Consider the following 56,879-nt stretch of genomic DNA (forward strand, 5'->3'; position numbering starts at 1 on the left):
GCCGGTGCGGCAGCGAGGCCAGCAGGTGCATCACATAACGGTCCTCGGCGTCGGAGAAGCGGCGCACGCGGCCGACGTCGGCGCCCGTGGGGCGCAGCTTCTCGCCGGCCATCGCCTCTTCGATGCGCTGCTCGACGAGGTCGGGCAGCTTCACTCCGCCACGGGCGAAGATCTTGATGCCGTTGTCGGGCGCCGGGTTGTGCGACGCCGAGATCATCACGCCGAAGTCGGCGTCGATGTCGGCGATGAGGAACGCCGCGGCCGGGGTCGGCAGCGTGCCCGCGTCGAGCACATCGACCCCGGAGGAGGCGAGACCCGCCTCGACGGCGGCGCTGAGGAAGTGTCCCGAGATCCGCGGGTCACGGGCGACCACGGCGGTGAGACGCTTGCCGGCGGCCTTGCGAGCCTCGGCAATACGGCCCTGGCCCAGGACGACAGCTGTCGCCTGGGCCAGGGTGAGCGCGATATCGGCGGTGAGGGGGCCGTTGGCCAGCCCCCGCACCCCGTCCGTACCGAACAGAGCCATAGAGGACTGTGCGGTTTAGCGCTTCGAGTACTGAGGCGCCTTGCGGGCCTTCTTGAGACCGGCCTTCTTGCGCTCCTTGACGCGAGCGTCGCGCGAGAGGAAGCCGGCCTTCTTCAGGGTCGGGCGGTTGTTCTCGGCGTCGATCTCGTTCAGCGCACGAGCGATGCCCAGGCGCAGGGCGCCGGCCTGGCCCGAGGGGCCACCGCCGGAGATGCGGGCGATCACGTCGTACGAGCCCGCGAGGTTCAGCACCGTGAACGGGTCGTTGATCAGCTGCTGGTGCAGCTTGTTCGGGAAGTAGTCCTCGATGGTGCGGCCGTTCACCGTGATGGTGCCGGCGCCCGGGACGAGGCGCACGCGGGCGATGGCCTGCTTGCGACGGCCCACGGCAGCGCCGGGGACGTTGAGAACGGGACGCGGAGCGGTCTCGACGGCGGCGGCCTCAGGGGTCTCCGTCGAGAAGTTCTGCGGGAATTCGGTGGTTTCGATGTCAGCCACGAGTATGTCCTTGTTCGTAACGGCGCTTACTGGGCGACCTGGTCGAGGGTGTACGTCTTGGGCTGCTGAGCGGCGTGCGGGTGCTCGGAGCCGGTGTAGACCTTGAGCTTCGCCAGCTGCTGGCGGCCGAGGCTGTTCTTGGGGAGCATGCCACGGATGGCCTTCTCCACAGCGCGGACCGGGTTCTTCTCGAGCAGCTCGGAGTAGGCGACGGCCTTGAGCCCGCCCGGGTAGCCCGAGTGGCGGTAGGCGATCTTCTTCTGGAGCTTCTGACCGGTGAGCGCGACCTTGTCGGCGTTCACGATGATGACGAAGTCACCCGAGTCGATGTGGTTGGCGAAGGTGGCCTTGTGCTTGCCGCGCAGGAGCGCGGCGGCGTGCGAGGCGAGGCGACCGAGAACGACGTCGGTGGCGTCGATGACGACCCAGTCACGCTGGACCTGCCCGGCCTTGGGGGTGTAAGTGCGCGTCACAATAGTGCTGCTTTCTTGATCGAACGGAGAGGTTCGTGAATCCCACTCCGGGGTGGTTCCCTCCCTGAGGGGAGAGGAACACGCCAGTGGAGGGCTCACGTTCGCGGGTGCGACCAGCAGTGATCGCACACCAAAGAGAAAGCTTACGGCATGGATCCGGATCCCCCAAAACGACAGGGGTCCAGGACGCGATGACGCGATGGGCTCCCGCCGCCGTCGCCTCGTGATCGCGTCGTCTGCGGCTTTGCTGAAGACGCTTCCGGACGCCCGTGTTCTGACGTATCGTGCGGGGTGCAGCCCACCCGAGGCTGCGGTGCCTGTGGGAGGCATCTTCTGTGCCACTTGGGGAGGCACTGATGACTGACGCTGCACGACCGCTTCGCACGGTCGGAACACCGGGGGTCGACGAGCGGACCGAGGAGCGCGGGCGTGTGGCGCTGCTGCCGCTGCTCGAGCCGGCGGAGACCTGGGCGCTCGCCGAAGGCGCGAGCTGGGCGGTGCACCGGAGTCCGGCCCGCTTCGAGCGGGTCTTCCTCGCCGCGAACAGCGGCGACCTCGGCGGGGGAGCGACCATGCTGCTGCGCATGGCCGAGACGATGCGCGAGCTGGGTGTCGACGTCACCGTCGTGGTGCCCGCGCCGTCGCCTCTGCTGGACGAGACGGTGCGCAGGAGGCTGCCGGTGATCGGACTCGCCGCCAGTAACCGCGCCCTGTGGATGTGGGCGCTGCGCCGGTGGGACCGCGAGCGGCCCGACGGTCTGCTCTGGTGCAACGGCCTGGTGCCCTCGCTGGCCACCGTGCGTCGTGCCGGGCGGCTGGTGCACCTGCATCAGGAGCCGACCGGCATCCGCTGGATCCTGTCGCCGCTCGCCCGTCGCGGCGCCGTCACGACCCTCGTGCCGTCGCGAGCCATGCTGGAGGCCGTGCCCGGCGCGCTCGTGCTGCCGAACTGGACGGATCGGATCCGCCGGGCGAAGCCGGATCCGGACGCGTCGGGACGGATCCGCATCGGCTTCCTCGGGCAGCTCGGGCTGGACAAGGGCGTGCATGTGCTCGCCGATGCCGTCGGCCTGCTCGAGGACCGCATGCCGGGCCGCTTCCGGCTGGTGCTCGCCGGGGAGCCGGAAGCGGTGCACGAGGAGGACCTCGTGGTGATGGAGGATGCGCTCGGCGCGGTCGCACGACTCACGCATCGCGCAGGCTGGGTCGACGCCGCCGACTTCTTCGACACGATCGACCTTCTCGTGGTGCCGTCGGTGATCGCCGAGTCGTTCGGGCTCGTGGCGGCCGAGGCGATGGCGGCCAGGGTGCCGTTGATCGTGAGCGACGCGGGCGCGCTGCCCGAGGTGGTCGGCGGCGCCGCACAGGTCGTGCCCGCCGGGGATGCCGCCGCGCTCGCCGACCGCATCGCCGACGTGGTGACGGGGGCGATCTCCCCGCACCGGGGGCCGCTGTTCGAACGGTGGTTCGCCGAGTTCTCGCCGGTCGCAGGCGAGGCGCGGATGCGGGAGCTGGTGGAGTCGCTGGGTGTGCGACAGGGCGGGCTGCTGCACGACTAGGGGTGCGCAGCGGATGCCATGGGCGGGGCTTGGGGCGCCGGTGCAGTCCGAGCCGCGGTCCATCGAAGCGAGGAGAACCCCAGCTCTTCGCTTCTTCGCAGTGGACTGCACCGGCTAGAACGCCGAGGAGGGGAGTTCCCCGGCTGTGCTCACCTTAGGGCTGCGGGGACGGGAATGCACGGGGGAGTTTCGCGGTGAGGCGGCCTTGTGCGTGCCCTCGCTCAGCACAACGGGCTGGCGCGGGCGTTCGGGCTCGGCGGCCCGCGGACGAAGGCGATGCGGCCGGGCCGGAGGGCACCGGCCGCATCGCGCACCGGGGACGCGGTGCCGGGTGGTCGGGAGCCGCAACGATCCCCCGTCGGTTGCGGACCACCCGATGAGGAGACGAGTGCGGGCTGGGATCATCACGGACGTTCTCGAGGATCCGCAGGATACGACGCGAATCGGATGACGGATGTCGCATTCGGTGGGATGCTCTCCGTGACGGTCGTCGGCGACGTCCTCGCCCGATGGCCCGAAGGGTCCGCGTGGGATAATGGGCGGCTACGGAGGTGCGGGTCATGGGGACAGGCGCGAAGGTCGTATCGCGCCTTCGTGACGCCCTCCCCGGAGCCTGGGCCGCGACCTGGCGCTGGGTGGTCATCGCCGTCGGCGTGGCGATCGCGGCCTACCTGCTGCTGGAGCATGCCACCACCGGTTCCGTGCTCACCGCCGCCGCACTCGCGGCGCTCGTCGTCGGCGCCGTGCTCACCTGGTCGACGCCACTGGCCATCGCGCTGATGGCGGCGCCGGTCGCCTTCGTCACGGAGCGGCTCGCGGTCGGCGGGGCGGATCTGACGGTGTCGGATGCGGCGATCGCGGCCGGATTCGGCACCGTCGTGCTTCTGGGCAGCCGGAACTTCAGCCCGCCGATGCGCGCGATGCTGTGGCTGAACGCGATCTACCAGTTCAGCACGGTCTTCACCGTGATCGTGAACCCGTTCCCGCAGAACACGGTGGAGTGGTTCCACGCGTGGCTGCTGGTCTCCGGGGCGCTCGTGCTGGGCTGGGGGCTGGGCCGGGCCGGATATGCGCGCCTGTCGGTGATCCTGCTGCTGGGCATGCTGGTGCTGATCGCCGCCGGCACCTACGTCACGGCCGGGATCAACGTCGTGCAGGGGCATCCGATCGATGCCGTCTATCCGGTGTGGCCGTGGCCGATGCACAAGAACGCGGCAGGCGGGGCTCTCGCGCTCGGGGTCTTCCTGGCCTACGCGAGACCGGACTGGCTCGGGCTCGCCCGCCGTTGGACCGTCGCGCTCGTGTTCGTCTTCGGTGCGGCGCTGCTGCTCACGCAGTCGCGGCAGGCCGTCGCCGGACTGCTCGCCGCGCTCTTCATCCTCATCATCCGCCGGGGCGCGGCCGGGCATGCCGTCTTCCTCACCCTGCTCGCCATCCCCGCCGTGCTGCTCATCGTGCAGAGCGTGATCGAGCAGTTCGCGTCGGGCAACCAGTTCAACTCCGCCTACGCACGGCTGGACTGGATCCGCGAGGTGTACGCGCTGTGGAAGCTCTCGCCGATCTTCGGGCACGGCCTGCGCTACTGGTACGTGCATCCGTGGGCGCACTTCCAGCCGCCGCAGGCCGAGCTCGAGGTCGCCGCCTCGGCAGGGGTGGTCGGTCTGCTCGGCTTCGTGATCATGTGGATCGGGTTCGTCGTCGTGCTGTGGCGGATGTCGCCCCGCTACGGCGCCGTCGCCCTCGGCGCGGTCGTGCTGCGCATCACTGCGGCGCAGTTCGACCTGTTCTGGGTCGCCGCCCAGGTCTCGGTCCCGTTCCTGGTCGCGGGGATCTGCCTGGGAGCCCAGGCGCTCGCGGTCTCGAAGGGCGAGGGGCAGTACTGGGCACCGCCGAAGGATGCACGTCAGAGTCCGGCGGAACGGCGGGCGGCCGAACGACGGGCCCGCGCCAGGGAGCCGATCGGCGCCCGTTTGTATGATCGTGCTTACTCATCCACCCCGAAGGGCTGACATGGACATCCGGGACTATCTGCGGGCGCTGCGGCGCAACTGGATCGCCATCATCCTGATGACCGCGGTCGGCCTCGGTGCGGCCTACGGGTGGGTCAAGATCCAGACCCCGGTGTACGAGGCCTCAGTGAGCGGGCTGGTGAAGAGCAGGACCACGCCGACCGACCCGGAGCAGCAGCTCGCGCAGTCGGGTGATACCTACGGGCGCGCCAAGGTGCCGACCTACCTGGTGATGGCGGGCTGGCGCAACGTCGGCGTGAACGCGGCGGCCGCGCTCAACCTCTCCGACACCCCGGAGGCGCTCGTGAAGCGCATCACGGTGACGAACCCCGAGAGCACGAACATCATCAACATCGCGGCCACGGCATCGTCGCCGAAGGCCGCGCAGCAGCTCGCGGACGCCTGGATGCAGGGGCTCATCTCGGTGATCGACGCCACTGACGGCATCGATGGCAAGCCGGACACCTCGCCGGTCATGATCTACGTCGCCCAGACGGCGGCCCTGCCGGAGGCGCCGATCTTCCCGAGCGTGCCCACGGCGCTGCTGGTCGGCGGCCTGCTGGGGCTCGGCGGAGGGATCGCATTCGCGATGATCCGTGCCATCTCGGACCGCCGGGTGCGCAGCACGGACGACGTGGAGCAGCGCCTGGGGGTGCCGGTCGTCGGCACCATCCCGAAGGTCGACGCGGTGGCCGCCGAACGCCGGATCGTCGCCGAGGGCGAGGCGCCGGCCGATTCGCGCACCGACTTCGCCGTGCGGGAGTCGTTGCGCGCGCTGCGGACCAATCTGCAGTTCATGGACGTGGACCACCCGCCGCGCACGATCGTGGTGACGAGCGCGCTGCCCGGGGAGGGCAAGTCCACGGTCGCGGCGAATCTCGCGATGACCCTGGCGGCGGCCGGCACGAACGTGGTGCTCGTGGACGGCGATCTGCGCCGCCCCACGGTCGCATCGACGCTCGGCCTGGTCGCCGGCGCCGGGCTCACCGATGTGCTCGCCGGCAGGGCGAAGCTCACCGATGTGGCGCAGACCGCGCCCGACATCCCCAACCTGGCGGTGCTGACCGCCGGCACCATCCCGCCGAACCCGAGCGAGGTGCTCGGATCCGAGCGCATGCACCAGCTCGTGAAGGACCTCACGAAGCACGCGACGGTCATCATCGACGCACCCCCGGTGCTCGCCGTGACCGACGGCGCCGTGCTGACGAATCAGGCCGACGGCGCCCTCATCGTCGTGGCGGCGGGCAAGACCACGTACGAGGTGGTGGACAAGGCGCTCAACACGCTCGAGAAGGCGCGAGGTCGCGTGCTCGGCGTGGTGATGAACCGCGTGCCCGTGACCGGACGGCAGGCAGGCTACGCCTACGACTACCGGGAGAAGATCGAATCCGCGCCGAAGCCGGGCGGAGCCAAATCCGGTGGAGCGAAGTCGGGTGGCGCGAAGGCGGAGGAGGCCGCTCCGGCCGGGCCGAAGCGCACGGGCGCCACGTCCGCGCCGGTCGCCCTGCCGATGCCGATCGTTCCGGCGAACCTGGAGCCGGAGCAGCCCGCGGCAGAGGCTGCGCCGGACGAGACCGAGACGCCGGCGGCACCTGCCGCGAAACCGCGCCGGGCGGCCTCGTCCGCGCGGTCGGCAGCACGCGCCGCCTCGGCGACCGCGAACCCCGCCGAGGACTCGACGGACCAGGAGGAATCCGCGGATCCGGAGGTCAGCGACTTCGACTCCCTGCTCGGCGACTTCATCGCCGACGACGCCACCGGCGGCCCGCGCCGCCAGCGCGGGCGGTCGTGACCACGCGGCGCGTCGCACTCATCACCTCGTCGTACGCGCCGCACGTCGGCGGCGTCGAGACGCACGTCGCCGAGGTCGCCCGGGCTCTGATCGCCCGGGGCGTCGAGGTCGAGGTGTGGGCCGTCGACCGTGGCGGGCGGGCGGACGCCGAGCAGGCGGACGCCTTCGCCGTGCGCTATCTGCCGACGCCGCTGCCGGCCCGGCACGCGAGCTCGCTCGCACGATTCGCCCGACGCGCCCCCGGCGCCTGGTCGCAGTGGGCGCGCGCGCATCGGCGATTCCGCCCCGACGCGCTGCACGTGCACTGCTTCGGCCCGAACGGGCTGTACGCCCTCGCCCTGCATCGCCGGTTCGGCACCCCGCTGATCATCACCTCCCACGGCGAGACCACGGGCGACGACGACAACGTGTTCGCCCAGTCGGCGTTGCTGCGGCGGGGGCTGCGCGACGCGCTCGCCCGAGCCGCGGCGGTCACCGCGCCCTCGGAGTACGTGCTGCGCGACCTGCGCGCTCGGTTCGGGCTGGTCGGCGGCGTGGTCGTGCCGAACGGCGTCGCGCTCGACGTGGCGCAGGACGACGGGATCCGCGGCAGGCTCCCGCACGGCCCCTATCTCGCCGCCGTCGGGCGGCTGGGCCGGATGAAAGGATTCGACCTTCTGCTCGAGGCGCTCGCTCGCCTGCGGGCGCAGAGCGATCCGGGCTCCGCGACGACGGCAGGGTCGACTTCGACGATGCCGGAGCAGCCCGGGCGGTCCGCCGCGACGGAACCCGCGCAGCCCGTTCCGACGCGGGCGGATGCGCGGCTCGTGATCGCGGGCGACGGTCCCGAGCGTGCAGCGCTGCAGGAACAGGTCTCGGCGCACGGCCTGGAAGATGTCGTCGACTTCCTCGGCTGGTGCTCGCCCGCGCAGGTCGCGACCGTGCTGGCCGGATCCCGGGCGCTCGTGGTGCCGAGCCGCTCCGAGGCGTTCGGCATCGCGGCGCTCGAGGCCTGGCGGGCATCGACCGCGCTCGTGATGACGAACCGCGGCGGCGCCGGCGAGTTCGTCCGCGACGGGGAGGACGGCATCCTCGTCGATCCGGAGGACGTGGACGCGCTGGCCGCGGCGATCTCGCGCGTGCTGGCGGATCCGGCGTTACGGTCGAAGCTCGCGGCCGCGGGCGCCGACCGCGTGGGCGAGTTCACCTGGGAACGCGTGGCCGAGCGGTACCTGCAGGTCTACACGTCTGCGGAGGGCCCGTGACGACCGGGACGTGGCGGTACGAGGGCGCGCTGCGGCGACGCCTGCGACAGGCGCGCCGAGCGGTGCAGGCTGCGCCCGCGGTCGGCACCCGCGGCGTGGTCGTCCCCGCGTTCTGGTGGGACGGCCATCCGAACTTCGGCGACGCGCTGACCCCGTTGCTGCTGCCGCGGTACGGCCTCGTGCCGCTGCATCGCGAGCCCGACCGGGCGCGGCTGGTCGGCGTCGGCAGCCTCATCCAGTTCCTTCCCGCCGACTTCGACGGCGCGATCTGGGGCACGGGTGCGATCGACGACGCCGAGCGCCTGCTGCCCGAGGCCACGGTGCTCGCGGTGCGCGGGCCGCTCACCGCGGAGCGTATCGGTGCCGGGGCCGTCGCTTACGGGGATCCGGGACTGCTGGTGGGGCGGCACCTGAGGCGGCCCGGATCCGATGGACAGGTCGCGCTCGTCGCGCACGGGCACCATCGCGGCGATGAGGACCTGCTCGCGCTGGCCCGGCGGGACGGTGTGCGCGCGGTCGACCTGCACCGCGCGGCGCCGCCCGTGGTGCGGGAGATCGCCTCGGCGGGGGCCGTGCTGACCACGTCGCTGCACGGGCTGGTCACGGCGGACGCGTACGGCATCCGGGCGGTCTGGACGACGCGCGAGCCCGCCCTCATCGGGGGCGACTTCAAGTTCCGCGACTACGAGGCCGCGGTCACGCCGGGGCGCAGCCGTTTCGTTCAGTTCGACGACGTGCGCACGCGCGACGACGTGGTGCGCCGTGCGAGCCGGGCGGACGCCGGCCGCGTGGCAGCACTGTGCGACGGGCTGGAGGCGGCGCTGCGGCGCGTTCCCGAAGTGCTCGGCCCGCTGCCGCGGTATCCCGCGGGACTGCTGCGGCGCTGACGCTCGGCTGGGGTCCGCTCCGGCTGCGGTGTTCGCAAGGTGTTCACCGATCGCCGCGACGGGTCCCGCAAGCGGTCATCGCAGGGTGCGCCAGACGTCCGCGTGCCCCTGCGCGGAGCGCTCCCAGGTGAACTCCGCCGCGCGGGCGCGGCCGGCGGTGATCAGCCCGTCGACGGCGGGGTCGCCCGAGGTCGCGGCCAGCACGCCGTCGGTCACCCCGTCGGCGGTGGGCTCGACGAGCAGGGCCGCCCCGCCCGCCACCTCGGGCAGGCTGCTGGTGTTCGCCGCGACCACGGGCACGCGTGCCGCCATCGCCTCGAGCACCGGCAGCCCGAAACCCTCGTAGAGCGAGGGCACGACCACGGCCCGGGCAGCGGCGACGAGACCTGGCATGAGCTCGTCCGGCAGGCGCCCGAGCAGGCGCACCCCCGCCATGCCGGAGAACAGCTCGGTGCGGCGGGGGTGCGCCGGTCCGGCGAGCGCCAGCAGCAGGCCGGGTCGTTCGCGGTGGATCCGTGGCCAGGCGGCCGCCAGGGCGTCGAGGTTCTTGCGCTGCGCCGCACCCCCCGCGTGCAGCACGTACGGCTGCTCGAGCCCCAGCGCCGCACGCGCCTCGGCGGACAGCGGCGCCGCGTCGAGATAGCGCGGATCCACCCCGTTCGGGACGACATGCGGATCCGTCACGCCGAGGAAGTCCACGGCCTCGGACGCGGTGAACGCCGACACGCAGATCACGGCCGCCGCCCGCCGCGCCTCGGCGGCCGCGGCGGCGACGGGCGCCGACTCGTCGGGGAAGCGCCAGGACACCACGTCGTGCAGCGTGATCACATCCGCGTGGGGAGACGGCGGCAGCTCCAGCGCCATCCGATGCGACACGGTGTCGCCGGCGTACAACGCGCGGCCGAGGGCGGCACGAGCGCGCTCCGACGCCTGCGCCACGCGCCCGAGCGGAAGGCGGCGGTTGCCCGCGAGCGGTGAGCGGAGCGAGCGGAACACCAGGGGGCGCACGGTCCACGGCTCGGGTCCGGCCTGCGCCAGCGCCGCCCGCGCGCGCTCGCCGATCTGCTGCTGGTAGGCCTGGGCGCCCATCGGGACCTCGGTCGCAATGGTCGCCAAGGAGAGCTGCGGGCGGGTCATGTCGCCTCCCGTCCGGGAGGCGGGTCGACGGATCCGCCACCGGGGGCAGGACCGGGCTCTTCGCCTGATCCGGCGCCGGATCCCGTGCCGGATCCCGTGCCGGATTCCGTGCCGGATCCCGTGCCGGATCCCGTGCCGGGCTCGGCGCGCGCATGCGACTGCAGCCAGCGCTCGATGGGGGCGACGCACTCGGCCCAGGTCCGCTCCGCGAGCACCTGCGCGCGTTCGGGCGCAGGCGCCGGCTCCGAGTCCCGGTGCGCGAGGCGATCCGCGATCCACGCCGCCCATGCCGCCGGATCCGCGGAGACCTCCGCATGAGAGCCGGGGAAGGCGCTGGCGGCATCGGGCGTCGCGATCACCGCCGCGCCTGTGGCCAGGGCCTCGGCGAACTTCATGGCCGCGCCGACGCCGTCGATCACGGGCACCGCGACGACCGTGGCCTCCGCCGTGAAGTCGACGAGGCTCGGCACCTTTCCGACGAACTCCACGCCCGCCGGCAGGGCGACCGCCCCGTCCAGTCCGGTGCCGGCGATCCGGCACCGCGCATCGGGGGCCAGGGCGGCCAGCAGCGGCCAGACCTCGCCGAGGAACCAGTCCAGGCCGCGCCGGTTCGGCTCCCAGGCCCAGCCGCCGAAGAGGGCGACCAGGGGCGCGCTGCGGGAGTACTCGCGATCGGGCCACTCCGCGGGGTCGATGCCGAGAGGCGCGGTGAAGACGCGCGGCGCCGCGTCCGGATGCTGCTCGATCAGCCGGATCCGCTCCGTGTCGGAGCAGGTGATCACCCCCTCGGCGCGGGTGATCGCCCGCGCCTCCAGCTGACGGTGCTGCGCGGCCTGGTCGGGAAGACCACGGGTGAGGAGCCAGGCGCTCATCGCGTTGTGCACGTCGAGCAGCACGGGAGCGCCGACGCCCTCGGGCAGCAGCCAGACCGAATCCTGGTGCGACAGCGCGATCGCCTCCCAGCGGGGACTGCGCACGAGCCGAGCGAGTCGCCGGGCCGCGCCGGGCACGGCCCTGCCCTTGACGTGCAGCCGCGGCCGGATCACCTCGGTGAGCGCCGCGATCGAGGAGTCGTCCTGGGGTCCTGCCGGGCTGACCACGACGATCCGTCGTCCGTGCTCGCGCAGGGCGGCGATCTGGTGGTACTGCCGGCGCTGCCCACCCTGTCCGAACCGGTCGGGCACCTCGACGCTCAGCCAGAGGACCGCGCTCTGAGAAGGCGACGACGCCGTCGAGGCGCGCATCGCCCCGCGGCCCGTCGACCCGTGCAGGGCTCGGGCTCGCGCCATCTCGCCTCCTGTCCGTGTGCGGTTCCAGTATGCCCGCGCGGGATCCGGCTCACCCTCGTCGCTGGACGCACGCGCCGCGGATCGCGCTGGCTATCATCGACTCGAGGTGGCACATCCTCAGGTGTGGGCGACCGGCACAGGAGCGCAGGTGACCGCAGGACGAGCCGGCGAGGCGACGATCGGGATCATCATCCCGCTCTACAACGGCGCCCGCCACATCACCGAGACGTTGCGATCGGTGCTCGCGCAGACGCACTCCGCGCTGCAGGTGATCGTGCTCGACGACGGATCCTCCGACGGCAGTGCCGAGATCGTGCGCACCGCGTTCGAGGACCCGCGGCTGACGCTCGTGCAGAAGAAGAACGAGGGCATCGCCCGCACCCGCAACGCCGGGCTGGCGCTGCTCGGCGCCGACGTCGAGTACGTGGTCTTCATGGATCACGACGACCTCGTGGCCCCGGTGCTGTACGAGCGGCTGCTGCGCGTGCTCTCCGCACGACCGGACGCGGTCGGCGCATATGCGGTCGCGGACTGGATCGATGCCGGCTCCGCCCCACTCGGGGACGGGGAGTTCGCTCGTTTCATGCGGGCGCGCGAGGCGGTGCGCGGCGGGCACGTAGTGTCGCTCGCACCCGAGGAGGACGCCACGCTGCCCGAGCTGTTCCTCGCCAATCACCTCTACCCGCCGAGTGGGATCGTGCTGCGACGCCATGCGATCGACGCGATCGGCGGGTTCGATCCTTCATATCGAGTGGCCGACGATTGGGACGCCCTGGTGCGCCTGTCCCGGCGCGGTCCGATCGTGCCGCTGGACGAGATCCTGGTCGGATATCGCCGCCACGGGGCGAACGCCTCGGGGAACACCGTGCTGAATGTGCGCGAGAGCCGCGCGGTCTGGGCGCGCACGTACTTCTCCGCCGACAACTCCACCGCCGATCGGCAGGCCCTGCGGGCGGCATGGCGGGGAATGCAGCGACACAAGTTCCGGGTCAAGTCGGCCGCCGCACGCCGCGAACTGCGCGCGCGACGCGTGCTCTTCGCGCTGCGGTGCCAGCTGGACGCCCTCGCACACCTTGCCCTGGTGCGTCCGCTGCGGCGCTGGGGGCGCTGACTCGGGCCATCGGCTGACCCGGGCCATTGACAGCGAGACCGAGACGGGGTCGCGAGACCGAGGATTTCATCGTCGGTCTCGCGACGACGGTTCGGTCTCGCGGACCCGGACCCGGACCCGGCCCCGTCCTGGGGCTGGGGGCGCCGACCCGGATCAGATCCGCTCGAGCAGTGCGCGCAGCCGCGCCCACGCCCAGTCCGGATTCCGCTGCTCCGCCCGGCGCAGGCCGGCCTCGCCGCGCCGGGTCCTCTCCGCAGGATCCGCGATGAGCTCGCGCAGTGCGGCGGCCAGTGCGTCGGGATCGTTCGGCGGCACGAGCACGGCCACGTCTCCGACCACGCTCGGGATGCCGCCCGTGCGGGAGGCGATGATCGGCAGGCCGCTCGCCATGCCCTCGCCCAGGATCAGCCCGCTGGGCTCGGCCCAGACCGAGGGCACGACGAGCACCTCGGCGTCGCGATAGAGGGCGGGGAGGGCGTCCCTGTCGGCGAACGGCAGGAAGGTCGCCGTGGCACGGCTCGCGAGGGCGAGGTCGCGCACCTCCTGCTCGTAGGGGGTGGCGGGCGCATTCGGGTCGAACTCGTGGCTGCCCACGAACACGAACTCGGCCTCGTCCGGTCCGAAAGCCCTGGCCGCCCTGGCCAGCACGTCGGGGCCCTTCGACGGGATCATCCGCCCGACGTACAGCACGCGAACGGGACGGGAGCCGGTGGCCCGTTGCGAGGCAGGGGAGAACCGGGAGGTGTCCACCGGGTTCTCCACGACCGCCACCTTCGATCGCTGTGCGCGCGGAAGCAGCTCGCTGGTCTCGTCGGCCAGAGCGTCGCTCACGCAGATGACCGCCGCCGCCTCTCCGACGATGCGGTCCGCCTCGCGGGGTCCGTAGGTGCGGAACAGCTGGTTGTGCGCATAGATCGACACGCGGTGGCCGCTGCCGCGCAGCAGCCGGGGCAGGATCGGCGCGTTGTGCGCGAGCACATCGGCCTCCGGCAGCGCGCGCACCGCATCCGCGAGCGGGGCGAACCACTGCGCGACCCGCGGACGGAGCAGGCCGAGGCGCCCTGCCGCGGCATCGAAGTAGTGGCCGTTGCGGGTCACACCGGGTGCGCCGTCGTACTCGATCAGGTCGACGCCGTCATACCGCGGGGACATGGTGGTGCGGTCCAGGATCACGCCATGACGGGCGTCGCCCGCACGCACGGCGGCATCCGCGAGCAGGTGCACCACCGTCGGAACCGCGGATCCGGTGCGGGGGGAGAAGTGGTCGCCCGGCGTGATGGCGTGGATGACGCGACGCTCGCCCATGGGGCCAGCTTAGGGCGGCGGGACGCCGGGCCCGTCGAAGCGGGCGGAGCGACCGGTGCGGCGTCTTGCAAGTGCAGGGAATTCCCAGGTCTGAAGTGAAATCTTCCTGTGGACAACTCTAGAACATATCTTCGATTCTTGGTAGGATCGGAGCATGACCAGCACCCTTGATCCGCTCCTGGAAGCCACCCGGCTTCTGGTGGAGGCGTGGGGTGATGCGCGGTCTGGCGGGGATCTGTCGCGCGCGCAGCTGGTGGCAGTGAACGACGTGCTGGGGTTGCTGCACCGTTCCTCAGGAGCGGTGCATGCAGAGGTCGCGGCGGCGATCGCGTACGAGTCGCGGCGAGAGTTGGGGCCGGAGTCTTTGGCGAAGCAGCAGGGCTACCGGAACACGGCCCAACTGATCGCGACGACCACCGGGACGTCGACGGGGGACGCGACCCGGCTGGTCAAGGTCGGGGAGGCGACCGCACCGCGCTCGAACCTGATCGGTGAGCCGCTGCCGGCGAAGTTCCCCGCACTGCGGGAGGCGCTGGCCGTGGGCCGGATCGGCGCGGCGGTGACGGATCTGCTGGTCACGTTCCTGGACCGGATGATCGTGAAAGTCGGCCGTGGGGCCGTCGCGCAGGCGGAGGAGTTCCTGGTCGGCAAGGCGCCCGGGTTGTCGTTGGACGAGGTGCGGCGGATGGTGACCCGGTTGGAGGCGCATCTGGATCCGGATGGTGTCGCCCCGCGGGAGGACGAGTTGCGGGCGCGGGCGTCGCTGACCCTGTTCGAGCGGGATGGGATGCTGCACGTGAACGCGGTGCTGGATCCGGGACGGGCGGCGGCGGTGAAGACGGCGATCGAGGGGTTCGTGTCTGCCGAGTTCGCCGCGAAACGTGAGGGTCGGGACCCGGTCGCCCCGGATGCGGATCGGCGCAGCGTGGTGCAGGTCCAGGCTGACGCTCTCGTCCATTTCGCCGAACATGCCCTCACCTGTCAGCGGAACAAGACGTTGAACGGGGCGACCGTGATCGTCCGCGTCAACGCGATCGACCTGGAGCACGGCACCGGGTTCGGGCTGATCGACGGGATCGAGCAGCCGGTCAGCATCGACACCGTCCGCCGCATGGCAGGCGGGGGCGGCATGACCAGCTGGGTGTGCGGGGACGACGGGGAGGTCTTGAACTGGGGACGCGACCGGCGCCTTTTCACCCGCGCCCAACGCCACGCCCTCACCGAACGCGACGGGGGGTGCGCGTTCTGCGGACTCCCACCCGGAATGACCAAAGCCCACCACATCGACTGGTGGAAACGCGACCACGGCAAAACAGACCTGTCCAACGGTGTGCTGCTCTGCGAGACCTGCCACCACCTCATCCACGACAACGGCTGGAACATCCGTGTCGACGGCGCCGGCATCCGCGCGAGAGTCTGGTTCCTGCCCCCACCCGGCACCGGGGCGCCACCCCGCCTCGGCGGACGCGCACGCACCGAACACATCGCGTGAGCAGCCGCGAGAGCGCGCGTTTCGTCTCGGTCGCGCCGCGCGCGTCCTCGCTCGACGACCCGAGGTCACGACAGGTCGGGCGCCCGCTGCGCTCGCACGATGCGGGCTGGGGGAGGAGGCGGGGCGCCCCCAGGAACGCGTCTTCGACGCAGAGGGTGTTCAGAGCGGGGAGCGCACGCCCAGCGCCGGGATCAGCTCGACCAGTCGGCGCGCGTAGCGGTCGGTGCCGTACCGGGTGCGCGCCCATTCGGTCACCTCGGAATCCGATGCAGAGGCGCCTCCGAGTGCGGTGACCACTGCCACGGCGAACTCGCGCGGATCATCCGTCACGGGGAACGGGTGCCGGCCGTCGTCGTCGGTGATCCCCTCCGCACCGACCGTGGTGGCGATGACGGGGAGCCCGCGCAGCAGCGCGTCGATCGTCTTGAACTTCACGCCTGCCCCCGAGTGCAGCGGGACGAGCGCGGCCGAGGCCGTGTCATAGACCTCGTCGAGGTCGTCGACATAGCCCGTGACGGTCACTCCGGAGCTCAGCGCTGCACGGTGGTACAGCAACTCCGGAGGGTGGACGCCGACGAGCATCAGCGCAGCCTCGGGCAGGGCCGCGCACACCGAGGGCCACACCTCGTCCAGCAGCCACACGGCCGCCTCCACGTTCTCGCGCCGGTCGAAGGCCGCGACGAACACGGCGGGTCCTCTGCCCGGCATGGCCGATCCGCCCGGCATGTCCTCTCCGTCTGACATGGCCGATCCGCCCGGCATGTCCTCTCCGCCTGACATGGCCGATCCGCCCGGCATGTCCTCTCCGCCTGACACGGCCGATCCGTCTGGCCCGGCCGCTCCACCCGGTGCGGGATCGGGATGCTCGGCCGGATCCCACAGCGGCGGATCGAGTGCGACCACACGCGGGCGCCGGCTGGCGCGACGCACCTGCCGGGCGTCCTTGTCGCTCAGCACGATCACGACATCAGCGCTTCGGAACGACGAGGGCTGCGTCACGGCGACCACGAGCGCGCGCCATCCTCGCCACACGACCTTGGTGGTGGCGCTCTGCGCCCGGGCGGATCGCAGCCACCGGAGCTCCCGCTGCAGCGGCACATCGTGCGCGACCAGCGCGGTCGGTCGCCGTCCCGCCGTGCCCCGCAGGAGGAACGCCGTCTCCTCCCACTGGGCCTCGACGAACTCCGCATGCCGAAGGGCCTCGCGCACGGCGGGGCTGCGTCGCAGCGCGCTGCGCCTGCTGGGTGCGAGCCAGTGCGGCAGCAGGAACGCCGCGAGACGATCGAGGGCACGCATGCCGCGGGAGTCGTCACCCGCGACCAGGACCACACCGTCGGGATCCTGCGTGCGCGCGAGGCCGATCCGGTTGAGCTCGGTGTCGGGGGCGACGACGGTGACCTCGTGGCCGAGCGCGCTCAGAGCGCCGAGATGCCGACGGTAGTACTCACCGCCGGCGTGCGGAATGCCCGGATAGGGCACGACGAGGGAGAAGCTGACGATCCTCATGCCCGAGGGCCGGATCCGTCGTGCGACGACGGGGTCGGGTGAACCACGACACAGGTATATCACCGCGCGGTCACAGGCAATAGCATCGCGGCGGAGGACGCATGCCGATCACAGAAGGGGCCCGGACGGTGCCCGCCGTCGCACCCACGCGGCGCGAATCGCGGCTCAGGCGCAGCCTGTACGCGCGCGCTCGGCAGGCGCTCCTCTCCCACGCCGGGCTGCGCCTCGTGCACGCCGTGGAGCGGATGCGCGTGCTGGCGCATCCGCGGCGCCGTCCCCTCCGCCGTGGCTCCGACCAGGGGGAACAGGATCGGGATCGGGACGCTGTGATGCTCCCCGCGGGCGGCGGCAACATCGGCGATCAAGCGATGTTCGAGGCGTATCTCGCGAACACCCCGGGCGATGTCGTGGCCGTCATGCGCGACGCCGACGCCTACGTCATCCCGGAGGAGGACTGCGCCAGGGTGCGGGTGCTGCACGCGCCGCTGCTGAGCGGCGGGACCCTGCGCGGACGCTGGCGCGAGGTGCGCGCGCTCGCCGACCAGCTCCGGGCCGCGCGGTCGTTCGCCGTGATCGGCGCCGACATCATGGACGGCGGGTACAACCGCGCAGAGGCGGTGACGCGCGCCGAGATGCTCCGGCTGGCGCGGCGGCTCGGCGCCGACGCTCGGCTGCTGGGCTTCAGCTGGGGTGAGAAGGTCGACTCCGCCGCTTCCGCAGCGCTGGCGCGGGCGGCACGAGAGGCGCGGTTGTTCGTGCGGGATCCGATCTCGGCCGAGCGACTGCACCGTGCGGGGATCGCCGCGGTCGAGGCCGCCGACCTGGTGTTCGCGGCCGATGGCGAGCGGGAGCCGGCGGACGTCTCGGCCTGGCTGGTGCAGCATCCGGATCCGGGTCCGGTCGTCATCGTCAACCTCAGCGGTCTCATCGAACGCAGGACCGATCTCGTGCCCGAGTTCGTCGCGCTCATCGATCGGCTGACGGCGGAGGGCATGCGCGTGGTGCTGCTGCCGCACTGCCTGCGCGACGCCGACGACGACCTCGCCGTGTGCCGGCGCGCGGGGGAGGCGGCGGCTCGTGCGGACCGGGTGCTGCTCGTCGAACGGGCGCTGCGCCCCGCCGAGGTGCGGTGGCTCACGGCGCGTGCGTCTGCGGTCGTCACCGGCCGCATGCACCTGTCGATCCTCGCCCTCGGGCAGGGCACGCCCGTCGTCGTGCTGCGCACCCGGGGCAAGGTGGAGGGCCTCGCGCGGATGTTCGGCCTGGAGGATTACACCCTCGACCCCGCGCCGGGCATCGGCGACAAGGCCGGAACAGCGCTCGCAGACCTGTTCGCCGACACGACCCTGCGCGAACGGATCGGCGCGCGGCTGCCGCATGTGCGCGCACTCGCGCAGCGGCAGTTCGCTCCGGACGAGCGGCCGAGCGCCGCGGCCGCCTGAGCGGAGGCGCTCAGACCCGGGCGCGGATCACTCCAGCCGGCCGAGCTGGATCAGGCGCGCGAACTCCGGATCCTGTTCCCGCACCTGCTCGAAGGTGCCCTGTGCGGCGATGCCGCCGTCGCGCAGATGCACCAGGTGATCGACGGCCCGGACGGTCGAGAGCCGGTGCGCGACGATGATGATGGTCATCGTGCCCTGCAGGGACTGCAGCGTCTGCGCTATCTCGTGCTCGGTGGCGTTGTCGAGCGCGCTGGTCGCCTCGTCGAGCACGAGTACCCGAGGGCGCAGGTACAGGGCGCGCGCGAGGCCGACGCGCTGACGCTGACCCCCGGAGAGACGGGTGCCACGCTCCCCGACGATCGTGTCGATGCCGTCGGGCAGATCCGTGACGAGGTCGCCGAGCTGCGCTTGCGCGAGAGCGGTGTGCACGCGATCCCGGTCGATGTCGGCGGGGTCGACTCCGAAGGCGACATTGCGCGCGATCGTGCCGCTGAGCAGGTACACGTCCTGGGGCACGACGCCGATCTCCGAGTACCACGTCGCCGGATCGTCCGAGATGCTCCGCCCGCCGCAGCGGACGACGCCGGACGTGGGGGAGAACAGGCCGAGGATCAGATCGACCACGGTGGTCTTGCCGGCGCCGCTGCCCCCGGTGAACGCCACCGTGCGGTTCTCGCCGATGGTGAGCGAGAGCCCGTCCAGCACCGTCACGTCCGAGTCCGCGTACCGGAAGGTGACGTCGTCGAGCACGATGTCGCCGCGGTACGGCTCGTCGCTGCGCGGCTTCTCGTCGTACAGGTCGGCCGGATCCAGCTCGGCCAGCGCGTCGACCATGATGTTCAGGCCCACGCCGCCGACCCGCGTCGTCGCGAGGTTCGCGGAGACCCGAGTGAGGGTGGGCAGCGCGCGCAGCGCGGCGGTCGCGAACAGCCCCAGCACCGGGATCACCTGTCCGGCGGATCCGACGGCGAACATGAGGATCGAGATGCCCACGATCGCGATGATGAACGCGATCTCGAGGATGTGGCGCGGCACGTCGCTCATGAAGCTCAGCTCACGACCGGCCCGGGCGCTGCGCAACCGCGACTCGCGGAAGTCGTTGACGAACGCCGAGCCGCGGGAGCTCAGCCGGGTCTCGCGGAAGCCCTCCAGCCCTGGCATGAGCGCCTGCCAGGCCTCGAGGCCGGATTGGGCGATCGTCTCGCCGATCCGCAGCTGGCGCCGCCGCAGGGCGAACTGCACCCCGCCCACGATGCCGCCGAACAGCACGATGGTGAACACCGTGGCACCGGGTGCCGCGAGCGCGAGCACCGCCATGATCGCGACCAGGACGAGCACGTCCGAGCACATCGTGACCACGGCCATCAGCACGCTCGCCGCCTGATTGGTCGCATCGTTGATGTTGCGGTAGACGACGCTCAGCGTGCGCGCCCGATGCGCGGCGTAGGGCGCCTGCACGTACCGGTTCATCAGCTCCGTCGCGGCGAGGGCGGTGATCCGCGTCGTGCGGCCCAGCAGCCACCACCGGAACAGCAGCGATCCGGCGGTCTTGATCAGGAAGACGAGCGCGATGAAACCGCCGACGAGGGGGATCAGCACGGCGAGCTGCGAGCTGCCCACCGTCGACGCGACCCACTCGAGCACGGGGCCCTGAGGCGATCCCGTGGTGATGAGACTCATGAGCGGCAGCATGGCGGCGACGCCCGCCATGTCGAGCAGCGCGAGGACCACTGAGGCGGCCACCGTGGTCAGGATCCACTGGCGTGGACGGGCGCCCGTGACACGGAGCAGGGTGCCGAGCTGCGGCAGCAGCGCCCGCGGCGTCGTCCTGCGGGCTGAATCCCGTGCCATCGCGCGTGTCCTCCCGCGAAATCGTTGCGAACCCCGTATCGGAATATTGGCTCATACGCTAACATCGGTCTTGTCCGCGTTATGCCGTCATCTGGGGTCGCATAACGCATTGCATTCGACTGGGGAACTGCATATGTCTGAGAACGAACCGTCGGTAGGCATCAGCCGCCGCACTGTGACCAAAGCAATGGCGTGGGCCATGCCCGCCGTAGCTGTCGCCGCGACCGTGCCGTTCGCGGCCGCGAGCGCCTGCAACGATTTCAATCCCGAGAATCCGTGTCCGATCACCCTCGCGGGCGTCGGCTGCAAGCTCCCGGGCAACTCGCAGAACATCTACAAGGGTTACGCGTTCCGTCTCACCGTCTCGAACCCGACGGGCGCACCGATCACGATCAACGTGACGTCCGCGACGCTCGATGGCGGCAACCTGGGCTCGGTCCTGGTGGTGAACCTCAACAACGGTTCCAGCCAGACCAACCCGTTCACCATCCCGGCGCATACGACCTACGTCGCGGCGCTGCTGACGCAGAACGCGCCGAACAGCTCGAACGGCGCGCTGAGCATCACGTACACGGTCAATGGCGGCGCGCCGCAGGTGGCCAACGCGACGATCCCGTCGGCGCCGCCGATCCAGGGTGGTTCCTGCACCGCTTTCAACTCGACCGAGAAGGCGTACATCGCCGCAGTGTGATGCGCCCTGGTCCCACCCGAGGAAGGCCCCGCTTCGGCGGGGCCTTCCTTGCATCCCGGATCCGCCGCCCGCTGGATAGCATCGCACCATGCCCGTTCCGTTCGCCGTGACACTGCCGCTGCTGCTCGCGGGAGTGCTGCTCGTGAGCGCCGTGGCGAAGCTGCGCTCGCCCGGTGACCTGCGGGAGTGGGAGGCGCTCGGCGTGCCCCGGCCGCTGCGGCGTGCGGCGTTGTTGCGGCTGCACCCGTGTGCCGAGGGTGCTCTCGGCATCGCCGTGGCGGCACTCGGTGGCTGGCTCGGCGCTCTCGCGGGCACCGTCGCCGCGGCCCTGATGCTCGCCTACACGGTGCTGGTCGTGCGGGCCGCGGCCCGCGGGGGAGCATCGTGCACCTGCTTCGGGGCACCCGCCCCAGTCACCGGTGCGACGGTGGTGCGGAACATCTGGCTGACCGCCCTCGCAGTCGGCGCCGCGCTCGGCGCGGCCGGCACCCCGCTGCTGGGCGGCGCACTCGTGGCGGGGATCGCGCACCTGCCGTGGCTGCTGGCGGCGCTGATCGCCGTCGTCACCACCGCGCTCGTGCTGTGGCGGGCGACCGCGCGCCCGTCGGCGACGACACCCGGGGTGCCGGTGGTTCCCGGATCCGCGGCGGGTGCGGACGGCGGCCCCTCCGACGCTCCGGGCGGATCCCCGGGCGGTGATGAGCTCGAGTACGTGCGTCGCCGCACGCCGTCGGTGCCGGTGACGCTCGCGGACGGCACCGCGGTGAATCTGCGTGAGCTCGCCGCGAGGAAGCCGCTGCTGCTGCTCGCGCTGTCGTCGATGTGCGAGCCGTGCGAGACGATCCGGGACCGGCGGGCGCACTACCGCGCGCTGCTGCCCGAGGTCGACGTGCGGCTGCTGCTGGTGGAGCCGACGTCGAGCCGCTGGGCCGAACGCGAGGAGCCGCAATCGCTGCACGACCGCGGTGACTACGTCGCCGGATCGATCGAGGAATGGGCCACCCCGTCCGCCGTGCTGCTCGGCGCCGACGGCCTGCTCGCGGGCGGCCCGGTCACCGGCGACCTCGCCGTCGAGGCCTTCATCGGCGACGTGTACGAGGCCTTGCACGGGGAGCGGCCGCCGACGGACCCGCAGCCGGACGCCGCGACCGCGAGTTGAGGGCGGCCGACGTCGACCGGGGTTGCGCGCGGGTCAGAGCTGGAGCATCACGCGGTCGCCAACCGCGGCGATCTGGACGCCGGTCCAGCCGCACAGCACCAGCAGCACCAGCACGAGCAGCGCGCACAGGATCCAGTCCCCGCGACGGCGGCGGATCCACAGCGTCGCGGACCCGAACGCCAGAGCAGCCAGGGGCAGCGCGCCGTACGCGGTGCGGAACGCGACGTGCCAGCCGAGCCCGACCTGCAGCAGCCAGGCGGCGACGCTCGCGACGCCGGTGACGAGGAGCACCGCGAGCGGAACCCCTCGGGCGCGCTCTCGGGCGACCGTGAGCAGTGCCACGGCACCGACGACGAGCACGGCTCCCACCAGCACGGCGAGCACATCGACCCAGCCGGGGGCGGCGAAGACGTTGCGGAGGTATTCGTCCGGCAGCGTCAGGTAGGTGAGCGCCTCGCGGGCGAGTGCGAACGGGGCGGTCCCACCCGACTGGAAGCGGTAGCCCGCGGCGTCCACGCCCGCCTGCCCGGTGAGATCGCCGTAGAGCGCGAGATTGCGCAGCACCCACCAGGTGCAGCCCGCCGCGATGACGATCGCCGCCGCCAGCGACTCGCGCCAGCGGCGGCGCGCGAGCAGCACGATGAGCAGTCCGCCCACCAGAGGGGCGACGGTGATCTTCACCATGATCGCGACGGCGCCGAGCGCGCCGAGCACCAGTCCGCGCCCCCACGGTCTCGCGCCGGGACCGCCGAGCGCGACGAGGACGGCCGCGAACCCGGCCACGAGCGACCAGGTGTCGTTCTGCACCGAGGCCGACATCACGATCAGCATCGGGTTCAGAGCCACGAACGCCGTCCCGCTCACGACGGCTGCGGCCTGCCCGGGAATCGTGCGGAGCAGGATCCGAGCGACCAGCCAGGTCAGAAGCACGGCGCCCAGCACGCCGAACAGTCGCACGCCGAGGAAGCCGGCCTCGCCGGTTCCGAGCAGGCGGATGATCCCGGCTGCGACGAGGTAGAACACCGGCGCCTGCTGACCTTCGTAGGTCACGCCGGGATCGCCGAGCACGGGCAGGGTGCCGTGCACGGCGACCCAGACGGCGTTCGCCCAGTGGGCGGGCTCGTCGTACGGCAGGCCCGCGGGCACGGCGAACGCGGCGATCGTGCCGAGGGCCGCGGTCGCCACGCAGAGGACGACGGTGAGGACGCCGCTCTGCGCATCGCTGCCGTGCCGGCGCCTCGGCGACTGCATGCGCGCCACGTCCCGTGCGGCGGGGACCGGGCCCGAGGCGCTCATGATCCCGCTGCCGCGACGAGCACGGCCTGCATCTCGGCGACCCGCAGGGACCAATCGGCGGAGAGGGCCGGATCCGGATCCGCCCCTGCCGCCTGCGGGGCCGGGAGGGTCGGCGACGGGTCGGCGGCCTCGGCCAGCGTCTTCCGCACGGCGTCGGGGAAGTCCTCGGTCGCCGCGATCCGGATCAGCGGGTCGTCGGCGTCGCGGAAGCCCGCCACCGGCGTCGACACGACCGGGCGCCCCACGGCCCGGTACTCGTAGAGCTTGAGCGGATCCAGACTCTCGGTGAAGTCGGTCACGACGTGCGGCACGAGCAGCGCATCCGCGTGCTGCAGATAGCCGATGACCGCCTCGCGTCGGCGCGCACCGAGCACGATCGCGCCCGCGTCGCGCAGCCGGGCGGTGTCGGCCTCGTCGAGCGCATTCGGCCCCACCAGCACGACCGTCCCGCTGGTGCCGGCGTTCGCGGTGCTCCCGCCCGAGGTGCCGGTGCTCCCCGCGGTGCCGGTGTTCCCCGCGTCGCCGGTGCTCCCCGGGTCGCCGGTGCTCGCGGGGCCGCCGGCCCCGCCGGTCCGGTTGCCCGCGCCCAGTTCCGCCGCGGTCCGCACGCACAGCGCCACGTCGAGGCGGTCTCGGTGCAGGGTGCCGAGGTAGAGCGCGACCGGACCGGGGGGCAGGTCCGCCGGACGCGGCTGCGGAGTGCGGTAGGCGTCGACGTCGACGCCGTTGCGCACCACCGCGATGTCCGGGCGCTGCGGACTCTTGCGCCGCGCCAGTTCGGGCGAGCAGGCCACCACGGCTGCCGCATGCCCGAGCAGCCACGCCTCGCCCTCCGCGAGGCGGTGCATCTCCGCCGTGGGCCGGTCGGCGGCCAGCCAGTCGTCGGTGAGGTCGTAGAGCGCCCTCCAGCCGGTGCGCCGGGCGAGCCCGGCCATGCGCGGGTCGTTGACCCACAGCAGCGGATCCGTCATGCCCAGCCGCGCCGCGGCGCGGGCGATGGTGCGTTCGATCCGCTCGTCCGCTCTCGGGTCCATCCGGCGGGGCAGCCATTTCACGGGACGGATCGTGTGCAGCCGCTCGGCCACCGCGCGCGCGCCATGGCCGAACTCCGGCCGGGCGCGCCGCCGGAGGGCGTGCAGGGGGTCGTCCGGAGGCTCGACGAACAGCACGCGGAGGGCGGGATCCTGCCGCAGCAGGCCCGAGACCAGGTGCTGATTGCGTCGCCACACCTCGTCCCAGCGCTCGAGCGAGAGCACGACCAGATCGCTCATCGCTTTGCCTCGCCTTCGCGTGCGCCGCGTGGCGTGGCGTGGCGGGCGATCGCCTCGCGGTACACGGCATCCGTCCCTGCGGCCTGGGCCTCGAGCGAGAACCCGGCACGCTGGCGCCGCTGTGCGGCGGTCGCGAGCCGCTCCCGTGAGTCCGGATCCGCGGCGAGCAGGCGCAGGCGCGTTCCCGCGGCCTCCGCGTCGCCGGGCGGGAAGAGTGCATCGGGCTCCAGCCCGTCGAGCAGATCGAGGTGCCCTCCCGCTCCGGCGGCGACGACGGGGAGGCCCGCCTGCATCGCCTCCAGGACGGTCAGCCCCAGACCCTCGCGCGGACAGGGGGCGAGGAGGAGCCCCGCCTGCGCCAGCAGCGCGGCGATATCGGACCGGTATCCGAGGAACCGGGTGCTGCCGCCGAGACCGAGCCGGGCGACCTGGGCTTCGAGCTCCTCGCGTCGTGCGCCCTCGCCGGCGATCCACAGCCGCCAGCCGTCGGCGGCGAGGCCGGATGCGGCGAAGGCGTCGATCGCCACGTCCGTGGCCTTCTCCGCCTCGAGGCGCTGCGCGACGAGCACGATGCGCTCCCGCGGACTCGATGCGGTCGGCTCCGATGGAGGCAGACCCGAGTGCACGACCGTCGAGGTCACGCCGATCTCGGCCGCCACCGCGCGGCTGATCGCGATCTCCGCATCGACCACGCGGGCGGCGACCGTGTTCATGTGCACCGTGGCATGGCGGCGCCGCGGCTGCGCGAAGTGCCGGGTCGCCACGACGGCGGGCCTGCGGCCGCGCCCGAAGGCGAGCGCGGCGGCGGCCTCGGCGGCCGTCATGTGCACGTTGACCACATCGGCATCGCCTCGCACCGCTCGCAGCGCGCGGCGCACCCCGAGATTGCCGCGGGCGGGGACGAACCCGACGCCGGAGCCGGCGAGCGCTGCCGACATGCGCGCCGGGTCGCCGCCGATCACGCGCACCCGTGCGCCGGCGGCCTGCTGGGCGGCGGCGAGTCGCACGATGAAGCGCTCCACCCCGGCGAACCCGTCCGAGCTGACCGCGTGCACGATGTCGAGGGGCCGGGCGCCGCTGCCGTCGGCGGGCTCGGGGTCCGGCTCGGGAGTGTGCTGACCGCGAGACCGAACCTCCGTCGCGAGACCGACGTTTTCATCGTGGGTTTCGGAACGCGAGTTCGGTTTCGCGGGCGAGAGAGGCGTCGGATCCGCCGCGTCCGGGCGCACGGATGCCAGCAGGGCGAGGTAGCGGCGTGCGATCCTGTCCCAGCCGAGGTGCTCCACGCTGCGCCGGCATGCCTCCCGCCAGTCCGCGACGTCGGTGGCCGCGACCTGCTCGAGCCGGGCGGCGATGCCCTTCGGATCCGGATCCACCAGGTAGCCGTTCACGCCGTCCTCGACGAGGTCGACGGCGCACCCCTGCCGTGTCGCGATCACGGGCAGGCCCGAGGCCAGCGCCTCGGAGATCACCATGCCGTAGGGCTCGTAGAGCGTCGGGAAGACGAACATGTCGGCTGCGGCGAACACCGCGGACAGGTCGGTCTTCACCCCGGCGAAGTGCACGCGGTCGGCGACCCCCGCCCGCTCGGCGCGGCGCAGCATCAGCGGAACGGTCTCGGAGTCCCCGCCGACCACCAGCAGCATCACGGTCGGCGCGTGCACGAGGGCGTCGATCGCGAGCGGCACTCCCTTCCAGCGCAGCTCGTGCCCGACGAAGAGGGCGATCCGGTGCTCGTCGTCCAGCCCGAGCGCGGCACGGGCCGCTGTGCGTTGGGCGACGGTGGGAGGCCGGAACCGCTCGAGGTCCACGCCGTTGGGGATCACCTGCACCGGAGGGGTCGCCACTCCGTAACAGCGCTCCAGCTCGGCGACCTCGGCCGAGGTGAGCGCGACGATCGCGCGATGCGTGCGGCCGCGATAGCGGATCCGGTCCACGACGTAGGCGAACGGCACCATCGGATTGCGCAGCACCCGCCACAGCGCGCGTCCGCGGGCGCGCACCGCCGCGATCGTGATCACGTGATTCACGAAGACGTCGCCCGCCAGCACCATGCCGTGGCACAGGGCGACCGCGTCCGGCCGCTCGGCGAGGTAGCGCCGGGCGCGGGCGCTGCCCCGAACGACGAGGCGGAACTGCGTGCCGATCATCGACAGCCGGCGCTGCCAGGCGGCCCGTTGGGTGCGTGGGGGCACGCGCACGAGCTGCGGCGCGGTGAGGGACTCCACGGTGTGCCCGGCGGCGCGGAACGCTCGTTCGAGCTCCCACGCGACACCCGAGATGCCGGCGCCCGGTGCGACGCTCGGTGCGATCTGCACGATCCTCATCACGGTCCGATCCCCTACGCAGCCCATCGGCGCGCGGACCCCGGCGCGCCGCTGACTCAGCGTAGCGTGCGCATCACGCCGGCAGGGCGCGGCGTTCGGCTTCGGCCTCGGCGCGCACCGGCCCGCGGCGATACAGCGCGGCCCGTCGTGCGGCGGCACGCCCGCGTTCGCCGGGCAGCGCGATGCCGCGGACGGTGGCACCGAGCAGCTGCGCGGTGCGGGCGAGCGCCCAGCCCGCCGCGCCGAAGTGCTTGCGGTAGTAGCGCTCCTGGCTGGCGTGGAAGTGCCGTTCGCGGCGAGCCGGATCCGTGCTGGTCCCGGCGCCCGCGTGCGTCGCGACGGCCTCGGGCACCACGGCATGCCGCCAGCCGAGCAGGTGCGCGCGATAGGCCCAGTCGGTCTCCTCGGCGTACAGGAAGAAGCGCTCGTCGAAGCCTCCGACGTGGTCCAGCGCCTCCGCACGCAGCAGCAGCACGGATCCGATCACGAACCGCGGCCCGCGGATGAGGCGGCCGAGTCCCACCGCCTCCAACCAGGCGCGGCCGGGGGAGGGGAACACCCACTCCGCCCGCGCGGCGACGCCCTGCTCGTCGTGCTGCACCGGCCCCACGCTCGCGAGCGTGGGGCCGGCGGCGAGGCCGCGCTGCAGGGCGCGGATGCCCTCCGGCGCGATCACCGCGTCGGGGTTCAGCAGCAGCACGTCCGCGGCGGGGAGCAGTCGGTCGCGGAGAGCCCGGTTCACCCCGGCCCCGAAGCCCAGATTCGCGCCCGGGTCGAGATACCGCACGCCGAGCGCCGCGCACAGGGAAGCGATCTCCGGCATCGAGGAGTTGTCGACCACGGTGACGGACAGGTGCCGCACCGGCTCCAGCGCGCGCCGCAGCAGGTCGGGCGCGCCGTAGGCGACGACGACGATCTCGGGGTCGTCGGCGGTCCCCTCGTTCGCGGATCGTCCCGGGGCCAGGGCGGCGTCGTACATCCGCTGGTACTGCTCCGCGACCGCGGGCCAGGAGCACCCGGCGGCGCGCACCAGCCCTGCCGAGACGAGCTCCTCGCGGCGGGGTCCCGCCGCCTGCTGCACCGCGTCCGCGAGGGCGTGCGCGTCGCCCTGGGAGACGACGATCCCGGCGCCGCCGACGAGGTCGGGAAGGGCGCCGGCATCGCTCGACACCACGGGTACGCCCGCGGCCATCGCCTCCACCGCGACGCGGCCGAACTGCTCGGTCCAGCGGGGCGTGGGCAGCGACGGCACGGCGAGCACGTCGATCGACGCGTAGAACCCGGCGATCTCCTCGGGATCCACTCCGCCGAGGAAGTCCACCCGGTCCGCGACTCCGCGCCTGGCCGCCTCCTGAAGGAGCGTGGTGGCCAGGGGCCCGGTTCCCGCGATCCGGGCGTGCAGCGCCGGGGCGTCGACGAGCGCGTCGAGCAGCAGCAGCACGCCCTTCTCCGGCACGAGCCTGCCGAGCAGGCCGACGACGACGCGATCGGCGGATCCGGGTTCTCGCCCGGCGCCGGATCCGCGTGCCGTGACGGATCGGGAGTCGCTCGCGCGGGCCGACGGTGTGAGCGGCGGCACCGGATCGACGCCGAGGGGGATCACCCGCGCGCGCCCGGGGAACCCCTTGAGCTCGGTGATCGCGGCCGACTCGGCGTTGCAGGCGGAGATCCCTCCGGCGCGGCGCAGCGACAGGCGCTCGAACCAGCCGAACGGGAAGGGGTACCGCTTGTGCAGATTCTGCGCGGTGTACAGCGTGTACGGGGCGCGCTGACGGCGCAGCGCCCGCAGCACGAGCGTCTCCGCGGTACTGAGCGCGAACGGCTCCTCATGGATGTCGATGAGATCCCAGCGCTCGCCGAGAGCACGCCAGAGCGGCCGCGGGTCGTAGACGAAGAGAGCCGGATGCGTGCCCCACGTGCCCACGCCGACGACGTCCTCGTCGGGATCGGCATCGAGGGTGACCGGAACACCGCCGGCGTCGCCGCGATTCGCGGTCAACAGACGCACCTCGAGCCCGCGCTCCTGCAGTGCCCGCTCGCGCCCCCGCCACGCGCGCACGTTCGCGCTGTGGGAGATCCGCAGCACCCGCATGGCACCCCCTGTATCGTGGTCAGCTAACGATAGCCCGCGAGCATCGGCGCCTGCGGGGCCGCGACGTCCGGCATCGCGGCGCGGGCGCCGCGTTCAGGAGGGGAGAGATCCGCTGTCCGTTCCCGAGGGCCCGATGACATCCGCACCGAGGGTCGCCCACCTGGCGCACACGACGGTGGCGGGAGGTGCCGAACTCGGACTCGCGCGCATGCTGCGTGCGGATCCGCCCTGGACGGCGAGTCTGCTGCTTCCCCCGGAGCCGGCGGAGGACGGTGTCTTCGCGGATCTCCCCGGATCGATCCCGATCCATCGGATCGGCGTCGCACAGCCGTACGGCGCCAGTGGCGCATCGTCGGTCGGCGCGATCGCGATGGGGGCGCGGCTCCTGGCCCAGGCGCTGGCGACGCGAACGCACCGGGCCTTCCGCCAGGCGGATCTGGTGGTCGCGAACAGCACCCGTGCCGCGGCGTACGGCGCGCTCGCCGCGACCGGTTCGCGCACGCCGTTCCTCGTCTATCTGCACGACATCATGGACCGCGAGACGCTGGGCGGCTTCGGGCTGCGGATGATGACGAAGGTCGTGCTCCCGCGCGCCGATGGCGTCATTGCGAACTCGCAGGCCACGCTCGCGAGCGCCGAACCCCACCTGCGCCGAAACGCGGTGCGAGAGGTGATGGCCGGGGCATCCGGCCTGACCGGACGCCCCCGCGGCACCAGGGCTCCGGGACCGCTGCGCGTGGGCATGCTCGCGCGTATCGACCCGTGGAAGGGCCAGCTGCTGCTGCTGGACGCCTTCGCGCGCGCGTTCGGTGACGGCGACGAGATCCTCGAGTTCGCCGGGGGTGCACCGTTCGGGCACGCGGACTACGCCGACGAGCTGCGCGGTCGCGCCGAGGCGCTGGGACTGGCCGGCCGGGTGCGCCTGCTCGGTCACGTCGACGACGTCGAGTCTCTGCTGCGACGGTGGGACGTGGGAGTGCAGGCATCGATGCGTGCGGAACCGCTCGGGTTCAACGTGCTGGAGTATCTCGACGCGGGTCTGGCCACGGTGGTCGCGGCGGAGGGCGGACCCGTCGAGTGGGTGCACGACGGCGTCAACGGGCTCTCGTTCGCCCCCCGCGACCCCGAGGCGCTCGCCGCGGCGCTGCGCCGGCTCGGCGCCGATGGTGCGCTGCGTGCGCGCCTGAGCGAGGCCGCGCCGAGGACGCCCGGGCTCGCCACCGACCATGCGGTCGCCGAGTCGCATGCGGAGGCGTACCGCCGCGTGCTCGCGCACCGCCGCTGAGACCCGCAGGCCGCGGGCTTCGTGACCGCCGGATCCGCCGCGGGACCTCGGACCCGAGCCGCGACCGCCGGATCCGCCACGGGACCTCGCACGCCGAGTCGCATGCGGAGGCGTACCGTCGCGTGCTCGCGCACCGCCGCTGAGAGCGGTGCGGTCCGGCCTCGGGCCCAACGAGCGCCGCAGGTCCCCAGTCCTGACGCTCCACCACGTCCGGACCGCACCGGGTCGGAGTACTGAAGACGGGGAGGTTCTCAGCATCCTCACCACTAAGGAGTCATCCCTGCTGAGGAAGTGACGCCGGGGATACCCGGTGCAGTCCCAGGGCGCCGGCGCCGCTACCGGCGCTCACACCTCATCGCAAGAAATCTCACAACAGATCATCAGATTCGCGTCACCTCGACGCCTCGCGCGACTCCTTGCTTGTGAAGAAGCAACAGCCCCCTTGCCCGGGAGCGGGAACGACGTGCTCGATACGTAGGAGCGCGGCACCCGATCTCCGGGCACCTTCCCCAAGGGAGAGAACCCAGTGAAGATGCTCGACCTGCGCACGAAGCGCGCCGCGATCGGACTCCTGCTGCCCGCAGCAGCGGTCGCCCTCGGCGCCCTCGCCGTGCCCGCCGCGGCGTTCGCCGCACCCCCGGCTCCCGCGGCTCCGGCCGCGCCGAGCCTCGTGTTCGAGGAGACGTTCGAGAACAACGTCGGATCCGCGGTCACTTCGCTGACCGACTATGTCGGCGCGAGCGGTGCGACCTACACGGCGGATCCGTTCTGGCTCGACGCCGCCGCCTGCAACGGCCTGGTCGTTCAGCACGACGGCAGTGTGCCGTTCACCGGCGCCGGCGCGGCCTGCAGCAACCCGCCCTCGCAGGCCCGGCTGTCCGAGCTCGCTCAGGTGCTCGGAGACGGATCCGGCACCAACCACGTCGTCGCTGCGTATACCGACGCGAACGGACCTGCCGGGGCGACCCTGCTGAGCAAGTCCGCCGACAGCGGCATCGTCCTGAAGAAGGACCACTACTACGCGGCGAGCATCGACATCGCCGAGGTGAACTGCGCGATCGCTTCGGCCCACTCCACGATCCAGTTCGGGCTGCAGCTGCCGTCCGGCGAGGTCGTCTTCGCCGGTGCGCCGTCGGTCGCCTGCGATACCGGGCACTCCGTCGACGTCGGCGGTCGAGAGGTGCGCACCGGCACGTTCCGCAGCTCCGCCTTCCAGGCCGACGCCGCCGGTGCTGCCGAGCTGGTGGTCCGCAACCTGCAGACCAGCGGAGGCGGCAACGACTTCGCGTACGACAACATCCGCTTCTACGACGTGACCCCGACGCTCTCGAAGTCGTTCTCGCAGGACACGGTCGAGGCCGGACAGCCCGTCACGCTGAACCTCACCGTGACGAACACGAGCGAACTCGGCGCCAAGAGCGGCTGGTCCTTCACCGACAACCTTCCCGCCGGGATCGTCGTCGCCCCCATTCCGAACATCGCGAACGACTGCGGCGCCGAGGTGAACGCCGAGGACGGCGCAGTGGAGGTCTCGGGCGGAAAGCTCGCGCAGGGCGCGACCTCGTGCACGATCTCCGTCGATGTCGTCATCGGAGAGGGCGGTTCCTACACCAACGTCATCGAGGGCGCGTCGGGCCTGATCGGCACCCCCACCGCCACGGTCCGGGCGCTCGTCCCGGCGTTCGAGCTGACGAAGTCCGTGAGCCCGTCCGTCGTCACGAAGGCCGGCGAGCACGTGACCTACACCTTCGTCGTGGCCAACACGGGTGAGCTGCCGCTGCACGACATCGCCATCGCGGACCCGGGGCCGGTGAGCGGCACGGGCACGATGAGTGCGATCGACTGCCCTGAGGTCGAGGCGCTCGACGTGGACGAGACCCTCACCTGCACCGCCGATTACGTCACGGCCGCGGGCGACATCACCGGATCCCCGTTGAAGAACGTGGCCTCCGCGACCGCGCTGTCGCCCGCGGGCACCGAGCTCGGTGCCTCCGCTGCGGCGAGCATCGACACCAAGGTCATCCCGCCGGTCACCGAGACGCCGCAGCCGACCGCCTCGCCCGTGCCGGCCAAGGGTGCCCTCGCTACCACCGGTGGCGACGTCCCGATCGGTCTCGGCGTCGCCGCTGTCGCGCTGGTGGCCATCGGGCTGACGCTGACGCTGCTGCGCCGCGCTCGCGCGTAACGCACGCACCCAACCCATGACACCCGGGGCCGCTCAGGCGCCCCGGGTGTCATGCTGTCACCGACCCCCGGGAAGTGATGCGGAGCGCTGGATCCACGCGTCCTCATGCCGATCCGTGCGGCTCTCCATCACCAATCAGGGCGACAGGTCTCCTTCTATGCAGAGGGCGAACACGCTGTGAGCCCGAGATCTGGGGAGGAGCTCCGCATGGCCGAGGTGCAGAACACGACGGTGAAGATGGCGCTGGACCGGCTGGCCGCGCTCGACGAGGTCGGATTCCTCGATGCGTTCGCGGCGAGCGGCTTCGTGGACGACTGGGGGACGATCTACCGGGGGCGGCAGGACATCGACACCTGGAGCAGCAGAGAACTGATCGGCGCCCAGGGCGTGCTCACGGTCACGCACGTGGAAGAGGGGGCACCGGCGCAGGATCCCGGATCCGGTCAGGCTCTGGTGGTCCTCACGGGCGACTGGCGGTCCTCGTTCGCGAACGGCCCGAGCCGATTCGAGTTCCTGGTGGTGGACGGGCTGATCTCGTCGATGACGATCCGGGCCGCATGAGCGCACAGGCTTCGGGCCGCGGGGACCGGCGGGGGTCCCTGCCACGATTCGGGCTGGTGCGCATGCGTCCGCGCGCCGTGGGCGAGGCGGACCGGGGCGTCAGCAACCTCGAGCTGCTGTTCGACCTCGTCTTCGCCGCCGCGGTCGGGATCTCGTCCGGCGCGATGCATCAGCTCGCGGCCGAGGGCGACCTCCTCGGCGGCGTGGGCGCGTACCTCATGGTGTTCTTCGCCATCTGGTGGGCGTGGATGAACGTGACCTGGTTCGGCACCAGCTTCGACACCGACGACTGGCTCTACCGCGTCCTGGTGATCGTGCAGATGGGCGGCGCCATCACGATCGCCGCAGGCTCGCGGACCGGCATCCTGGAGGGCGACTTCACGTGGGTCGTCATCGGCTACGTCGTGCTGCGACTGTGCTCTGTCGCGCAGTGGATCCGGGTCGCGTACGCCAGCCCCGCATACCGGGTGACCGCGCTCCGCTATGCGGTCGCGATCACCGTGGTGCAGGTGCTCTGGGTCCTGCGTCAGCCGCTGCTGCCGACGTCACTGCAGCTGCCGAGCTTCCTCGTCATGGTGGCACTGGAACTGCTCGTGCCGGTGTTCGCCGAACGCGCCCGTTCGACGCCGTGGCACCCCCATCACATCGCGGAGCGGTTCGGGGCGTTCACCCTGATCCTGCTCGGGGAGTCCGTCGTCGGCTCCACCGCCGCCATGCTCGTCGCGATCGAGCACCACGGTGCGCTCACCTACATCGGCGTCGCAGCGACCGCCCTTGCCGTGCTCGCCGGGATGTGGTGGTGCTACTTCGCGCTGCCTCGCGACGAACTGGTCGGCGGCCTGCGGGCCACCATGGGGTTCGGCTACGGCCACTTCGTCGTCTTCGCCGCCGCGGGGGCGTTCTCCGTCGGCATCGAGAATGTGCTCGCCGTTCTCGAAGAGGGGCACGGGGCGCCGAGCGTCGCGCTCGCCGCGACGCTCACCGTGCCGGTCGCCGCCTACTTCGCCGCGACGTGGGTGCTGATCCTGCGTCGCACCCTGCCGGCGCGGGCGTCGGCGCTCGTGCTCGTGCTCATCGGACTGATGCTGGCGAGCACGTTCACGCCGTGGTTCTGGCTGGTCACGGCGGTGCTCGTCGTCGGCATCACCTTCGTCGTCGAGACGGTGCGGGTGCAGCGACGGGAGGATCCAGCGGACGCGTGATCAGGCGTGCTCGTCGGACGTCGGGCGCGGGTTCACGGCACGACGAACTGGAACGTCATGTCGTCCGGGTTCGGGCCCATCGGGTCGTACACCGAGGTCGGGTCGTAGACGTCGAGATTGTGCTCCCAGATGGGGCCCCAGTAGCCGTCGCCATCGATGTAGCGCATGGTGAACCAGTACCAGCCGTAGGAGTTCACCAGCAGGCGCCGCTTCGCGTAGCCGTTGGCGTCGAGCGCCACGAATCCGGTGTGGCCCTCCATCGTGCTGACGTAGATGGTGCCGTTCGCGGGCCCTTGGAACTCAACGATGAGTCCCGTCGTCCTGGCCTCATCGGCGGTCAGGTCCTCGAACCCGGTGATGTCCTCGAATCCGCGCACCTGGATGGGAAGCACGGTGAACGTGCCCTGAGTGGCGGGCGATGACGTCGTGCCGGTGTAGGCCCAGGTCTGGTACCTGTAGTCGCCCGCAGTCAGCTCCAGCCCCCGGGTGTCGAACGTCCACGACCCGTCCGCCGCGACGGTGGGCGTGAACCGCCGGGTGTCGAGCTGAACGGCCACATTGGCACCCGGCGCCGTCTTGCCGGCGATGATCGGGGAGATGTAGCCGGAGGTGCTCGCCGGGGTGGTGACGCCGGGGGACGGCACAGGGGTGCCGGTCGTCGGCGTGGGTGTTGCGGTCGGTGTCGGCGTCGGGCCGGGTGTCGCGCTCGGGTCTGCGGGTGTGCCCGGCTCGGAGGTGGGCGCAGGGTCGGGGACGTTGCTCGCGGGAGAGGGCCGCGGCTGATACTCCAGGGTGTACCGATCGGAGATGCCCTGATCCGCCGGATCGACCTGACCTGGCGCTGCGACCGGCGTGGACGGTCCGGGTGGCTGCGACGAGTCGCCGACGGCGGGAATGAGGGGCGGCGGGACGCTCGGCGACGCCTGCACCAGCACCTGCGTCGGCGCCGGCTCCGGCATGGCTGCGGCGGGCCCCACCGTGAACAGGGAGGTGATGACGAGGCCGCCGGCCGTGACAGCGGCGACCCCTCCGCCGATCAGCCAGGTGACGGCTCCCGCGCCCGCACCCACGGCGACCGCGATCGCGGTGGCGGTCGTGGCCGACGAGAGCGTCGCCGTGGCGGTGCCGATGCCGGCGGTGCCCAGCAGCACCGCGAGCGTGCTGCCGCCCATGCGCGAGGCAGCGCCGCGGGTGTCGTGCAGCAGCGCCCGGCACGGAGTGCAGTCGGCGATGTGCAGATTCACCTCGGTCGAGATCGCGACGTTGGTGGGCTCGGTCAGATACTGCGGGAAGAGGCGCGCGGCGTGCGATTCGTCATCGCGGAGCGCGGGGGGCACCTGGAGGGTCAGCCATTGGAACTTCAGACCGGTCCTGGCTCTGCGCTGCAGGGCGGACACCGCGTTGGGCTTGATCTGCAGTTCGCGGGCGATTTCGGGGCGCCCCGCCTCGGCCACCTCCGCGAGCCACAGGACCCGCTGCCATCGCTCGGGCAGAGCCTGGAGTGCGGTGAGGACGTCGCCGGCGTCGCTGTCGGTCTCGGCGATGCTGAGGGCATCGCGCTCGTCGACCGCATCGAGCTCGTCGGTGAGGATGAGCTGATCCGCGTCCTTGGACCAGCGGATCGCGGTGTTGCGCATCACGGTCTTCAGGTAGGACCGGAAGGCGAACTGCGGCCCCGCGTCGGTCGTGGTCACCTGCTGGTAGATCGCGAGGAACGACTCCGAGACCAGATCGTCCGCGCGCGCGGACGTGAGCCGCTGCGCATAGCGCTGCGCGGCAGGGGAGTGGCGTTCCCAGAGCGCCGCATAGGCGCGCTTGTCTCCGTCGCGGAGCGCGCGCAGGAGTTCTGCATCGGTGCGTACGTCCACCACGAACCCTCCCCAGGAACGAGGCTCATCCGGTGCGGCATCCCTCCGCACTGGCAACGGATCTGCGCTTCGGGTGAACGCAGGATCTGGTCAGGCTATCGGATCGATCCGCGAGAGCGCACGGAATATGCGAGAACCGCCGGGCCCGGGAGCTGCGCTCCCAGGCCCGGCGGCGGATCCGATTCCTGTGTCGATCAGGCCGGGACGACCAGGATCTGGCACTGGGCGTGGCTGCCGCCGGTCGGGGTGCCGCACACCGTCTTCGCCTCCGCGGTGATCAGGCCCGTGGTGCCGGACTGCGTGCCGCGCTGGCCCGCGTTGATCTGATCGATGAGATACCAGTACGCGGCCTCTGAGTTCGGCGTCTGGAAGTTCCAGCTCGCGTCGAAGTCCAGGTCTGTGTAGCGCCAGATGGCGTACTGGGTCGCCTCGATCGCATCGTTCACGCTGAGCGGCGCGGTGAAGGGGCGCGCCGGGTTGGCTGCGGCGGACGCCGCCTGGACCGCCGCCGAGAACGCGCTCAGGGTGATCCCCGGGTAGCTGTTCTGGATGATCCACAGCACCTTGCTGTAGATGTCTGCGCTGCCGGTGAGATAGTTGCTGCCCAGGAACGTGCCGAGGCCACCGGCCGTCGCCGCCATGTTCGACTTCGCCGAGACGTTGTGCTCCACGCAGTACGAGTAGTAGTCCGGGGTTCCGGGGTTGCTCGGGTCCGCCGGCGTGCTGTTGTACACCCCGTGGATCCCGGTTCCGCCGTATCCCTGCTGGAGGCCGCCCATCCACATCCCGGAGACCATGACCTGGATGCTCGACGTGGCGCCGTTCGGAGCGACCTGACTGAGCACGGTGTAGGTGCCGGGGGTCGAGCTCGTGACGATGTGGTTCGTGAGGTCGACCACACCGTTCGCGTCCGAGGTGAAGGTCTTCGGCCCGGTGGTGTTGTCGTCCCAGTGGAAGGATGACTGACCCGCGGGCGCGGCGGGAGGCAGCGTGACGATGATGGCCTGGCCGGCGACGGGCGCGCCGTTGTTCGTGATGGTGAAGCTGATGTTGCCGAGCGGCGTGCAGACGCCCGTCGGCACCGGCTGAGCACTCGGGTTGACCACGACGCCGTTCGACGCGGCGTGTGCCGGCACGGCGACCGCTGCGGCGACGACGGGCAGCGACCATGCCGCCCCCTTGACGATCGTGCGCCGTGAGATGACCTTCTTCGGGCCCTGCTCGTTGTCGAGCTGTTCCATGCTTTGTTACTCCCCAGATTCCGCGGTGGCCGGGTTGCCACCGTCCCCATGAGTGAAGGAGTGCGGGCGGCGGCGAAAGTGACGCGAGCGACGAGAATCCGATTCCGGGGCTCGGAGCCGCCGTCGGTCGGCCCATCCGCTGCAGCCCGAGATCGTGCCGAGGTGGAGGCGCCGTTTCTTCGCACCGATCGCTCCGCGCCCACCAGAGCGCCGCCGTCCGGGGTGCCGTAGGCTGGCGCCGTGTCAGCGGAGATCGTCGAGCGGATCCCGCCGGGGGTGCGATTGGAGATGTCGCGCGCCGGAGTGCAGGTGATCGCCGAGCGCGTCGGCGCACGCCTGCTGCACATCAAGGGGAGCATGACCGACCCCGCACTGCTCGGCCCGCGCTTCGTGGGCACCGACGTCGACGTGCTCGTCGAACCGGCCGGGATCCCCGCGCTGCATCGAGCACTGCTCGCCCAGGGGTGGACGGTGTACAGCACCTTCCGCAACAACTCCTCGTTCGAGCACGCGCAGACCTACTTCCACCCGGACTGGGGGCACCTCGACCTGCACCGGCGCTTCCCCGGCGTCGGGATCGCCGATGACCGGGCGTTCGAGGTGCTCTGGGCCGACCGTGCCGAGGCGAGGGCGGCCGGGCTGCCCTGCGCGGTGCCCTCGATCACGGCGCAGGCGATGCTGCTCACGTTGAACGCGGCACGCGCCGGGGGCATGGGGGACACGGCGGCGCGAGTATGGGACGCGCTCGACGAGCCCGCGCGTCGCGACTGCCTTGCGCTGGTCGAGCGACTGGACGCCGCCGTGGCCTTCGCCGCCGCGCACGGCGAGCTCGAGCGCTACGCCCACCGGCGCGAGTACCTGTTGTGGAAGGTGGCCTCGCAGGGAGGGACGCGCACGCAGGACTGGATGGGGAGGGTGCGCGCTGGCCGCACCCTGCGGGACAGGATCGGGCTGGTGCTGCGGGCGCCGCTCGTGAACACCGAGCGCCTCACGCACAAGCTCGGACGCCGGCCACGGCCCGCGGAGATCGCACGCGAGTTCCTGGTGCGCACGTCGCAGGGTGTGCGCGAGGTGACCCTCGCTGTCGCGACCCGGTTCCGCGGCGGGGCGGCACCCGGTGAGACGTCGGCGCCGCGAGCACCCGCCACGGATCCGACGCCGACGGATCGGTCGTCGAACGGGGGCGAGGCGTGAACCGCTATCGGCCGGCGGCCGACGTCGGCGTGATCGACCAGGACGACGCCGTGTACGTGGCCCGGCTTCCGCAGGGGCCCATCGTGGTGCTGGCGGGAACCGCGGCCGTGATCTGGCGCGCCGCGTGCGACGCGGGGGCGGGCACGGTCGCTCATCGCGCCGCCGGCAGCGTCGACCGGGACAGTGCGGCGATCACCGACGCCGTGGACGGGTTCGTCGCCGATCTGGTGGCTCGAGGACTGCTCCGACGAGCGCAGGACGACCCTATTGCTGCACCATCTGAGCGGGATCCCTGAGAATCCGCGTCATAGCGCGCCTTCCTGCCGTCGATCCGAGGTCTGGATCGTATGCTCGTCGCACGGGGATAGCCAGCGGGGATGGTGTCAGATGCCGGATATCGCGCAGAGGATTCGCGATGCCGAAGCGGCGGGCGACCACGCTGCGGTCGTCCACCTGCTCGCCACTCGCCCGGTGGAGGCCTGGTTCACGCTGCCGACCGAAGAGCTCACCGCGATCATCGTGGGGCTCCCCGCTGACGCCGTCCGTGCGAGTGCGGAGGTGGCGCTCGTCGCCCGCATGCTCGCTCCGGAGGGTGCCGAGGCGCTCACCGAGGATCGGGCGCTGTCGCGCTCACCGCATCTGCCCGCGCATCTGCGGCGCTGGCTGGTCGTGACCGATGCGTGGCACGCCCGACTGCACGGAGATGTCGCCCGCGCCTATGAGGTGCTGATCCGGCTGCCCGAGATCGAAGCCGCGGTCCCCTCGGTGCTGGATCCGACCAACGGCATCCGCAGTCTGTTCCTCACCCAGGCGGCCGTCACCGCGCTGCTGCTCGGACGGTTCCGCGAGGCGCTCTCGCTGTACGGGCGGACGCTGTGCGTGCCGACGCCTGCGGCGCTGCGGTTCTATCTGCGCGAGGCGCACCTGCGTTCGGCGCTCATCCACGTCCTGTACGGAGATCCGGCGGTGGCGCGCGCGCATCTGGCCGAGGCGCGCACCACGCCCCGCACCCAGAGCTGGATGGAGTCGCAGCTCGACCCGGAGCAGGTTCTCGTCGAGGCGCTCGTCTCCGAGCAGGATCCGGTCGGGGCCTTCACCCGGATCCTGCAGCTGACGTACGGATCCATGGGAGAGCTGTGGCCGCTGTATCTTCTCGGGCTGCAACGCCAAGGGGTGCTCGCCGGGCGCCGTCTCGAGGCCAGGGAGCGCATCGAGGCGCTCGTCGCCGCCGGCATGGGCACCAACGGCACCGCCCTCAACTCTTCCGTCCCGCACGTGGCGCTCGCGTTCGAGGCGCTGCTCAACGGGAACGTGCCCGGCGCCAAGAATCAGATGAAGGCCGTGGAGGATCGCAGCTGGCCCGCCGTCATCGTGGGATGCATGATCGGCATCGCCAGCGGCGCGCCCAAGGCGGCGATCCGTGAGCTCAATGCCGCCCGCCCGATGACCGAGGGGCTGCGGCAGGCCGAACGGCAGCGCAGTCTCGTCCTCGGGCTCGCGCACTACCTCAGCGGCGACTCCGCAGCGGCGAGGGCCGCCGTGGACCAGCTCGAAGAGCTCAACCGTCGGTCGGGGCCGCATGAGATCGCGGTGATGCGAATACTCGCTCCGAGTCTGCTGGAGCTCGTCGCCGAGCGGATCCCCGAACTGCTGCCGGAGGTGAAGACCCGCGGCGACAGGGGCGTCCTCGACACGCCGTCCCTCACGGAGAGCGAGCTCGCCGTGCTGGTCCGGCTGGCCCAGGGCGAGACCAGGGACCAGATCGCGAAGGCGCTGTTCCGCTCGCCCAACACGGTGAAGAGCCATCAGGCCTCGCTCTACCGCAAGCTCGGCGTGTCCGCCGCGGCGGACGCGGTGCGCCTCGCGACGGAGGCCGGGTACCTCTGAGCCGCGGGATCCGCGTCGTGCGCTTCGGGTGACGCGGAGGGTGAATTCTTCTGGATCAGGGCAAGCTCCCAGATTTCGTGCGTTGAATGAATCGTCGGCGGCGACCCGAAGTCGTCGGCATCGATTTCATCGCGCGTGCACCGGTCACCCGGCGGGCCGCGGTGGATCCCCTGGGGAGGGGAAGCTGTTGAGGGGAAGTCTGCGTTGCTGATGAAGATGAACTGGGACGATCGTCGCGCCGACGAACTGGGGCCCGAGGACGCCGAACCGGCGCGAACGAACGACGAGTCGGATCCGCACGCCGGTCGAGAGCAGTCCGAAGAAGGGCAGTCCGACGAGGAGCAGCCCGATGAGGAGCTGCCTCCGCGCAGAGTGCGGCTCGGTGCCGCATGGCGCCTGCCCGTGATCCTCGCCGCGGCGGCGGAGATGGACGAAGAGGGTCTCGACGCGCAGGAGGACGCTCGATAGGGGACGCCCGAACCGCTCGGCCCGCATCGTCGGACCGGACCTCCGCTCCGACGATGCGATAGCGTGCCGTCGGTGGAGAAGACGCGATGCCTGTGACTCGGTCCGAACGGCTGATCGTTCCCGACGTGCTGCGTGGCGTCGCGATCGTGGCCATGCTGATCGCGCACGCCAACCCGCTCCTGCCTCAGCTCCCGCTCGCGGTGCGGTTCGTGATCGGCAACGTCAACGACGTCGCGTCGCCGTTGTTCGCGTTGGTGATGGGTATGTCGGCGCAGCTGATCTGGAACAGCTCGCGACGGGTCGGTGCGACCCTGCTGCAGCAGGCGATCCGCGGCATCGTGCTCATCGCGCTGGGATTGTGGATGCTGACGTGGGGATCCTGGGTGGTGATCGTGCTGCCCCAGCTCGGGCTGCTGCTCATCGTCGGGGTGCCGATGCTGCTGCTCCGTTCGCGTGCGCTCGTCGTCGTGCTCGCGGTGATCGTCGCGGTCGGCGCACCGCTGAACGAGTACGCACGGGGGCAGGTCGCCCAGATCCTGACGCAGAACGTCCTCGTGCAGTGGCTGGCCGACTGGACGGTGCTCGGGCACTCCTATCGGCTCACGAACCTGCTGCCGTTCTTCCTGCTCGGCGCACTGCTGCTGCGCGGGGGGCTGCGTCGCGACCGCACGATGTGGATCATGCTCGCCGTCGCGCCGCTCGCATACGCCGTTCTCCCTGTGCTCGAGAAGGGGCTGCATCTGACGGGCTTCGTCTCAGGGACGTATCCGGACACGCTTCATGATGTCGGGCTCGTCTTCGTGACATACGCGATCGTCGTGATCCTGGCGACGCTTCCGGCTCGGCAGCCCGTCGTCGAGGCGATCTTCGCCCCCCTGCGCGTCTGGGGCGGGCTCGCGCTCAGCCTGTATCTGCTGCATGTGTGGATCGTGTCGCTGTGGGCGCGGGGGATCGGCGGCTACCCCGCGCAGAACGTGACGATCGGCTGGGCGACGATCGTCGTCCTCCCTCTCGTCGTCGCGTGGTTGTGGGGACGCTTCGTCGGGACCGGTCCGGTCGAGTGGATCATGGGCGCCGTCTCGGGCCGGCCCAAGCCGCTGCTCGCGGGTCGGCGCGCGCAGGCTACAGCCCCGACCACCGGCCTACCGGCCAGAGGATGACGGCGGCCCTGCCGACGATGTCATCGGAGCGGGCCCATCGCCAGCAGCCCGCATCCGGAGCGGTGCGGCCACGGCAACGGATCGCGCCGTCGGACGAGTTCGAGCGGTGGTCTCCCATCACGAGATAGGAGTCCTTCGGCACCGTCACCGCGGGAAGACAGCGCGTCGATGCCGGGGTCGTCGTGCAGTCGAGCGAACCTGCCTGGAACGGGAAGTCCTGGAAGACGTAGGGCTCGTTCAGCGGCTTGCCGTCGACGATGAGCCGCCCGTCGGCGGTGCAGCACTTCACGGTCTGCCCGGGGCCGGCGATCACGCGCTTGATGAGCGTGTGCGGGCCCGAGGGTCCGAACCCCGTCACCTCGCCGATCCAGCTCAGCGCAGCCTTGATCGGATTCTCGGGTGCACGGACGCCGCCGTCCCAGGCCTCGTCGGCGTCGAACACGACGATGTCGCCCGTGTGCGGTGTCGCCCCGCCGAGGTAGGCGAGCCGGTTCACCAGAACGCGATCGCCGACCTGGAGGGTCTCCTCCATGGATCCGGACGGGACCCAGTAGGGCTTCGCGACGAACGACAGGATGAGCCCGAAGACGACGAACGCCGCGCACAGCTGGAACAGGAAGCTGCCGGTGATCCGTCGCCAGAGCGGACGCCGCGTCATGGGCGCAGCTTCGGGCGCGGGCGCCGCGGTGTCGGATGCCATGCGTCCATCATGCCCGGCGTGCGACGCCGCATCCGGAGCGCAGAGGCCGGCCGGCTTCCGTTTCGTCGCTCCGACGACGCCTTTGCACGTTCTCGCGACGTCAACCTGCGAGAACCCTGAGGGAGTCGACAGTCTCGAAGTGCGGTCACGAAGCAGTGCACGAGAAAGCGCAGATGCCTCGGTCCGCTCCGAATCTACTCGTCACTTCTGGGGGGGACGCATGTCCGAGATCGAGACCACCAAGCAGGTCGGCCGTCGCACTGTTCTGAAGGGCGCCGCCTGGTCCGTGCCGGTCGTGGCGGCCGCCGCCGCGATGCCGCTCGCTGCGGCCAGCAACAACCCGCAGTGTCCGACGTGTCTCAAGGCCGGGGTTCTCTCGGTGGTCGGAATCCCGCTTCTCGGAGCCTGGACATCGCAGGCGATCGTGGTTGGGAACAAGGCGAGCATCCTCGTCGTGCCCGCGGTCGGGATCGACACCTCGACCTGTGTCAGCACGGGTTTCATCAACGCATTCGCCTTCACCATGAACTCGGCTGTGCTGACGATGGGCGATAGCAATCCTGCCAACGACGTGACCTACACGCAGATCCTGACGGGTCTCGCCGGCGTGGGGACGCTGGGGCTGGTGAGCGCCTTTACGGCGATCCCCGCCTTCCTCAACGTGGTGATGCCGAACGGCGGCAGCATCGCGGGCGCATATAAGCCGGCCCCCAAGAAGCTGCAGATCTGTGCGGACGTCTTCCTCAAGGTCGACATCGGCGGAGGCGTCGGCGGGCAGACGGTGACCTGCTCCCTGTGCTTCGAATGGGACCTCGCGGGAGTCGGGACGGGAGTCGTCTTGGGTGGGCTGGCTGGAGGCACCGGCACCATCAACTTCACCGGTATCGCGACCCCGGCCTGACAGCTTTGATGATGGGCCATCCGCTTCGCGCGGGTGGCCCATCACCATGTCGCGCCTGGGAATGCGCTTCCGGTAGCATCGAAAGGCCGTTGATTTATCGCCCTCGCCGGGTGAGCGGAGCGAGGGGGAACAGTCCGTATGGATCTGCGTGAGTATCTTCGGGTCTTCCGCGCGCACTGGCTCGGGATGGTCCTCATCACGCTCCTCGGGGTTGCCGTCGCCTTCGGATGGACCCTGCTGCAGCCCAAGGTCTACACGGCCGACGCCTCCGCCATCGTGCAGGCGAACACTGCCGGCGACTCGGGCGACAGCAGCCTCAGCTCCGCCATGCTCGGCAATTCCCTCACCTCCGGTCGCGTGAAGACCTACGTGGCGCTCGGTGCGTCGCGCGCGGTCGCGGACGGCGTGATCAAGGATCTGAGCCTCGACACGAGCGCCGATCAGCTCGTGAAGCAGGTCACCGTCACCAACACCGTCGACACGACCACGCTCAAGGTCAGCGCGAACGCGGCCACCCCCGAGAAGGCCCGTGACATCGCCGAGGCCTGGGTGCGCTCGATGGGCGCGGAGGTCAACAGGCTCGAGACCGCCGACCCCGCCAAGAAGGGCGCCGTCTTCCTCAGCCCGATCGACTCCGCGCGTCTGCCGGATTCGCCCTCGTCGCCGAACACCAAGCTCGCGCTCGCCCTCGGCGGCCTGATCGGCCTCGCCCTGGCCGTCGGCTACGGTCTGCTGCGGTACACCCTCGATCGCCGCGTCCGCTCGGTCGAGCAGGTCGAGCGCGAGACCGGGAAGCCCGTCGTCGGCACGATCCCCGAAGAGAAGACGTTCACGGCCGACAACCGCCTGCTGCCGTTCGACGGCGGCACGAGCAGCGCCAGCGACAACGCGCACCTGTTCGGCATCGGCGAGGCCATGCGCGAGCTGCGCACCAACCTGCAGTACATGGATGTCGACAACCCGCCGCGCATCATCGTGGTCACGAGCCCGCTGCCCGGTGACGGCAAGTCGACGATCTCCTCCAATCTCGCGGTCACCCTGGCCTCCAGCGGACAGCCGGTCGTCCTCATCGACGGCGACCTGCGCCGGCCCATGATCGACACCGTCTTCGGCCTGCCCAAGGGTGCAGGCATCTCCGATGTGCTCGCCGGCCGCGCCACGATCGCCGAAGTCGCGCAGCGCTTCGGCAACGGCCAGCTGCTCGTCGTCGCGGCGGGCAAGGTGCCGCCGAACCCGAGCGAGGTGCTCGGATCCGCCCGTATGCGCGAACTGCTGAAGTCGATCGCCCGCGAGGCCATCGTCATCATCGACGCGCCCCCGCTCATCCCCGTCACGGATGCCGCCGTGCTCGCGCACAGCGCCGACGGCGCGGTCATCGTCGGCACGGTCGGCAAGACCACCTACGAGGTGCTCGGCAAGGCGATCGGCAACCTCGAGCGCGCCGGCGCCCGCACGCTCGGCCTCGTGCTGAACCGCGTGCCGCGCCGCGGCAGCGGTGCGGCGTACTACGGCTACCAGTACCACGGCGAGTACTACCGCAACGACGACCAGGAGCTGCCGGCCGGCGCTGTGCGCGGAGACAAGCCCCGTCGCCGGGGGGACGCGGAGGCGGCGTGACCGTGTCGGCGGCGAGCGCGCAGGACGGCGCCGCTCGCACTCCGCTCGACGTCAGCGCCCTCGGCGCCCGCATCAGGGTGACCTTCGCGGACGACCTGGACGACGCGACGGTCGACGCGATCCGCGCCTCGTGGCAGGGTGCGCGGCTGCCGTTCGACGAGACGATCGAGCCGGATGACACGGTGCCCGTCTCGGCCACGCTCGATCCCGACCAGCTCGCCGAGACGCTGACCGTCAGCGTGACGCTCGCCGCCCTGGGCCGGCGCAGTGGCGAGATGCTCATGTTCCACGCCTGCGGCGTCGCGGATCCGGCCGGTCGTGTCGCGGCCTTCGTCGGTCCCTCCGGTCGCGGCAAGACCACGCTCAGCCGGGCGCTGGGCGCCCAGCACGGCTACGTCTCGGACGAGACGATCGCGCTGAGCACCGACCTCTCCGTCGAGCCCTACCGCAAGCCGCTGTCCGTGGTGCGGCAAGGGCGCCCCAAGGAGCAGCTCTCACCGGACGCCGCGGGCCTCAAGCCCGTGCCGGACGCGCCCCTCGTCCTCACGGCGCTCGTGCTGATCACACGGGATGCGGAGCACCCGTCGCCGAGCATCGAGCAGGTGTCGTTCCCCGACGCGATCGCCGAGCTGGCTCCGCAGATGAGCTACCTCGCCGAGTTGCCGCGCCCGCTGCAGACCGTCGCCGCGCTGTGCGACCGCATCGGCGGCGTCGTGCGGCTGACCTACCCCGATGCGTCCACCGTGCCGCCGATCGTGCCGCAGCTGCTCGACCACACCCGGGTGCACGAGGAGTGGGAGCCGGCTGCCGTGGACGGGGAGAACCCCGAGTACGACCTGTCCGCGGTGTCCGACGCCATCCGCTGCGGCGACCGCGTGGTCGTGCTCGCTCAGCGCTGGGTGCACGTGCTCGACGGCATCGCCCCGACCATCTGGGACTCGCTGCGTGCGGGGCGAGGTCTCGACCGGATCGTCGAGGACGTCATCGCCGAGTTCGGCCGGCCGGACAAGGGGGATCCGCGGGAGCTGGTCCTCGCCGCCATCGACCAGCTGGTCGACTCCGGAGTGCTGAGCCGCAAGGCCTGAGTCAGCCTCAGCGGGACGGTCGGATCATCGTCGGTGACGGCATGCCCTCGGCGCGCAGGGCGCGGCGCAGCTGCAGCGCGCTGGAGAATCCCGAGTGCGCCGCGATCTCCTCGATCGTGAGCACGGTGTAGTCCGAGTTGCGCAGCAGCGACTCCGCGAACTCCACGCGCATCCGGCGCAGGGCGTCCCCAGGCGTGGTGCCGACCTTGGCGAAGGCCCGCTGCAGGTGCCGCAGCGACACATGCAGTTCGGCCGCGAGCTCTGCGATCGTGAACTGCGGATCCTCCCGGTGCAGCAGCATCGCCGAGCGCGCCCGGTCCGTGAGCGGAGGCTGTCCGCGCTCGGGCAGATCCGAGGAGTACAGCTCCAGCAGCGTGCCGAACACCATCTCGGCGAGCAGCCGCTCGATCGCGTACCGCGAGATCGACGTGGTGTCCTCCGCATTGCGTGCGATCGCGAGCGTGAACGCGCGGAACGCCAGGACCATCGGCGTCGGCTGCAGCACGAGCGGTCGCAGGGGGGCATCGTGCACGAAGTCCCGCAAGGTGTCGACGGGCACCCACACCGCGACGACGTCGTTCGAGGCGTTCCACTCGATCGTCTCGTCCGCCTGCGGAGGAACGAAGCGGCCGACCGGCAGTGCGGATCCATCGGGTCCCTCGCCGCTCGGGAAGAGCACGACGGCGTGCGGATCCGCCAGCTCGACGGCCGACCACGTCCAGTGCAGGCGCTGCGGGCGATGCACGGTGACATAGATCGAGCGGAAGGTGCGCGTGCTGATCAATCCCGCGTGGTGCGAGGTGAGGCCCAGGTGCGACTCGAGCAGGCGGGGAGAAGATGACACAGGGGAGTGGTGCCCTTTCGAACGTGAAAGTGCCGACATAGTACCGCCCCCAGTAGACCAGTATGACGGGTCGGCACATTCGGCGTCGAACCGGCGCGGCCCGAGTCGGTCGGCGGGGGCAGCTGTCAGCCGTGACCCGAGTTCGAATCGCCCGGAGCTCCCGCGCCCGCAGGATCCGCCGGCCGGCCTCGTCCGCGCCTACGCCAGCGCCGCCCGGACGACGCGCTCCACCTCGGCGAGGGCGGGCGTCAGCTGCGCGGCCGACTCCTCGTACACCTCGGTCGAGCGCCGGTAAGGGTCGATCACGTCCTCGTCCTTCGGCGCGGATCCGCCCCGGCGATCGGAGATCGTCTCGACGACCGCGACCAGTCTTCGACGCGGATCCGATCCGGCACGATCGGCGATGGTTCGCACCTGTGCATCGGTGACCCCCTGTGCGAGACGGGCGAACTCGCGCACCGGGAAGACACGGTGCAGGCGGCGGGGCAGCATCTGCACCGCGTAGTCGCGCTGCTCCGAGGTCATCGTGAGCACCAGATCGGCGTCGTCGAGCAGCGGTTCGGTGAGCAGCCGGGCGCGATGCGCGGCGGTGACGCCGGCGTCGACGCCGCGATCGTGCGCGAGCTTCTGGGCGGGGTCGGTCATCGCGTGCCCGACCATGCCATGCGTGCCGGCGCTGTGCACGCGCAGATCGAGCTCGGCGAGCCGGGTGCGCAGCAGCGACTCGGCGAGCGGCGAGCGGCAGATGTTCCCCGTGCAGACGGTGAGGACGGTGGGCCGCGGCGACGACTCCTCGGTCGGGGCGGCGAACATGCCGGCGAGCGATCCGAATGAGACGCCGCCCGGGGGGCTCGTGGGATCCTCGGTCGGGGTGGGTTCCGTCGAGGCCGGTACCGCGAGGGATCCTGCGGCGTGCGGTGTCGGAGACTGCCCGGCTCCATCCGCCGCCTGATCGACGTGCGGGCCCGACGCCCCGGCGATGGCGGCGGCCTCGCGGCGCTGTCGCAGCTCTTTTCGGGAGAGCAGCATCGGCGATTCGCCGCGCGGTGTCCCCAGATCACTCGCGTCGTTCATGACACCAGGGTAGGGGATCCGGATCCGTCGGGGACCGGCTTCTCAGGCGTCGCCGTCGCGGGCGCGATCCTCGATGTAGCGCAGCAGCACGCCCTCGCGCAGGGCCCACGGGGAGACCTCGAGCTCGTCGACCTGCATCGCCGTCATCGCGGTGTGCAGCACGACCGCGGCTGCCACGATCTGGAACGTGCGGTCCGGGGTGATGCCAGGCAGCTCCTGCCGCGCGGACGCGGGCAGGCGCGCGAGACGCGGGATCCAGGATCCCAGCGCCTGACGCGGCAGCAGCATCCGCTCGGATCCCGACCAGCCCGGTGCCTGATAGCCGACGAGGCGGGCGAGCGACCGGATCGCCTTGGACGAGCCGACCACGTGCTCCGGGCGGGGGAGCGTCGAGAACCGGGCCGCGACGGGCGCGAACACGTCGGCCGCGTGCTCGCGGAGGCGCTCCACGGCGTCTTCGCCGGGCGGGTCGTCGGGCAGGAACATCAGCGTGGAGCGTCCGGCGCCGAGCGGCACCGAGGCGGCGATGTCGGGGAGCTCCTCGGATCCGGCCGCCATCTCGAAGGATCCGCCGCCGATGTCGAACAGCAGGATCTGCCCGGCCGCCCAGCCGAACCAGCGTCGCACCGCGAGGAATGTCAGCCGTGCCTCGGTCTCGCCGTCGAGCACCTGCAGCGGCTGCCCGAGCGCGGCTTCGACCCGGGCGATCACCTCGGCGCCGTTCGCGGCCTCACGGACGGCGCTCGTCGCCGTGGCGAGCAGCGCGTCGACCCGCTGCTGCGCGGCGACCGTCCGAGCCTGAGTCACGGCGGCCTCGAGCGCCTGCACGCCCTCCTCGCTGATCGCTCCCGACGGCGTGAGGAACCGCATGAGCCGCAGGACCGTGCGATCGCTCGTGGTCGCGAGCGGCCGCCCGCCCGGGTGCACGTCGGCGGCGAGCAGGTGGACGGTGTTGGATCCGATGTCGAGCACTCCGAGACGCACGGACGAAGAATACCCGGTGCGTGTGAACCCCTCCTACGAGGGCTCGGGCGGAAAAGGGAAGGGGACCGGGTGCGAGACCCGGCCCCCTCGGCCGGCAGGAGCCGGCGCAGTGGTTTCGCTCAGCTGGCGCTGCAGAGCACGAGGGTGGCGTTGACGCCACCGCTCTGCTTGGCACCGGCGCCGGCGACGAAGCCGGAGGGCAGCGTGGTGGCGGCCGACAGCTGGAACGCGACGGAGATCGACAGCGTCGTGCGGAAGTCGATCGTGGCGCCGGCGGCGAGCGGGGCGGTCAGGGTGACCTGGCGCGAGGTCGGCGACAGGACGTTGACGGTGGCCGTACCGCCGGTGACCGAGAAGACGCCGATGTTGGCGATTCCCGTGCCGGTGATGTTGATGATGGTGCCCACGGGGAGCGGAGCCGCGCCGGCGGTCAGGGTGAAGCCGGGGCCGAGGACGCCGAGGACGCCACAGGTTCCGTTGAGGGCGAAGTTGCCGACGTTGGTGGCGGTCGAGGCCGCGGCGAGCGGGGTGGCAGCGGCGACGGCGATCACGGGGACGGACCAGGCGGCGCCCTTGACGAGGCTACGGCGGCTGACGCTGCGGGCGGGGGACGAGGTGGTGTCTTCCATGCATAACTCCGGTGTCTTGATGCGGGACTTCACTGAGGAGAGGCCTCCTCAGGCAGCAGGACCGACCCGCGGGGATGGCGGGTGCGGCCGGTTGTTGCTAGCGTCAGACTGGCGGCGCGCAGGACGACGCGGGACGACGCGGTCGCCAAATGATCCACGGTGGTCGTGATCCGATCAGGAGCTTCCCTCTCGGTGGAGACTCCGGCGTCACGGACTCCGCTGCGGCACGCCGATACGATGGGATCCGTGAGCCCCGATCCCCTCGCATCGCAGACGCTGCCGTCGCTGTCGCCCTACCGTCGCATCGACCGTGCGGACTGGGCGCGCCTCGCCGCCGACCTCGACCAGCCGCTCAGCGAGACCGAGGTCGTCGAGATCCGCGGCATCGGCGATCGGCTCGATCCCACCGAGGTCAAAGAGGTCTACCTGCCGCTCAGCCGGCTGCTGAGCCTGTACGCCACGTCCACCAAGCGACTCGGCGAGGCGACGAACCAATTCCTCCGCGAGGACGACGACACCACGCCCTTCGTCGTCGGCGTGGCCGGATCCGTCGCGGTCGGCAAGTCGACGATCGCCCGCCTGCTGCGGGAGCTCATGAGCCGCTGGCCAGGCACCCCGCGGGTCGAGCTGGTCACCACGGACGGTTTCCTGTACCCGAACGCGGAGCTCGAGCGCCGCGGCATCATGGACCGCAAGGGCTTCCCGGAGTCGTACGACCGGCGTGCGCTGATCGAGTTCCTCACCAAGGTGAAGAGCGGCGCCGCCGAGGTGCGCGCGCCGTTCTACTCGCACATCCGCTACGACATCGTGCCCGACGCGCATGTCGTGGTGCGTCGTCCCGATGTCGTCATCGTCGAGGGCCTGAACGTGCTGCAGCCGCCGCCCGCTCCGAACGACGTCGCGGTGAGCGACCTGTTCGACTTCTCGATCTACGTCGACGCCGAGCTCGACCACATCGCGCAGTGGTACGTGGACCGCTTCCTCGCCCTGCGGCAGGGCGCGTTCACGAACCCTTCGTCATACTTCAGCGTGTTCGCGCACCTCACCGACGAGGAGGCCGTCACCACGGCCATGGGGTACTGGAACGAGATCAACCTGCCGAACCTCATCGAGAACGTGATGCCGACGAAGCACCGCGCCACCCTCGTGCTGAACAAGGGTGCCTCGCACGCCGTGGAGTCGGTGCTGCTGCGCAAGCTCTGACGCGGCCCGGAGCCGTGCCGCGCAGCGACTGGGATACTGACAGCATGGGGACCGCTCTCATCGCCTTTCTGCTCCCGGCGACGGCCGTGGCGTCGACGCTCATCCTGGTCGGGGTGCTCGTCGCGAGCGCGATCGCCAAGCTCCGCACGCCCGATGACGCCGCCGGCTGGGAGGCCCTCGGGATCCCCGCGGCTCTGCGCCGGGACTGGCTGATCCGCCTGCACCCGATCGCCGAGCTCGTGCTCGCCGCCGCACTGCTGCTGCTCGGCGGCGTGCTCGGCATCGCCGCGGCGGTCGTGGCCGTGCTGCTGTTCGCGGCCTACCTCGTCATGGTCTGGCGTGCGAAGCGGCAGACGCCGGACGCCTCGTGCGCCTGTTTCGGGGAACGCCGCCGGATCACCGGCCGTACGCTGCTGCGCAACGGCTGGCTGGTGCTGATGGCCGTGATCTCCGCGGTCGCCATCGGCGCCCTGCCGCTGTGGGGCGGCGTCGCGACGCTCGCCGTCGTGCTCTGGCCGTGGACGCTCGCGCTCGCGGCTGTCGCCGTGACGTTCGTGCTGGTCCAGGAGAGCGGATCCGCAGAGGTCGGCGATCGCGCTTCCGCGGGCGCTCCGGCCGCGGGCGGCGAGGACGAACTCGAGGACTACCTGCGCTCGCGCACCCCCGCCGTCCCGGTGCAGCTCGCCGACGGGCAGACGACCACGCTGCGCATGCTGTCCGAGCGTCAGCCGGTGCTGCTGCTGGCGGTCTCGGAGACCTGCGGCTCCTGCACTCCGGTGATCGAGAGCATCGACGAGTACCGCGCACTGCTGCCCGAGGTGTCGGTGCGGTTCCTGCTGCAGAGCGCGCCAGGGGACAGCCGCCTCGCCTCGACGGAGGAGCCGCAGACCCTGCACGACCCGAACCGGTACGTCGGGCCGTCGCTCGCGGACCACTGGTTCACGCCGACCGCCGTCCTGCTCGGCGCCGACGGGCTGCTCGCCGGCGGCCCCGTGGCGGGGCGGTCCTCGATCGACGAGTTCGTGGACGACATCTACGAGAGCCTGCACGGGGAGCGCCCGCCCGCACGCTGAGCGCTCGCACGGCCCGCGCGAGGGCGCGTGGGCCGCGTGTGCTGGGTCCGCTTCCCGGGCGCCGCGGCGGGCGACGAAGGACCGCCCGGGTCACGGCGACGCACGGGCGGAAGATGTCGCGAATCCGATGCTCACCATGACGCGTTTCATCGCGTATGCTGACCGTCAAGCGGGCTCATGCGGCTGGGGAGCTGCACCCGTGAGGCCTTTTTGGGGAGGTCGTCCATGGGGATCGTCATCGACGCTCGCACCGCCATGCGACTGCTGGGGGAGAGGCACGAGCATCCGCTCGTCGCCCGCCGATATCGCAGTGTTCTGGCGACCCAGCACGCCCTGGAGGCCGCGGCGCCGTGGACCTGGTCCGCGCAGCCGGCCGACGGCGACGAGGTCGCGGTGATGCTGATCGCCGCGGTCCCGCTCACGATCCTCGGCAGCGACGGCGAGACGAAGGAGGTTCCGGCGGGATCGCTGTGCTTCCTGCATCCGCACCGCGACACGAAGGTGGCCGCGGCCGGGTCCGGCACGGCGATGTGCGCCTGGGTGCCGTGGTACGCGGTCGACGAGATCCAGTCGGGGGTGGGCGCGCCGAGCGACGTCGTCGCCAGCAGCGTGCTGGGTCGCGGCCTGCAGGCGTTCCTCACCTCGCTGCTCACGCAGCCGTCGGATCCGACCGTCTACACCGACTACCTGGTCGAGCGGCTGATCGTCGAGATGGTGTTCAGCGTGCTCGTCGAGGCCGCACCGCGCGTCGCCGTCGAGGGACGCAAGGGCTCGGGGATCGATCGGGCGCGCTCGCTCATGCTGGTGCGACGCGGGGAACGCGACTTCGATGTCGCGGCGCTCGCTCGCGACATGCACATGTCGGTGCGGCAGCTGCAGCGGCTGTTCGCGGCGGAGGGCAGCGCCCCTGCGGAGGAGCTGCGCCGGATCCGCGTGGAACTCGCCCGGGAGCTCATGGGCGACGTGGACTACGCGCCGCTCGGCATCGCGGAGATCGCGGAGCACTCCGGCTTCGCGGACGCCGCCGGGCTCCGCCGCGCGTTCGCGCTCGCAGGGCTGCCCTCGCCGCGGATCGTGCGACGCGCGGTCCGGGCCTGACCGCATCGTGCGGTTGACCTGAACGCGCTGTACCGCGGTGGCGCTACCGGTGCAGGAGGGCGAAGGCCCCGATCCCGACGATGACGACGCCGAACGCGATCATCGCCCACACCGGCGCACCGTAGATCTCCCGAAGGATCCACGGTGTCCGGTAGTCCCGGTCGTTGCCTCGCCGACCGCGGCGGCTCATGCGACCGGCCCCGGCCGGCCGAGCACGAGAGGTTGCTCAGTCCCCATACGCGCAGTCAAGCACGCAGTGCTAAGTGCGAGCTGGGGTCGGAAGGCGCTCGCAGGAATCGGGCGCATTCTGACCGTCCCGCGGTCTCGAAGGATTCGTTCGGGACCCGCGCAAAACAGCCGCTCTACCCTGGAATCCATGTGTGGAATCGTCGGATACGTGGGGCCGCGCCCCAGCCAGGACATCCTGCTCGCGGGTCTCGCGCGCCTGGAGTACCGCGGATACGACTCGGCCGGCATCGCCGTCATCGATGAGGCCGGATCCCTCGGCATGCGCAAGAAGGCCGGCAAGCTGCAGATGCTGCGCGATTCCCTGGCCGACGCCGCGCTCGCCGACGGCCGCACCGGCATCGGGCACACCCGCTGGGCCACGCATGGCGGCCCGACCGACGCGAACGCGCACCCGCATCTGGCCGACGACGACAAGCTCGCCCTGATCCACAACGGCATCATCGAGAACTTCGCCGCCCTTCGCGCCGAGCTCGAGGCGGAGGGCGTGACGTTCCGCAGCGAGACCGACACCGAGGTCGCCGCCGCCCTCGTCGGCCGCGAGTACCGCCGCACCGGAGACCTCACGGAGGCGTTCCGCACCGTCGTGAACCGCCTCGAGGGCGCCTTCACCCTGCTCGCCGTGCATCAGGACGAGCCGGGACTCGTCGTCGCCGCGCGCCGCAACTCCCCTCTCGTGATCGGCCTCGGCGAGGGCGAGAACTTCCTCGGCTCGGACGTCGCCGCCTTCGTCGAGCACACCCGCCGTGCACTCGCGATCGGTCAGGACGAGATCGTCGCGATCACGCCGTTCGAGGTCACCGTCACCGACTTCGCGGGCAACACCGTGACCCCCGAGCCGTTCGAGGTCTCCTGGGACGCCACGTCGGCCGAGAAGGGCGGCTGGCCGAGCTTCATGGCCAAGGAGGTCGCCGAAGAGCCCGACGCCGTCGCGAACACGATCCGCGGACGCGTGCAGGACGGTGCCGTGGCGATCCCGGAGCTGGACGGATCCGATGAGCTGTTCCGCGACATCGACCGCATCATCATCACCGCGTGCGGCACCGCGTCGTACGCGGGCATGGTCGGCAAGTATGCGCTGGAGCAGTGGGCGCGCGTGCCCGTCGACGTCGAGCTCGCGCACGAGTTCCGCTACCGCGACCCGGTGATCGGCGCGAACACCCTGGTCGTCTCGATCAGCCAGTCCGGCGAGACCATGGACACGCTCATGGCAGTCAAGTACGCCCGCGAGCGCGGTGCGCGCACGCTGTCGATCTGCAACACGCAGGGCGCGACGATCCCGCGCGAGTCGGATGCCGTCGTCTACACGCACGCCGGCCCCGAGGTCGCCGTCGCGTCGACCAAGGCGTTCGTCGCGCAGATCACCGCGCTGCTGCTGCTCGGCCTGCACGCGGGCCGGGTGCGCGGGACGCTCTCCGCCGCCGACGGCGCGGCCGCCGTCGCCGAGCTGGAGAGCCTGCCCGCCAAGATCGCCGAGGTGCTCGCCGAGGAGCAGGCGCACGTCACGCAGCTCGCCGGCTGGATGGCCGACACCCGCTCGGTGCTGTTCCTCGGTCGCCACGTGGGCTATCCGATCGCGCTCGAGGGCGCGCTCAAGCTCAAGGAGATCTCCTACATCCACGCTGAGGGGTTCGCCGCCGGAGAGCTCAAGCACGGCCCGATCGCGCTGATCGAGCCCGGCCAGCCGGTGTTCGTGCTCGTGCCGTCGCCGCGGCATTCCGCGCTGCTGCACGCCAAGGTCGTCTCCAACATCCAGGAGATCCGCGCCCGCGGCGCCCGCGTGATCGTGATCGCCGAGGAGGGCGACGCGGCCGTGCTGCCGTTCGCCGACGAGGTCATCCGCATCCCGCTCGCCGGCGCCCTGTTCGAGCCGATCCTCGCGGTCGTGCCGCTGCAGATCTTCGCCATGGCGCTCGCCACGGCGAAGGGCCTCGACGTCGACCAGCCCCGCAACCTGGCCAAGTCCGTCACCGTGGAGTGAGCCGAGGCAGGACCGGGCCGTTCGGGCCTGACCGGTCGGCGAGCGAGCGAGACGAGGGCCCCGAGCGGGGCGCCCGGCGTCCGGGCTTCGGCGTGGCCCGGGGTGTGGTTTCGCCGAGTGCACGGGTCGTCGCCGAGTGCACGGGTTGTTGACATGAAGAAGCCGTGCACTCGACAGGATCCGGTGCAGTCGGGAGACATGTCGCCGAGCGCACGGCTTGTCGACGCGCCCGGGCCGGACCGGGCCAGTCCACCGGTGCCCGGGCGGACCGCCGGCGGATCCGGCCCCGCGGATCCCGCCCGGTAGGCTGAATCGGTGATCATCGGCACCGGCATCGACCTCGTGGACATCCCGCGATTCGAGCGGACCATGGCACGCACCCCCCGCCTCATGCATCGGCTCTTCGCGCCGTCCGAGCAGGGGCTGCGGCTGCCGTCGCTGGCCGCGCGGTATGCGGCGAAGGAGGCGCTGATCAAGGCGCTGGGCGGATCCGACGGGGTGCACTGGACCGAGATCGAGATCGCGTCGGAGCCGTCGGGTCGGCCGTACTTCGTGCTCAGCGGCAGCACCGAGGCCGCCGTCGCCGAGCGCGGCATCACCACGCTGCACCTCTCCCTCACGCACGATGCGGGGCTCGCCGCCGCCTACGTCGTGGCCGAGGCGCGGGGGATGAGAGAGGACCAGGGATGACCGCCCCGTTCCGCGAGGCGACGATCGACCTCGACGCGATCAGCGACAACACCCGGCACCTGCGCCGGCTGACCGGGGTCGACGTGATCGGCGTCGTCAAGGCGAACGCCTACGGACACGGTGCGGCGGATGCGGCTGTCGCCGCGCTCGCAGGCGGGGCGACCAGCCTCGGCGTCGCCACGGTCGAGGAAGGGCTCGAGCTGCGCCGCCAGGGGATCAACGCTCGAATACTGGCCTGGCTGCACGCGCCTGGACGTCGCTTCGACGATGCCGCCGAGGCCGGGCTCGACCTGGGCATCTCGAGTCTCGAGCAGCTGCTCGCCGCCGCCGACGCCAGCCGGGGTGCGGATCCGGTGCGGGTGCACCTCAAGTTCGAGACGGGCCTGAGCCGCAACGGCATCGCGCCGGGCGACCGCTCCCGCCTGCTCGCTGAGGCCGCACGCCTCGAGCGGATCGGCCGTGTGCGCATCGTCGGCCTGTTCAGCCATGTGTCCAACACCTCGCCCGAGGACGACCTCGCCGCGCTCGCCGCGTTCGAGACCGCGTGCGCGGAGGCGGCCTCGCTGGGGGTCCACCCCGAAGTGCGCCACCTCGCCGCGACAGCCGCGGCCATCGATCTGCCGCAGACCCGGCTCGACGCGGTGCGCATCGGGATCGGCCTGTACGGCGTCAGCCCGTTCGACGACCGCAGCCCGAGCGATCTCGGACTGCGCCCCGCGATGACGCTGCGCGGCGCGATCGCCGCC

At 71.6% G+C, this 56,879-nt stretch carries 48 protein-coding genes (2 of these 48 only partly in view); 28 read left to right on the forward strand and 20 right to left on the reverse strand.

Annotated features, from left to right (window positions below):
- The 3 genes in view from glmM to rplM are tightly spaced (at most 26 nt apart) and all read right to left on the reverse strand, a layout consistent with a single transcriptional unit that may run on beyond the window.
- On the reverse strand, nt 1-526 hold the 5' end (the start) of the coding sequence (gene glmM, locus ACFWCK_RS16385; RefSeq protein WP_233312319.1) for a phosphoglucosamine mutase. It extends 830 nt beyond the left edge of the window; only the first 526 of its 1,356 coding nucleotides appear in the window; it begins with the start codon at nt 524-526; its stop codon lies beyond the left edge, outside the window.
- Nucleotides 527-541: 15 nt separating this feature from the next.
- The gene (gene rpsI / locus ACFWCK_RS16390; RefSeq protein WP_233312318.1) at nt 542-1,024 is read right to left on the reverse strand and encodes a 30S ribosomal protein S9; all 483 of its coding nucleotides are present in this window, start codon (nt 1,022-1,024) and stop codon (nt 542-544) included.
- A 26-nt stretch (nt 1,025-1,050) separates the two neighbouring features.
- On the reverse strand, nt 1,051-1,497 hold the full coding sequence (gene rplM / locus ACFWCK_RS16395; RefSeq protein WP_091742431.1) for a 50S ribosomal protein L13: 447 nt from the start codon (nt 1,495-1,497) through the stop codon (nt 1,051-1,053).
- A gap of 356 nt (nt 1,498-1,853) precedes the next feature.
- On the opposite strand from rplM, the gene ACFWCK_RS16400 reads away from it, so the two are divergent.
- The 5 genes from ACFWCK_RS16400 to ACFWCK_RS16420 all read left to right on the forward strand — a co-directional run bounded on the left by ACFWCK_RS16400 (nt 1,854) and on the right by ACFWCK_RS16420 (nt 8,988).
- Nucleotides 1,854-3,056, forward strand: coding sequence for a glycosyltransferase (locus tag ACFWCK_RS16400; protein WP_378806854.1), 1,203 nt, complete (start codon nt 1,854-1,856; stop codon nt 3,054-3,056).
- 560 nt (nt 3,057-3,616) lie between these two features.
- A complete protein-coding gene (locus ACFWCK_RS16405) occupies nt 3,617-5,065 on the forward strand; it encodes an O-antigen ligase family protein (RefSeq protein WP_378806855.1) in 1,449 nt (482 codons plus the stop codon).
- A gap of 1 nt (nt 5,066) precedes the next feature.
- On the forward strand, nt 5,067-6,857 hold the full coding sequence (locus tag ACFWCK_RS16410; RefSeq protein WP_378806856.1) for a polysaccharide biosynthesis tyrosine autokinase: 1,791 nt from the start codon (nt 5,067-5,069) through the stop codon (nt 6,855-6,857).
- A complete protein-coding gene (locus ACFWCK_RS16415; protein ID WP_378806857.1) occupies nt 6,854-8,101 on the forward strand; it encodes a glycosyltransferase family 4 protein in 1,248 nt (415 codons plus the stop codon). Before ACFWCK_RS16410 ends, ACFWCK_RS16415 begins: the two co-directional genes overlap by 4 nt.
- Nucleotides 8,098-8,988: a polysaccharide pyruvyl transferase family protein gene (locus tag ACFWCK_RS16420; RefSeq protein ID WP_378806858.1), complete on the forward strand. Its 891-nt coding sequence runs from the start codon at nt 8,098-8,100 to the stop codon at nt 8,986-8,988. The genes ACFWCK_RS16415 and ACFWCK_RS16420 overlap by 4 nt, the downstream gene beginning before the upstream one ends.
- Before the next feature lie 75 nt (nt 8,989-9,063).
- Here ACFWCK_RS16420 and ACFWCK_RS16425 read toward each other — a convergent pair whose 3' ends face one another.
- Complete coding sequence (locus tag ACFWCK_RS16425; RefSeq protein WP_378806860.1) at nt 9,064-10,125, reverse strand: glycosyltransferase family 4 protein; 1,062 nt, start codon at nt 10,123-10,125, stop codon at nt 9,064-9,066.
- On the reverse strand, nt 10,122-11,414 hold the full coding sequence (locus ACFWCK_RS16430; RefSeq protein WP_378806861.1) for a glycosyltransferase family 4 protein: 1,293 nt from the start codon (nt 11,412-11,414) through the stop codon (nt 10,122-10,124). The genes ACFWCK_RS16425 and ACFWCK_RS16430 overlap by 4 nt, the downstream gene beginning before the upstream one ends.
- A 148-nt stretch (nt 11,415-11,562) precedes the next feature.
- On the opposite strand from ACFWCK_RS16430, the gene ACFWCK_RS16435 reads away from it, so the two are divergent.
- Nucleotides 11,563-12,525 carry a glycosyltransferase gene (locus ACFWCK_RS16435; RefSeq protein ID WP_378806862.1) on the forward strand — a complete coding sequence of 321 codons (963 nt, stop codon included), beginning with the start codon at nt 11,563-11,565 and terminating at the stop codon, nt 12,523-12,525.
- A 153-nt stretch (nt 12,526-12,678) separates the two neighbouring features.
- On the opposite strand, the gene ACFWCK_RS16440 is transcribed toward ACFWCK_RS16435, so the two are convergent.
- Nucleotides 12,679-13,830: a glycosyltransferase family 4 protein gene (locus ACFWCK_RS16440; RefSeq protein ID WP_378806863.1), complete on the reverse strand. Its 1,152-nt coding sequence runs from the start codon at nt 13,828-13,830 to the stop codon at nt 12,679-12,681.
- Between the two features lie 154 nt (nt 13,831-13,984).
- Here ACFWCK_RS16440 and ACFWCK_RS16445 point away from each other — a divergent pair, with 154 nt between their 5' ends.
- Nucleotides 13,985-15,322 (forward strand): DUF222 domain-containing protein, encoded by a 1,338-nt coding sequence (locus ACFWCK_RS16445; protein WP_378806864.1) that lies wholly within the window; start codon nt 13,985-13,987, stop codon nt 15,320-15,322.
- A 159-nt stretch (nt 15,323-15,481) separates the two neighbouring features.
- Here ACFWCK_RS16445 and ACFWCK_RS16450 read toward each other — a convergent pair whose 3' ends face one another.
- Nucleotides 15,482-16,828, reverse strand: coding sequence for a glycosyltransferase (locus ACFWCK_RS16450; protein WP_378806865.1), 1,347 nt, complete (start codon nt 16,826-16,828; stop codon nt 15,482-15,484).
- Between the two features lie 101 nt (nt 16,829-16,929).
- Between ACFWCK_RS16450 and ACFWCK_RS16455 the strand changes: the two genes are divergently transcribed.
- Complete coding sequence (locus ACFWCK_RS16455; protein ID WP_378806866.1) at nt 16,930-18,270, forward strand: polysaccharide pyruvyl transferase family protein; 1,341 nt, start codon at nt 16,930-16,932, stop codon at nt 18,268-18,270.
- Nucleotides 18,271-18,297: 27 nt separating this feature from the next.
- Here the strand turns inward: ACFWCK_RS16455 and ACFWCK_RS16460 are convergent, their stop codons facing one another.
- Nucleotides 18,298-20,121, reverse strand: coding sequence for an ABC transporter ATP-binding protein (locus ACFWCK_RS16460; RefSeq protein ID WP_378806867.1), 1,824 nt, complete (start codon nt 20,119-20,121; stop codon nt 18,298-18,300).
- Between the two features lie 199 nt (nt 20,122-20,320).
- Here ACFWCK_RS16460 and ACFWCK_RS16465 point away from each other — a divergent pair, with 199 nt between their 5' ends.
- Nucleotides 20,321-20,812, forward strand: coding sequence for a hypothetical protein (locus tag ACFWCK_RS16465; protein WP_378806868.1), 492 nt, complete (start codon nt 20,321-20,323; stop codon nt 20,810-20,812).
- Between the two features lie 88 nt (nt 20,813-20,900).
- Nucleotides 20,901-21,971: a MauE/DoxX family redox-associated membrane protein gene (locus ACFWCK_RS16470; protein ID WP_378806869.1), complete on the forward strand. Its 1,071-nt coding sequence runs from the start codon at nt 20,901-20,903 to the stop codon at nt 21,969-21,971.
- 33 nt (nt 21,972-22,004) lie between these two features.
- Here ACFWCK_RS16470 and ACFWCK_RS16475 read toward each other — a convergent pair whose 3' ends face one another.
- From ACFWCK_RS16475 to ACFWCK_RS16490, 4 genes are all read right to left on the reverse strand, one after another.
- Entirely contained in the window at nt 22,005-23,267 is a 1,263-nt protein-coding gene (locus ACFWCK_RS16475; protein WP_378806870.1) for a glycosyltransferase family 39 protein, read from the reverse strand.
- Nucleotides 23,264-24,538 (reverse strand): glycosyltransferase, encoded by a 1,275-nt coding sequence (locus ACFWCK_RS16480; RefSeq protein ID WP_378806871.1) that lies wholly within the window; start codon nt 24,536-24,538, stop codon nt 23,264-23,266. The genes ACFWCK_RS16475 and ACFWCK_RS16480 overlap by 4 nt, the downstream gene beginning before the upstream one ends.
- Nucleotides 24,535-26,865 carry a glycosyltransferase gene (locus ACFWCK_RS16485; RefSeq protein ID WP_378806872.1) on the reverse strand — a complete coding sequence of 777 codons (2,331 nt, stop codon included), beginning with the start codon at nt 26,863-26,865 and terminating at the stop codon, nt 24,535-24,537. The genes ACFWCK_RS16480 and ACFWCK_RS16485 overlap by 4 nt, the downstream gene beginning before the upstream one ends.
- A 73-nt stretch (nt 26,866-26,938) precedes the next feature.
- Complete coding sequence (locus tag ACFWCK_RS16490) at nt 26,939-28,957, reverse strand: glycosyltransferase (protein WP_378806873.1); 2,019 nt, start codon at nt 28,955-28,957, stop codon at nt 26,939-26,941.
- A gap of 133 nt (nt 28,958-29,090) precedes the next feature.
- Between ACFWCK_RS16490 and ACFWCK_RS16495 the strand changes: the two genes are divergently transcribed.
- The 4 genes from ACFWCK_RS16495 (at nt 29,091) to ACFWCK_RS16510 (ending at nt 34,190) form a co-directional block, all read left to right on the forward strand.
- Nucleotides 29,091-30,242, forward strand: a complete 1,152-nt coding sequence (locus ACFWCK_RS16495) for a glycosyltransferase family 4 protein (RefSeq protein ID WP_378806874.1) — start codon at nt 29,091-29,093, stop codon at nt 30,240-30,242.
- Between the two features lie 532 nt (nt 30,243-30,774).
- A complete protein-coding gene (locus ACFWCK_RS16500; RefSeq protein WP_378807381.1) occupies nt 30,775-32,427 on the forward strand; it encodes a hypothetical protein in 1,653 nt (550 codons plus the stop codon).
- 207 nt (nt 32,428-32,634) lie between these two features.
- Nucleotides 32,635-32,988: a nuclear transport factor 2 family protein gene (locus ACFWCK_RS16505; RefSeq protein WP_378806875.1), complete on the forward strand. Its 354-nt coding sequence runs from the start codon at nt 32,635-32,637 to the stop codon at nt 32,986-32,988.
- Nucleotides 32,985-34,190, forward strand: a complete 1,206-nt coding sequence (locus ACFWCK_RS16510; RefSeq protein WP_378806876.1) for a low temperature requirement protein A — start codon at nt 32,985-32,987, stop codon at nt 34,188-34,190. Before ACFWCK_RS16505 ends, ACFWCK_RS16510 begins: the two co-directional genes overlap by 4 nt.
- Before the next feature lie 32 nt (nt 34,191-34,222).
- On the opposite strand, the gene ACFWCK_RS16515 is transcribed toward ACFWCK_RS16510, so the two are convergent.
- Nucleotides 34,223-36,061, reverse strand: a complete 1,839-nt coding sequence (locus ACFWCK_RS16515; protein WP_378806877.1) for an RNA polymerase sigma factor — start codon at nt 36,059-36,061, stop codon at nt 34,223-34,225.
- A gap of 191 nt (nt 36,062-36,252) precedes the next feature.
- Entirely contained in the window at nt 36,253-37,299 is a 1,047-nt protein-coding gene (locus tag ACFWCK_RS16520) for a Cys-Gln thioester bond-forming surface protein (protein ID WP_378806878.1), read from the reverse strand.
- 240 nt (nt 37,300-37,539) lie between these two features.
- Here ACFWCK_RS16520 and ACFWCK_RS16525 point away from each other — a divergent pair, with 240 nt between their 5' ends.
- The 5 genes from ACFWCK_RS16525 to ACFWCK_RS16545 all read left to right on the forward strand — a co-directional run bounded on the left by ACFWCK_RS16525 (nt 37,540) and on the right by ACFWCK_RS16545 (nt 42,008).
- Nucleotides 37,540-38,493: a 2-nitropropane dioxygenase gene (locus tag ACFWCK_RS16525; protein WP_378806879.1), complete on the forward strand. Its 954-nt coding sequence runs from the start codon at nt 37,540-37,542 to the stop codon at nt 38,491-38,493.
- Complete coding sequence (locus tag ACFWCK_RS16530; protein ID WP_233312806.1) at nt 38,490-38,789, forward strand: hypothetical protein; 300 nt, start codon at nt 38,490-38,492, stop codon at nt 38,787-38,789. The genes ACFWCK_RS16525 and ACFWCK_RS16530 overlap by 4 nt, the downstream gene beginning before the upstream one ends.
- Nucleotides 38,790-38,880: 91 nt before the next feature.
- Nucleotides 38,881-40,380, forward strand: coding sequence for a LuxR C-terminal-related transcriptional regulator (locus ACFWCK_RS16535; protein WP_378806880.1), 1,500 nt, complete (start codon nt 38,881-38,883; stop codon nt 40,378-40,380).
- A 210-nt stretch (nt 40,381-40,590) separates the two neighbouring features.
- Complete coding sequence (locus ACFWCK_RS16540; protein ID WP_378806881.1) at nt 40,591-40,848, forward strand: hypothetical protein; 258 nt, start codon at nt 40,591-40,593, stop codon at nt 40,846-40,848.
- An 86-nt stretch (nt 40,849-40,934) separates the two neighbouring features.
- A complete protein-coding gene (locus ACFWCK_RS16545; protein WP_378806882.1) occupies nt 40,935-42,008 on the forward strand; it encodes a hypothetical protein in 1,074 nt (357 codons plus the stop codon).
- Here ACFWCK_RS16545 and lepB read toward each other — a convergent pair.
- Nucleotides 41,971-42,708, reverse strand: coding sequence for a signal peptidase I (lepB, locus tag ACFWCK_RS16550; protein WP_378806883.1), 738 nt, complete (start codon nt 42,706-42,708; stop codon nt 41,971-41,973). The genes ACFWCK_RS16545 and lepB overlap by 38 nt on opposite strands.
- A gap of 220 nt (nt 42,709-42,928) precedes the next feature.
- On the opposite strand from lepB, the gene ACFWCK_RS16555 reads away from it, so the two are divergent.
- From ACFWCK_RS16555 to ACFWCK_RS16565, 3 genes are all read left to right on the forward strand, one after another.
- Nucleotides 42,929-43,609, forward strand: a complete 681-nt coding sequence (locus ACFWCK_RS16555) for a hypothetical protein (RefSeq protein ID WP_378806884.1) — start codon at nt 42,929-42,931, stop codon at nt 43,607-43,609.
- A gap of 138 nt (nt 43,610-43,747) precedes the next feature.
- A complete protein-coding gene (locus ACFWCK_RS16560; protein ID WP_233312800.1) occupies nt 43,748-45,226 on the forward strand; it encodes a polysaccharide biosynthesis tyrosine autokinase in 1,479 nt (492 codons plus the stop codon).
- The gene (locus tag ACFWCK_RS16565; protein ID WP_378806885.1) at nt 45,223-46,311 is read left to right on the forward strand and encodes a hypothetical protein; all 1,089 of its coding nucleotides are present in this window, start codon (nt 45,223-45,225) and stop codon (nt 46,309-46,311) included. Before ACFWCK_RS16560 ends, ACFWCK_RS16565 begins: the two co-directional genes overlap by 4 nt.
- A gap of 7 nt (nt 46,312-46,318) precedes the next feature.
- Here the strand turns inward: ACFWCK_RS16565 and ACFWCK_RS16570 are convergent, their stop codons facing one another.
- The 4 genes from ACFWCK_RS16570 to ACFWCK_RS16585 all read right to left on the reverse strand — a co-directional run bounded on the left by ACFWCK_RS16570 (nt 46,319) and on the right by ACFWCK_RS16585 (nt 49,842).
- On the reverse strand, nt 46,319-47,155 hold the full coding sequence (locus ACFWCK_RS16570) for a helix-turn-helix domain-containing protein (RefSeq protein ID WP_378806886.1): 837 nt from the start codon (nt 47,153-47,155) through the stop codon (nt 46,319-46,321).
- 198 nt (nt 47,156-47,353) lie between these two features.
- A complete protein-coding gene (locus ACFWCK_RS16575; protein ID WP_378806887.1) occupies nt 47,354-48,229 on the reverse strand; it encodes a hypothetical protein in 876 nt (291 codons plus the stop codon).
- A gap of 42 nt (nt 48,230-48,271) precedes the next feature.
- Nucleotides 48,272-49,213 (reverse strand): Ppx/GppA phosphatase family protein, encoded by a 942-nt coding sequence (locus tag ACFWCK_RS16580; RefSeq protein WP_378806888.1) that lies wholly within the window; start codon nt 49,211-49,213, stop codon nt 48,272-48,274.
- 119 nt (nt 49,214-49,332) lie between these two features.
- Nucleotides 49,333-49,842, reverse strand: a complete 510-nt coding sequence (locus ACFWCK_RS16585) for a hypothetical protein (RefSeq protein WP_233312796.1) — start codon at nt 49,840-49,842, stop codon at nt 49,333-49,335.
- Between the two features lie 237 nt (nt 49,843-50,079).
- On the opposite strand from ACFWCK_RS16585, the gene coaA reads away from it, so the two are divergent.
- The 3 genes from coaA (at nt 50,080) to ACFWCK_RS16600 (ending at nt 53,216) form a co-directional block, all read left to right on the forward strand.
- On the forward strand, nt 50,080-51,045 hold the full coding sequence (gene coaA / locus ACFWCK_RS16590; RefSeq protein WP_233312795.1) for a type I pantothenate kinase: 966 nt from the start codon (nt 50,080-50,082) through the stop codon (nt 51,043-51,045).
- A gap of 44 nt (nt 51,046-51,089) precedes the next feature.
- Nucleotides 51,090-52,118 (forward strand): MauE/DoxX family redox-associated membrane protein, encoded by a 1,029-nt coding sequence (locus tag ACFWCK_RS16595; protein WP_378806889.1) that lies wholly within the window; start codon nt 51,090-51,092, stop codon nt 52,116-52,118.
- A gap of 225 nt (nt 52,119-52,343) precedes the next feature.
- Nucleotides 52,344-53,216: a helix-turn-helix domain-containing protein gene (locus ACFWCK_RS16600; protein WP_378806890.1), complete on the forward strand. Its 873-nt coding sequence runs from the start codon at nt 52,344-52,346 to the stop codon at nt 53,214-53,216.
- Between the two features lie 43 nt (nt 53,217-53,259).
- Here ACFWCK_RS16600 and ACFWCK_RS16605 read toward each other — a convergent pair whose 3' ends face one another.
- The gene (locus ACFWCK_RS16605; RefSeq protein ID WP_233312792.1) at nt 53,260-53,406 is read right to left on the reverse strand and encodes a hypothetical protein; all 147 of its coding nucleotides are present in this window, start codon (nt 53,404-53,406) and stop codon (nt 53,260-53,262) included.
- Between the two features lie 186 nt (nt 53,407-53,592).
- On the opposite strand from ACFWCK_RS16605, the gene glmS reads away from it, so the two are divergent.
- The 3 genes from glmS to alr form a co-directional block, all read left to right on the forward strand.
- The gene (glmS, locus tag ACFWCK_RS16610) at nt 53,593-55,443 is read left to right on the forward strand and encodes a glutamine--fructose-6-phosphate transaminase (isomerizing) (RefSeq protein ID WP_378806891.1); all 1,851 of its coding nucleotides are present in this window, start codon (nt 53,593-53,595) and stop codon (nt 55,441-55,443) included.
- A gap of 315 nt (nt 55,444-55,758) precedes the next feature.
- Nucleotides 55,759-56,133, forward strand: a complete 375-nt coding sequence (locus ACFWCK_RS16615; RefSeq protein ID WP_233312790.1) for a holo-ACP synthase — start codon at nt 55,759-55,761, stop codon at nt 56,131-56,133.
- Nucleotides 56,130-56,879, forward strand: partial view of an alanine racemase gene (gene alr / locus ACFWCK_RS16620; RefSeq protein WP_378806892.1) — the 5' portion only. The gene runs 360 nt beyond the window's last position; the window shows 750 of its 1,110 coding nt (coding positions 1-750); the start codon lies at nt 56,130-56,132; its stop codon lies off the right edge, out of view. Before ACFWCK_RS16615 ends, alr begins: the two co-directional genes overlap by 4 nt.

The organism is Microbacterium sp. NPDC060117, from assembly GCF_042729315.1.
Lineage (GTDB): Bacteria > Actinomycetota > Actinomycetes > Actinomycetales > Microbacteriaceae > Microbacterium.

Excerpts from the sequence above, each read along its gene's own strand:
- ACFWCK_RS16440 (WP_378806863.1), bottom strand. The coding sequence starts at position 13,830 with ATGGGCGAGCGTCGCGTCATCCACGCCATCACGCCGGGCGACCACTTC.
- ACFWCK_RS16555 (WP_378806884.1), top strand. The coding sequence starts at position 42,929 with ATGTCCGAGATCGAGACCACCAAGCAGGTCGGCCGTCGCACTGTTCTG.
- ACFWCK_RS16520 (WP_378806878.1), bottom strand. The coding sequence starts at position 37,299 with ATGGAACAGCTCGACAACGAGCAGGGCCCGAAGAAGGTCATCTCACGG.
- ACFWCK_RS16490 (WP_378806873.1), bottom strand. The coding sequence starts at position 28,957 with ATGCGGGTGCTGCGGATCTCCCACAGCGCGAACGTGCGCGCGTGGCGG.
- ACFWCK_RS16540 (WP_378806881.1), top strand. The coding sequence starts at position 40,591 with ATGAAGATGAACTGGGACGATCGTCGCGCCGACGAACTGGGGCCCGAG.
- ACFWCK_RS16575 (WP_378806887.1), bottom strand. The coding sequence starts at position 48,229 with ATGAACGACGCGAGTGATCTGGGGACACCGCGCGGCGAATCGCCGATG.
- ACFWCK_RS16450 (WP_378806865.1), bottom strand. The coding sequence starts at position 16,828 with ATGAGGATCGTCAGCTTCTCCCTCGTCGTGCCCTATCCGGGCATTCCG.
- ACFWCK_RS16560 (WP_233312800.1), top strand. The coding sequence starts at position 43,748 with ATGGATCTGCGTGAGTATCTTCGGGTCTTCCGCGCGCACTGGCTCGGG.
- ACFWCK_RS16535 (WP_378806880.1), top strand. The coding sequence starts at position 38,881 with ATGCCGGATATCGCGCAGAGGATTCGCGATGCCGAAGCGGCGGGCGAC.
- ACFWCK_RS16410 (WP_378806856.1), top strand. The coding sequence starts at position 5,067 with ATGGACATCCGGGACTATCTGCGGGCGCTGCGGCGCAACTGGATCGCC.
- ACFWCK_RS16475 (WP_378806870.1), bottom strand. The coding sequence starts at position 23,267 with ATGAGCGCCTCGGGCCCGGTCCCCGCCGCACGGGACGTGGCGCGCATG.
- ACFWCK_RS16585 (WP_233312796.1), bottom strand. The coding sequence starts at position 49,842 with ATGGAAGACACCACCTCGTCCCCCGCCCGCAGCGTCAGCCGCCGTAGC.
- ACFWCK_RS16495 (WP_378806874.1), top strand. The coding sequence starts at position 29,091 with ATGACATCCGCACCGAGGGTCGCCCACCTGGCGCACACGACGGTGGCG.
- ACFWCK_RS16465 (WP_378806868.1), top strand. The coding sequence starts at position 20,321 with ATGCCCGCCGTAGCTGTCGCCGCGACCGTGCCGTTCGCGGCCGCGAGC.
- ACFWCK_RS16445 (WP_378806864.1), top strand. The coding sequence starts at position 13,985 with ATGACCAGCACCCTTGATCCGCTCCTGGAAGCCACCCGGCTTCTGGTG.
- ACFWCK_RS16425 (WP_378806860.1), bottom strand. The coding sequence starts at position 10,125 with ATGACCCGCCCGCAGCTCTCCTTGGCGACCATTGCGACCGAGGTCCCG.
- ACFWCK_RS16480 (WP_378806871.1), bottom strand. The coding sequence starts at position 24,538 with ATGAGCGATCTGGTCGTGCTCTCGCTCGAGCGCTGGGACGAGGTGTGG.
- ACFWCK_RS16545 (WP_378806882.1), top strand. The coding sequence starts at position 40,935 with ATGCCTGTGACTCGGTCCGAACGGCTGATCGTTCCCGACGTGCTGCGT.
- ACFWCK_RS16500 (WP_378807381.1), top strand. The coding sequence starts at position 30,775 with ATGCTCGACCTGCGCACGAAGCGCGCCGCGATCGGACTCCTGCTGCCC.
- ACFWCK_RS16460 (WP_378806867.1), bottom strand. The coding sequence starts at position 20,121 with ATGGCACGGGATTCAGCCCGCAGGACGACGCCGCGGGCGCTGCTGCCG.
- ACFWCK_RS16600 (WP_378806890.1), top strand. The coding sequence starts at position 52,344 with ATGGGGATCGTCATCGACGCTCGCACCGCCATGCGACTGCTGGGGGAG.
- ACFWCK_RS16510 (WP_378806876.1), top strand. The coding sequence starts at position 32,985 with ATGAGCGCACAGGCTTCGGGCCGCGGGGACCGGCGGGGGTCCCTGCCA.
- lepB (WP_378806883.1), bottom strand. The coding sequence starts at position 42,708 with ATGGCATCCGACACCGCGGCGCCCGCGCCCGAAGCTGCGCCCATGACG.
- ACFWCK_RS16505 (WP_378806875.1), top strand. The coding sequence starts at position 32,635 with ATGGCCGAGGTGCAGAACACGACGGTGAAGATGGCGCTGGACCGGCTG.
- ACFWCK_RS16400 (WP_378806854.1), top strand. The coding sequence starts at position 1,854 with ATGACTGACGCTGCACGACCGCTTCGCACGGTCGGAACACCGGGGGTC.
- ACFWCK_RS16605 (WP_233312792.1), bottom strand. The coding sequence starts at position 53,406 with ATGAGCCGCCGCGGTCGGCGAGGCAACGACCGGGACTACCGGACACCG.
- ACFWCK_RS16405 (WP_378806855.1), top strand. The coding sequence starts at position 3,617 with ATGGGGACAGGCGCGAAGGTCGTATCGCGCCTTCGTGACGCCCTCCCC.
- ACFWCK_RS16470 (WP_378806869.1), top strand. The coding sequence starts at position 20,901 with ATGCCCGTTCCGTTCGCCGTGACACTGCCGCTGCTGCTCGCGGGAGTG.
- coaA (WP_233312795.1), top strand. The coding sequence starts at position 50,080 with ATGGGATCCGTGAGCCCCGATCCCCTCGCATCGCAGACGCTGCCGTCG.
- ACFWCK_RS16430 (WP_378806861.1), bottom strand. The coding sequence starts at position 11,414 with ATGGCGCGAGCCCGAGCCCTGCACGGGTCGACGGGCCGCGGGGCGATG.
- ACFWCK_RS16485 (WP_378806872.1), bottom strand. The coding sequence starts at position 26,865 with ATGAGGATCGTGCAGATCGCACCGAGCGTCGCACCGGGCGCCGGCATC.
- glmS (WP_378806891.1), top strand. The coding sequence starts at position 53,593 with ATGTGTGGAATCGTCGGATACGTGGGGCCGCGCCCCAGCCAGGACATC.
- ACFWCK_RS16455 (WP_378806866.1), top strand. The coding sequence starts at position 16,930 with ATGCCGATCACAGAAGGGGCCCGGACGGTGCCCGCCGTCGCACCCACG.
- ACFWCK_RS16595 (WP_378806889.1), top strand. The coding sequence starts at position 51,090 with ATGGGGACCGCTCTCATCGCCTTTCTGCTCCCGGCGACGGCCGTGGCG.